Origin of the sequence: Nostoc sp. DedQUE07, assembly GCF_034530975.2 — a bacterium.
In the GTDB taxonomy this organism is placed as follows: domain Bacteria; phylum Cyanobacteriota; class Cyanobacteriia; order Cyanobacteriales; family Nostocaceae; genus Nostoc.
Map to the genome: position 1 here is coordinate 288358 of NZ_JAVRCC020000002.1, position 43425 is coordinate 331782.

The 43425-nt window shown below is 41.2% G+C and carries 31 protein-coding genes (1 of these 31 only partly in view); 10 read left to right on the plus strand and 21 right to left on the minus strand.

Translation table 11 applies throughout. From position 1 onward, the window contains the following. A protein-coding gene (hemW, locus tag RMZ95_RS02475) for a radical SAM family heme chaperone HemW (protein WP_322683436.1) crosses the window boundary here: on the plus strand, positions 1–886 show its 3' portion. The gene continues 296 nt to the left of window position 1, outside the view; the window shows 886 of its 1182 coding nt (coding positions 297–1182); the start codon falls outside the window, past its left edge; its stop codon occupies positions 884–886. A gap of 10 nt (positions 887–896) precedes the next feature. Next, positions 897–1784 (plus strand): UTP--glucose-1-phosphate uridylyltransferase, encoded by an 888-nt coding sequence (locus tag RMZ95_RS02480; protein WP_322683437.1) that lies wholly within the window; start codon positions 897–899, stop codon positions 1782–1784. A 200-nt stretch (positions 1785–1984) separates the two neighbouring features. Here RMZ95_RS02480 and RMZ95_RS02485 read toward each other — a convergent pair whose 3' ends face one another. Continuing rightward, complete coding sequence (locus tag RMZ95_RS02485; protein WP_322683438.1) at positions 1985–3379, minus strand: hypothetical protein; 1395 nt, start codon at positions 3377–3379, stop codon at positions 1985–1987. 275 nt (positions 3380–3654) lie between these two features. On the opposite strand from RMZ95_RS02485, the gene RMZ95_RS02490 reads away from it, so the two are divergent. The 3 genes from RMZ95_RS02490 to RMZ95_RS02500 all read left to right on the plus strand — a co-directional run bounded on the left by RMZ95_RS02490 (position 3655) and on the right by RMZ95_RS02500 (position 6124). Then, positions 3655–4779: a class I SAM-dependent RNA methyltransferase gene (locus RMZ95_RS02490; RefSeq protein WP_322683439.1), complete on the plus strand. Its 1125-nt coding sequence runs from the start codon at positions 3655–3657 to the stop codon at positions 4777–4779. 351 nt (positions 4780–5130) lie between these two features. After that, entirely contained in the window at positions 5131–5397 is a 267-nt protein-coding gene (locus tag RMZ95_RS02495; protein ID WP_322683440.1) for a hypothetical protein, read from the plus strand. Positions 5398–5857: 460 nt separating this feature from the next. Further along, entirely contained in the window at positions 5858–6124 is a 267-nt protein-coding gene (locus tag RMZ95_RS02500) for a hypothetical protein (RefSeq protein WP_322675413.1), read from the plus strand. 187 nt (positions 6125–6311) lie between these two features. On the opposite strand, the gene RMZ95_RS02505 is transcribed toward RMZ95_RS02500, so the two are convergent. From RMZ95_RS02505 to RMZ95_RS02530, 6 genes are all read right to left on the minus strand, one after another. Next, entirely contained in the window at positions 6312–7193 is an 882-nt protein-coding gene (locus RMZ95_RS02505) for a hypothetical protein (protein WP_322675415.1), read from the minus strand. Positions 7194–7802: 609 nt separating this feature from the next. Then, positions 7803–9413 (minus strand): NAD(P)/FAD-dependent oxidoreductase, encoded by a 1611-nt coding sequence (locus tag RMZ95_RS02510; protein ID WP_322683441.1) that lies wholly within the window; start codon positions 9411–9413, stop codon positions 7803–7805. Positions 9414–9615: 202 nt separating this feature from the next. Continuing rightward, entirely contained in the window at positions 9616–11106 is a 1491-nt protein-coding gene (locus RMZ95_RS02515; protein ID WP_322683442.1) for a helix-turn-helix transcriptional regulator, read from the minus strand. 281 nt (positions 11107–11387) lie between these two features. Then, positions 11388–12092, minus strand: coding sequence for a hypothetical protein (locus RMZ95_RS02520; RefSeq protein WP_322683443.1), 705 nt, complete (start codon positions 12090–12092; stop codon positions 11388–11390). A 392-nt stretch (positions 12093–12484) separates the two neighbouring features. Then, the gene (locus RMZ95_RS02525) at positions 12485–12967 is read right to left on the minus strand and encodes a hypothetical protein (RefSeq protein ID WP_322675419.1); all 483 of its coding nucleotides are present in this window, start codon (positions 12965–12967) and stop codon (positions 12485–12487) included. A 129-nt stretch (positions 12968–13096) separates the two neighbouring features. Beyond that, on the minus strand, positions 13097–13552 hold the full coding sequence (locus tag RMZ95_RS02530; protein WP_322683444.1) for a CAAD domain-containing protein: 456 nt from the start codon (positions 13550–13552) through the stop codon (positions 13097–13099). A 618-nt stretch (positions 13553–14170) separates the two neighbouring features. Between RMZ95_RS02530 and RMZ95_RS02535 the strand changes: the two genes are divergently transcribed. The 3 genes from RMZ95_RS02535 to RMZ95_RS02545 all read left to right on the plus strand — a co-directional run bounded on the left by RMZ95_RS02535 (position 14171) and on the right by RMZ95_RS02545 (position 16344). Next, a complete protein-coding gene (locus RMZ95_RS02535; protein ID WP_322683445.1) occupies positions 14171–15034 on the plus strand; it encodes a DUF2382 domain-containing protein in 864 nt (287 codons plus the stop codon). 282 nt (positions 15035–15316) lie between these two features. Further along, the gene (locus RMZ95_RS02540; protein WP_322683446.1) at positions 15317–15754 is read left to right on the plus strand and encodes a hypothetical protein; all 438 of its coding nucleotides are present in this window, start codon (positions 15317–15319) and stop codon (positions 15752–15754) included. Between the two features lie 68 nt (positions 15755–15822). Then, positions 15823–16344, plus strand: coding sequence for a hypothetical protein (locus tag RMZ95_RS02545; RefSeq protein WP_229562104.1), 522 nt, complete (start codon positions 15823–15825; stop codon positions 16342–16344). Between the two features lie 160 nt (positions 16345–16504). Here the strand turns inward: RMZ95_RS02545 and RMZ95_RS02550 are convergent, their stop codons facing one another. Continuing rightward, on the minus strand, positions 16505–17530 hold the full coding sequence (locus tag RMZ95_RS02550) for an LD-carboxypeptidase (RefSeq protein WP_322683447.1): 1026 nt from the start codon (positions 17528–17530) through the stop codon (positions 16505–16507). Between the two features lie 222 nt (positions 17531–17752). Next, complete coding sequence (locus RMZ95_RS02555) at positions 17753–20194, minus strand: dynamin-like GTPase family protein (protein ID WP_322683448.1); 2442 nt, start codon at positions 20192–20194, stop codon at positions 17753–17755. A 349-nt stretch (positions 20195–20543) separates the two neighbouring features. Between RMZ95_RS02555 and RMZ95_RS02560 the strand changes: the two genes are divergently transcribed. Then, complete coding sequence (locus tag RMZ95_RS02560; protein ID WP_409882134.1) at positions 20544–25214, plus strand: beta strand repeat-containing protein; 4671 nt, start codon at positions 20544–20546, stop codon at positions 25212–25214. A 194-nt stretch (positions 25215–25408) separates the two neighbouring features. Here the strand turns inward: RMZ95_RS02560 and RMZ95_RS02565 are convergent, their stop codons facing one another. The 4 genes from RMZ95_RS02565 to RMZ95_RS02580 all read right to left on the minus strand — a co-directional run bounded on the left by RMZ95_RS02565 (position 25409) and on the right by RMZ95_RS02580 (position 31415). Beyond that, complete coding sequence (locus RMZ95_RS02565; protein WP_322682357.1) at positions 25409–26392, minus strand: polysaccharide deacetylase family protein; 984 nt, start codon at positions 26390–26392, stop codon at positions 25409–25411. Positions 26393–26858: 466 nt separating this feature from the next. Continuing rightward, complete coding sequence (locus RMZ95_RS02570; protein ID WP_322682356.1) at positions 26859–27743, minus strand: aspartoacylase; 885 nt, start codon at positions 27741–27743, stop codon at positions 26859–26861. Further along, complete coding sequence (locus RMZ95_RS02575; protein ID WP_322682355.1) at positions 27740–28795, minus strand: glutathione S-transferase family protein; 1056 nt, start codon at positions 28793–28795, stop codon at positions 27740–27742. Before RMZ95_RS02575 ends, RMZ95_RS02570 begins: the two co-directional genes overlap by 4 nt. Before the next feature lie 163 nt (positions 28796–28958). Beyond that, positions 28959–31415: a BsuBI/PstI family type II restriction endonuclease gene (locus tag RMZ95_RS02580; protein WP_322682354.1), complete on the minus strand. Its 2457-nt coding sequence runs from the start codon at positions 31413–31415 to the stop codon at positions 28959–28961. Between the two features lie 244 nt (positions 31416–31659). Here RMZ95_RS02580 and RMZ95_RS02585 point away from each other — a divergent pair, with 244 nt between their 5' ends. Beyond that, positions 31660–32637, plus strand: a complete 978-nt coding sequence (locus tag RMZ95_RS02585; protein ID WP_322682353.1) for a D-glycerate dehydrogenase — start codon at positions 31660–31662, stop codon at positions 32635–32637. A gap of 103 nt (positions 32638–32740) precedes the next feature. Here RMZ95_RS02585 and RMZ95_RS02590 read toward each other — a convergent pair whose 3' ends face one another. From RMZ95_RS02590 to kdpB, 8 genes are all read right to left on the minus strand, one after another. After that, positions 32741–34507, minus strand: coding sequence for an iron uptake porin (locus tag RMZ95_RS02590; RefSeq protein WP_322682352.1), 1767 nt, complete (start codon positions 34505–34507; stop codon positions 32741–32743). Positions 34508–35087: 580 nt separating this feature from the next. After that, positions 35088–37250 carry an aminodeoxychorismate synthase component I gene (gene pabB / locus RMZ95_RS02595; RefSeq protein WP_322682351.1) on the minus strand — a complete coding sequence of 721 codons (2163 nt, stop codon included), beginning with the start codon at positions 37248–37250 and terminating at the stop codon, positions 35088–35090. 175 nt (positions 37251–37425) lie between these two features. Next, a complete protein-coding gene (locus tag RMZ95_RS02600) occupies positions 37426–38886 on the minus strand; it encodes a hypothetical protein (RefSeq protein WP_322674635.1) in 1461 nt (486 codons plus the stop codon). A gap of 135 nt (positions 38887–39021) precedes the next feature. Next, complete coding sequence (locus tag RMZ95_RS02605) at positions 39022–39420, minus strand: hypothetical protein (protein ID WP_322674636.1); 399 nt, start codon at positions 39418–39420, stop codon at positions 39022–39024. 129 nt (positions 39421–39549) lie between these two features. After that, a complete protein-coding gene (locus RMZ95_RS02610) occupies positions 39550–39915 on the minus strand; it encodes a TrkA C-terminal domain-containing protein (RefSeq protein ID WP_322682350.1) in 366 nt (121 codons plus the stop codon). Positions 39916–40218: 303 nt separating this feature from the next. Beyond that, complete coding sequence (kdpC, locus tag RMZ95_RS02615) at positions 40219–40857, minus strand: K(+)-transporting ATPase subunit C (RefSeq protein ID WP_322682349.1); 639 nt, start codon at positions 40855–40857, stop codon at positions 40219–40221. Continuing rightward, on the minus strand, positions 40857–41126 hold the full coding sequence (locus RMZ95_RS02620) for a potassium-transporting ATPase subunit F (RefSeq protein ID WP_322682348.1): 270 nt from the start codon (positions 41124–41126) through the stop codon (positions 40857–40859). The genes kdpC and RMZ95_RS02620 overlap by 1 nt, the downstream gene beginning before the upstream one ends. Before the next feature lie 4 nt (positions 41127–41130). Beyond that, positions 41131–43272: a potassium-transporting ATPase subunit KdpB gene (gene kdpB / locus RMZ95_RS02625; protein ID WP_322682347.1), complete on the minus strand. Its 2142-nt coding sequence runs from the start codon at positions 43270–43272 to the stop codon at positions 41131–41133. Positions 43273–43425 lie beyond the last annotated feature (153 nt).

Below are 43425 nucleotides of genomic sequence, written 5' to 3' on the forward strand. Positions count from 1 at the left end.
TGCGTCTGGGGCAGAGATTTCTATGGAAATTGACCCAGGTACCTTTGATTTAGCCCACATAGCAGGCTATCGCAATGCAGGCGTGAACCGGGTAAGTTTGGGCGTACAAGCCTTTCAATCAGAATTATTGCAAAGGGCGGGGCGATCGCACTCAGTTGAAGATATTTTTGCAGCTGTGGAACTAATCCACCAAGTCGAGATTCCCGTATTTAGCTTAGACTTAATTTCTGGGTTGCCGCATCAGTCTTTAGATCAATGGCAAGATTCCTTAGAAAAAGCCGTGGCGATAGTACCCACTCACATTTCCATTTACGATCTTACCATCGAACCAGGTACAGCCTTTGGTCGTTATTACAAACCTGGCGATACTCCTTTGCCTACGGATGAAGCCACAGTCAAAATGTACCAGATGGGGCAGCAGGTTTTAACTAGTGCAGGTTATGAGCATTATGAAATTTCCAATTACGCTCAACCTGGTTATCAGTGTCGCCATAATCGAGTGTATTGGGAAAACCGTCCTTATTATGGCTTTGGCATGGGTGCGGCGAGTTATGTTCAGGGGAAACGCTTCACTCGTCCGCGCAAAACTAAAGAGTATTACCAGTGGGTACAAGCTGGCGGTGTAATTGATTGTGATGTAACCCCCCCAAAGGAAGTATTGTTAGAAACGTTAATGTTGGGGTTGCGTTTGGCAGAAGGTTTGAGTTTGGCGGCGTTGGTAGAGGCATTTGGCGAAGAGAAGGTGGAGGAAATTTGTCGGTGTTTGCAATTGTATTTTGAAAAAGGTTGGGTGGAAATTGCACAGGGAAGATTGCGTTTGATCGATCCCCAAGGGTTTTTGTTTTCTAATGTGGTGTTGGCAGAATTGTTTGAGAAGTTGGGGTGACGAACTGTTTATGCAAAAAAATAAAGTTAGAAAAGCTGTGATTCCGGTAGCTGGTTTCGGTACTCGTTTGTTTCCAGCTACTAAAGTTGTCAAAAAAGAACTTTTCCCGATTATCGATCGAGATGGTAGGGCAAAACCTGTGATTCTTGCAATTATTGAAGAGGCAATTAGTGCTGGAATTACAGAAATAGGGATTGTGGTGCAGCCAGATGACAAAGAAATATTTGCAGATTTCTTGAAAAACCCACCCAAAAAAGAGCTTTTAGAGAAACTTTCACCACAAAATCAAGAATATAGCCGATATCTCGAAGATTTAGGTAGCAGAATTACCATTCTGTTACAAGAGGAACAATTAGGCTATGGTCATGCAGTATTTTGTGCCAAGGATTGGGTACAAAATGAGCCGTTTTTGCTCATGTTGGGCGACCACATTTATGCATCTGATATTGAAAAGTCTTGTGCTAGTCAAGTTTTAGATGTTTACGAACAAGTTAATCAAAACGTTGTTGGCTTAACTACAATGCCAGCAGAAATTATTCATCAAGCTGGGTGTGTAACAGGGGTTTGGCAAGAGTTAAACTCGATTTTGTCAGTTAGACAACTGTATGAAAAACCGACTATTGAGTATGCACAACAGCATTTACGTGTAGAAGGAATGTCAGAAAATAATTTTTTATGTATATTTGGCTTATATTTACTAACGCCGAAAATTTTTGACTTTCTCGCAGAACATATCAACCAAAATTTCCGAGAACGAGGTGAATTTCAGTTAACATCTTGTCTTGAACAATTGCGTCAGGAAGAGGGAATGACAGGATATGTTGTTAAAGGCAAGTGTTTTGATACAGGTTTGCCAGATACTTATCGGCAGACAATGATTGATTTTAGAAAAATATAGATTAATCTTAGTTCAATTTGTTTATCTGGGAGGCTCTCACTTTTTAAAATAGTTCAAATAGATAGTAGTCTATTGAGGTAAGCAGAGGCATCTTGAAAATATAACGTTTAATTTGCTCCTGGCGATCGCCTCTTTTTTTGTTAAAGCAGTTTTCAGGTAGATGGGTTACAAAATGCAGGACTCTAAATCAAATACAAACCTTAAAAAACTACCTCAAAACTAGCGGTAGTTAGAGTAGGAAAAGAGGTAGCATCCAATTGTGCAAATTTACCCCCGGAATTAATCTCAGCAAAATCATTCGCCGAACCATTAGGGTTATAAAAGAGACTACCATTTGCGCTATTATAAACGATCGCTGCACTACTACTTGCAGCTAAAGTATCATTTGTGACTGTGGCAAAGTCTGCGGAATCTAATTGAGTCGGAAAGACTGAGTTACTTAGAGCTGTAAAGGTAGATTTAGATAGTTGGATCTTGTCTTGCTCAGGATTGAAGTCACTAATAACATCAACTCCGAGTTCCCTAATATTAAACTTCGATCCTGTTGCAAATGCAAACTTATCTGCACCCGCGCCTCCTTCTAGTAAGTCATCCCCACTATCTCCCTGTAGGTAATCGTTCCCTTGATTCCCGCTCAGAATATCTTTTCCACTACTGCCAAAAAGAATATCATCACCTCTGCCCCCCAGAAGGTTGTCGTCACCACTACCCCCATCTATTTTGTCTGCACCAGCTCCACCAAAAAGGATGTCAGAACCTGCCCCCCCATCAATGTAATGATTACCAATAACCCCAGAAAGCGAAATACTGTCATCACCATCCCCAGCAAAAATAACTTTATCGCCAGCCGAAAAATCCGCTCTACTAAAGGTATCGTCTCCCTTGGTTGTAGTGACATCAGTACCGATCGCATTTCTAGCTCGAGCAACTGCCTCTTTTATGACATCAGCAAGATTTTCACTTGTAGAACCAAGAGTTAGTACACCACCTCGACCAAGCTGGGTAACTAGTGTCTCGTAATTGGCTGCAACATTACTCGTAGTTAGAAAAATTGGAATAATGTTATTTGCTTCTAGCGCAGTTTTTACTTGTCCGACCTGTGGATAATCTTCAAAAGCATCAGCTATTCCATCTCCATTATTGGCAATAGTATCACTTGGAAGAACTGCTGCGCGATCGCCGGCAACGTGATAAGTACCATCGGTGGCTATTAGAATAACACGAAATGAACCTACTCTGTAACCAAGACTGCCGCTATTTAAAGCTGCGAACAAGAGTGCAAATAATTGTGATTCTGGCCCATCATTGCCACCAAAAGCTTGAAAGTTAAAGATTTTGTCTTTAATTGTTGTGACATTATTTGTCAAAGTGACTTCTGGTTGATATACATAGTCAGCGTAACCTCCAAAAGGCGCAAGTGGCTTATCCTTGAAAGAGGCAATACCAAATTTCAAGTCATCACCAAATATATTTGCTAATGCCGGGTTGGTTAAGCGATTTACTGTCGCCGGAAGTACGGTTTTCAGCTGGACTAAATTCTCGTCAGATGACGATGTTAAGTCTTGCAGCAGAATAATATCAGATACTAAACTCACAGTTTTTCCCTCTGACTATTTTTATTCATGGGTTGTATTGCAAAGTGCCTGAATGCTATTTCAGCTTGATATTAGCAGGGTTAATTGATTTAAGATAGTACTTAAACTGAAGAAAATATAATCTCTTTGAAAAAATATTTGCTGTGCTCTGACTCCTGCCTCTACCCTACTTAAAGTTATAGTTGCAGACTTAACCAGAGAGAATGTCACCAGATATAAGTTAAGCTAAAGTGCGTCAATGGGTGAGCAGTGAAGATAATGCTTTGGATTAGAGGATGAATCAGTATTTTGCAACGGTTGCTCGCGGATTAGAAACCCTTGCGGCTCAGGAGTTAGAGCAACTGGGTGCCCATTCCGTAGAGCCGGGGTTTTGCGGTGTAGCCTTTGAGGGCGATCGCACTTTACTTTATCGCGTCAATCTCTGGGCTAGGCTGCCGTTCCGAATCTTGGTGAATATCGATGAGTTTCCATGCCTTGATGCCAAGGATCTCTATCGCGGTATCCAAACTATCGATTGGCAAAACTATCTGACGCCAGATATGACGCTGGCGGTGAATGTCACAGGCAAAAACGATCGCCTCAACCACAGCCACTTCACATCTCTTCAGGTGAAAAATGCGATCGTTGACCAACAAAAAGAAAATCTCGGCGAACGTTCAAATGTAGAGCTTCACGAACCAGATGTGCGGGTTAATGTTCATATTGAACGCGACTTTTGTACGGTTAAACTCGACAGTTCGGGAAATAGTCTGCATCGCCGAGGCTACCGTCCGGCGGTGGGAGTAGCCCCTCTCAAAGAATCTCTGGCTGCTGCCCTGATTCAACTTTCAAGTTGGCAACCAAACCAGATGTTCTACGATCCTCTGTGTGGATCTGGCACTTTACCTCTGGAAGCTTGCTTAAAGGCACTAAATATCGCACCAGGACTGTTTCGCGAATCCTTTGGATTTGAAAATTGGCTCGATTTTGACCTGCCCCTTTTAGAAAAACTCCTCCAAGAAGCTAAAGACAGCCAACTTGATAGCCTGAGCGCACCTATTTGGGGAAGCGATCGCGATGAAAATATAATTGAGCAAGCGATTAACAATGCTCAAAATTGCGGCGTTGATAACCATGTATGGTTTTCTCAAATGGAACTTGCCGATGTTGTCGCCCCCGCAGATAGTGGGATTTTATTCTGCAATCCACCTTATGGCGAACGGCTGGGGCGAGATAGCGATCTAGGAGCATTTTACAAACTTTTAGGCGATGTGCTGAAACAACGCTTCAAAGGCTGGACTGCATTTGTACTTAGTGGCAACAAGGAACTGTCTCAATCGATTGGACTAAAATCATCCCAGCGAATTGCGGTGTACAACGGAACGCTGCCTTGTCAGTTAATGAAATATGAGTTGTATTAAGAAAATTGTCGGTTTGTAGTATGTTAAAGGCGATCGCTCTCAACTACTTCTGCTGAGTAAAAAATACATTGCTTGAAAATTTTGTGACACCGGGGATGTGCTGTATTATTGGAGTTTGTAAGAACCGCGACCTAAATCTGCTGTTGTATGGGATTGGCTATCTCGATAGATTCAATCTGAATCGTTGATATTTTTAATACTCTTTAAGAAATTTAAATTAAGTCAAACAAACTTGAAACTATCTGTAAGTCTATATTTTAGCAGTTAGTGTAACAACTTTTGAAACAAGTGGCAGTATAATCAATGACTGACAATCTGCAATTTATTTATCGTTAGAAGGCAAGGCTATTTATGTCAGACCAATTCACCTTTACCGTTACCAATAAAACTGAATTGGCAATTACAGAGTTGTGGGTATCTGTAGATGATAAAGAGTGGGCTTCGTTTAACTTGGGTGAGTTAGGGATTCCAGCAGGTGAAACAGCAACAATTGCTTGGGCTGAATATACGAATGGTTCGCCTTGTGAATGGTACATCTCTGCTGTATTTGAAGATGAATCAGAAACTGAGTCAGCCTTATTTAACTTCTGTAAAGAACCAGATTTAACAATCAAATAAATTCTGCACTGCGATCGCCACCGGAAAGGGCGTGTACGCCATCGCGCTTGATACATGATTGCATATCGATTCCAGACATAAAAATAAAAGCCCTACCTAAAAAGTATCTAAGTGCAGCTTGATATTAGAATTAACATGTCCCTTTTAGAGAAGTTGCTCGAAGAAGTTAGGGACAGCCTGTGAAACGCCCTGACTGCGCCTATTTGGGGAAGCGATCGCTCTCAACTATTTCTGTTAGATCGTAAAGACGCGATAAATTATTGTAGAGACGGCGATTCATCGCGTCTTACCTGTGATATTTTTAATACTCTTTAACAAAATTAAATTTAGTCAAAAAAAGATTGAAACTATTCCTGAATCTATATTGTGGGAGTTTGCATGACAACGCTTTAAAAAAGTGGCAGTATAATCGGTGACTGACAACCTGCAATTTATTTATCGTTAGAAGGCAAGGCTATTTATGTCAGACCAATTCACTTTTACCGTTACCAATGATACCGAACAAGCAATTACAGAGTTGTGGGTATCTGTCGATGATGAAGAGTGGGCTTCATTTACCTTGAGTGACTCAGGGATTCCATCGGGTGAAACAGTAACAATTGCTTGGGCTGAATATACGAATGATTCGCCCTGTGAATGGTACATCTCTGCTGTATTTGAAGATGAATCAGAAACAGAGTCAGCCCTATTTAACTTCTGTGAAGAACCAGCTTTAACAATCGGATAAATTCTACACTGCGATCGCGCTTGAGGCATGATTGCATATCGACTCCAGACATAAAAATAAAAGCCCTACCTCGAAAGTATCTAGGTGGGGCTTGATATTAAAATTGACATGAGCCACAAGCTTAGTTGGTGGTGCGTTCAAATCTAGCTGCTTGAGTAAACAAATAAAGCTGGCTTTGTCATTTGGCCTAATTTGTCGGGCTGAAACAGGTTTCATCCTTGCCGATCAGACAAAGCTGTTTCTGACCTAGATCGGTTTTGAATTTCACCTGATAAGTTTCGTTTTCCGCAGGCAAAGTTTTCGTGTAGTTATTCGCTCTGTCGCACGAAAAGTCACGAGTGAAAGTTGCTGGAGACCAGTTAAGTGTCATCGTACTGCCGCTCAGACTGGCTTTTCCTTTTCGAGATTGGAAAATTTGCTGGTTGCAGCTGCCGTTCATTACGTTCATTATTCCTGTAAATTCGACCGTTCCGTTCGGCAAAAATTGATAAGTGAAACGCGAACCGTTCGATCCGATATATGTACCATTCGTACTTATAGCACTGTTTCCGGTACGCGTCCAAACCCATTTTCCAACTAACGACGAAATCTCTCCAACGCTACCAGATGAATCATCAGTATCATTTGAAGCAGTTTCGCCCGCGTGAGCGCTATCGTAAACAGACAGCAAAAGTTTAGCTTCCGCATCATTCGGTAAATTTCGTAATTGCCCTACAAATTCTCCGTTAAATGCCTGCCGAATCCGGCTTTGTTCCTCTTCGGTCTTAGCAAGAGCTTGTGTATAATTGGAAATTAGATTGTCAATGCTTTTTCTAGTTCCATCTGGGTCTTTGCGAAACTCATTTAATTTTATTGACTGATATTCATTACGCTGCTCGCTAGTGAATTTTCCTGAAAAGACCCATTCGTAAAAAGCGATAACTTTGTCAATATCAGATTTGTTGAGAGATTCGTTTTGAGCCGTTACTAAAACTTTAGTTCCAGCAGCTTGGGCAGAAATCTTTATAGTCGCTCCGTCCATCAAAACGATAGATAAAAATAAGATAGAAAAATATTTGAATTTGTTCATTATTACTATAATTCTGTTGCCATGAAATTAATGTTCCCTGTGAATGGGGAGTTTACATGCAAATTCACACCTGTAAATGTGTGAGGCATTAGTTAGGTTGCGATGAAATTAATTGTAAACGTTCAGGGGGTACAAATAATAATAAAAACAACCAAGGTTAAATAATTCGTATTACGTTCGCAAGCTGCCAGAACTTATCAATAGTTAAATCAAGCTATTATAAATGCACTTAATGCATTGACTAAAAATGACATTAGGTCTAGTCCAATATAGAAGTGATTTCTGTACAAATCAGGAATATCTATACTAGACTTCTTGCATTTGTCGGGAAAAGGTTCTGTATTGTCCCTTTCCCCAATAAAGATGAGTCCCTTTTCCCCAAGAGTGCAAAAAGCACAAATGCCAAGAGGTCTAATCAGTAAGCCAATTAGTTGTAGAAGCAGGTATATGTCTATTTGCTGGATAAATTTCGACTGAAATTAAGTTGTTAATTGTTGTAATAGTACCTGCAATACAACTTCATTTAGAAACTTCCTCTCAACTCAAAATCGGATGCTGAGATTGCGTAGTTTATCACCGTAGGCATCGCATTCACTATTTTAGATTTTACTAATTGCAATTTTTCAAAATACTTAAAGCTACCGCCTCCGCCACTTTAATACCATCGATACCAGCCGAGAGAATTCCCCCTGCATATCCCGCGCCTTCACCAGCTGGATAAAGACCGACGGTATTTAAACTTTGATAATCCTCTTTGCGTTTAATCCGAATCGGTGATGATGTGCGGGTTTCTACCCCAGTCAACACGGCATCGTCCATTGCAAATCCTTTAATTTGTTTGTCAAAAGCGGGAAGTGCTTCACGAATGGCTGCGATCGCATAATCTGGTAAACTCTGACTCAAATCACCCAAATGTACCCCAGGTGTATAAGACGGTGTAACAGTGCCCAATGCTGTAGAGGGACGATGGTTAAGAAAGTCTCCCACCAACTGCCCTGGAGCTTCATAAGTTCCACCGCCCAATTCAAATGCTCGTTCTTCCAAACGCCGTTGGAAGTCAATTCCTGCTAACGCATTTCCTGGATAATCTTCAGGTGTAATACCCACAACGATCGCACTGTTGGCATTGCGTTCATTGCGAGAGTATTGGCTCATCCCATTGGTGACGACTCGCCCCGGTTCTGATGTAGCTGCAACCACCAAGCCCCCCGGACACATACAAAAACTATAGACGGAACGACCATTTTGGCAGTGGTGAACCAGTTTGTAATCAGCAGCACCTAAAAGCTTATGACCAGCTTGAGCGCCGAAACGACATTGGTCAATGAGATACTGGGGATGTTCGACTCGAAAGCCTATAGAAAATGGTTTCGGCTCTATGTAAACTCCACGATTAAATAGCATTTGGAAAGTATTACGGGCGCTATGACCTACCGCCAGAACGACATAATCGCTGGCGATATATTCCCCACTGGCGAGGGTGACTCCGCGCACCTGTCCATTTTCGATGTTGATATCTTCCACTAGGCTTTGAAAGCGAATTTCACCGCCGAGGGATTCGATTTTGGCACGCATACTTTGGACGATTCCCACCAGTTTGAAAGTGCCGATATGCGGTTTGTTGATATAAAGAATTTCTGGTGAGGCTCCCGCATTGACGAGTTCGGTTAGCACCTTACGCCCATAATGCTGAGGATCTTTGACTTGACTGTAGAGTTTGCCATCGGAAAATGTACCCGCCCCACCTTCGCCAAACTGGGCATTAGATTCAGGGTTGAAGTCTGATTTTTTCTTCCAAAAACCAAAAGTATCAGCAGTGCGATCGCGGACTTGTTTGCCACGTTCTAAAACGATCGGACAAAAGCCCATTTGTGCCAGCATCAAACCTGCAAATAAGCCACAAGGCCCAGTACCAATCACGATGGGGCGAATCGCCAAATTGCTTGGTGCTTGTGCCACTGGGCGATAACTCATGTCTGGCGCGATCATCACATGAGGATCTTTTTTCAGGCGCTTGAGTAGATGAGTTTCCTGAGTCGTTTCTACATCCAAAATATAAACAAGGGTAATCTCTCCTTTCTTACGGGCATCGTAGCTACGCTTGAAGATGAAATAGCTAATCAAATCTTCGTCCGTGATTTGCAGCTTTTTCAGGATGGCAGTCTTGATCTCATCTTCAGGATGATCGAGCGGGAGCTTTACTTCTGTTAGGCGTAACATAGCGAGGAGAAATGCATACTGTCTATCAAAATATTAACAACAGAGGCAGGAAGCATGACGAATACTGCCTTTTGCCGAAACCTTAGATAAACACTAACTTTTCACGTCATGGAAAAACTTAACGTTCCTCCCGACACAGTTGCAACGAGTAATAATACGTAGCAATAATTACCTCAGAGAAACAAGAAAAGTTTAGTTGAAATCAATACCTGTTAAGGTGTAGTTCCAATGTATTGAGCAACTTAGGCAAGTCCTTTTGAGAAACCTGACGTGTACCCGTCTCGACTGCATCAACCCAGGAAACGCTTTTCTCCATCGTTGTAGCGAAAAATGCTCTAGACCAACCTTTTGCTTTTCTTGCTCCTCTAATGACATTACCTGATAGAGGCTGGATATTGTTTGCACTCAGCTGATTCGAGTCCACAGTCAAGCGTTCCTGTACTTCTGCTGGTAAATGAAAACGCCATCTAGAATTGAGTATTTGATTCCAGTAACCTATAGGTCTTTTAGCAGTTTTGCTGCTTGTTAACCAAGCTGGGCCTGTTTCGAGTTCTGCTTGCCATCCAGCTTCTTTGACAACTTTCAAGTCAGTTTCCAAATCATCAGCCATTTGCCGTCTAAGCTGTCTGTCTTGCTCTGCCGTTGACACTTTGTCTGCACCGTAAGCAATCTCCATCAGAGTCTTGCCCATTACACAATCCTGGAATTCCGGTTTGATTTGGAAGGTTAGCCAAACTAGCATTCTAGCCGCGCCAGCATTTTGTTTACCAATACTAAATAGTTTCTGTACGGTTTTCTTGGTAATAATTCCAGTGTGGTAGTGGCATTTAGATTTGTTGAGGAAGTATTTTGTCCATACTCCAGCTTGACCTATCACCTTTAAACCCACTAGTTTGTTATTGCCAGTTTTATCTGTTTCAAAATCTCGTATTATGCTGATGTCCCAAATCTTTAAATCAGCAACAGTAAAAGCTCCTACTTTCCCCTGTTTAGGCGATGCAATACAAGCTAGTACTTGAGCAGGTTGGCGTAACAAGGAGTACAAAATACTCAATTTTTCATGCTTGCATAAATCCCTGCGTTTCACAAGCCCTGTGTATTCAAGTAGTTGCTTGTCATCAATTACAAAATTACCTGACCAAGGTTTATCTAGGCTAGCTACTAAGGCACAGTAAATCAGGTGAATAGCACACGCCCTTGGATCAAATTCGTTTATAACAACTAAAGCTGCCTCTTCTGCGAGTGTTTCTGGTTGTGGAGTTTCGGGATTATCTGTCACATAGTAAAAGATTTTTCCTTTTCCAGTTTCAGCTTCTCTTTCATAACTAAAAGTCTTATTTACTTGACCTTTCCATGACAGATTCATTTTTTGAGATAATACTTCGGCAACTCCATACAAAACTAGCGACAATGCAGCAACATTAGTCTTATTATCAGGAAATAAAGAAGCTTTTTTGAATTGCCGAGGTTTTGCTGAATCCTGGTAATTTAATTCTAAGTTTTGCTCAGATTTATTAACTCTGTCTTGAAGAGTAATTTCCTTTGATGATTGAGTAGTTGGGTCTTCTAAAAATTCTTCATCAAGAGCAACGTTAGTTTCTTTTTGATTTGGATTACGGGAAATAGTAATTCCCATAACCTGGTGAAATAGATGCAGAAGTTTACTATATAATGTTTTTGCTAAGTGTTTCATTTTCCTACTACCAATTTGCTGCTCACGTAGGTAATTTACAATGATGAAATAAATAAAGCCTGAGTTTCTTCTAATTGACCTTGCTAGAATATAACTCTCAGCCGCTTTGAGTCGCTTTAAACGATCGCCAACAATGCAAAAGATTTTCTACTAGGTGATACCAATCTAATAAAAAGTGGTCAAGTAAAAAAATTTGATTTTTACTTGACCATAATTATCAGTGATGAGTTCAAGCTTTCACTGATTGTAATTACGAATTGCAGCTTTGCTGCTTCAGGTTACTAACGGTACTGTTGGTCAGCCGGATCTCCATACGGGTCTTCGCTAGCTGGGCGGACGTTACCATACTGCCTGTAATCCGCCGGATCGCCGTAGGGGTCTTGGCTAGCTGGACGGACGTTACCATACTGTCCGTAATCCGCCGGATCGCCGTAGGGGTCTTGGCTAGCTGGGCGGACGTTACCATACTGCCCGTAATTTCCTTGGTTGCCTCCTTGCATCAACTTTTTCATAGCTAGGGCGGCGATACCAGCCATCGCTCCCTTCGCTAATGGATTGCTCATAATGTTACCACCTTGACCACCTGTAAAGCTCCCCACAGCACCACTCATAATTTGACTGAGTATATCTGGTTGTTGCTGGTGAACCCGGCCTGTCGTTTGAGCAAGATAATTTGGGTCTTGAAAGCGATCGTCTATACCATCTTGGTTTAGATCGGGAAAATTCAAGTTTGAAGAGCGCGTCTGCTGTTGAAGAGAGCGACCAAATTGCATCCGCTCTTGTGGTGACATCCGACTAAAGGCTTCTTGTGCAGATTCCTGATAAAGGTCTGGAGGTAACTGTCTAGATACTTGCTGATAACGGTTTAAAACTTCTTCATCTGAGTATCCCTCATGAGGTAAACCTTGCTCATAGCGATTGACAAAATTGCGGTAGTCATTTTCTGGAACCTCACCGCCACCGAATATTTTTTCTAATAAATTCATTTGTGACTCCTAAACTGTGATTTTACTAAACTATCAACGGTAAAGTAATTACTTTCAATATAGTAATTGTTATATTTTTTAAAAATCATCTATCAAAGGTTACTCTTACTTTGATAAAAGTATAACTATTAGTATATAAAACTCCGGTTTGAATTTTGAAAGCATCCTGAGACTCAAAACCCTGTTGTACAAAAAATAGAGGTCAAAATCTTTTCAACAATTAAATAAAATTTCTATATACTCGTATAAAATTTTAAAAGAAACTTTTGTGAAAAAATATAATAATACTTAATATTATACTTATGAGTATTATTAACTTTAAATCCAAAAAAAGTTTCTATTAAAAAATAGGATGACGATTAAACGTCATCTATTTATAATCTGTAAAAAAATTAATTTGTCGGAACAGTACCTGCACCCAAACCCCTTAAGTCTCGCCCTGTGGGACTGTTGTTATATCCTTGAAAGTCCCGGTATTGTTGTGCCTCCTCCTCTGGAACACGAATGCCCTCTTGTGGCGGTGTTACCCAGACAGGGCGATTTTGAGCATCTCGATAGTAAACACGCCCATTCTTAGAAAGGTAGTGTTTCCCCTGCGCTCCCGCTCCTTGGGCATTCTTTCGCTGATTGTAAAGGTAGTAAAGTCCAGCAGCTCCTGCCAAGATTGCCACTTTCTGCCCTGTACTTAATCCCCTTTTAGCTTGGGGTTGATTTACGGGGGCGCGATTATTTAAATTTCTCCCAACAGTATCGTCAATTGGAGGTTGCGTAGCATTTTGGGAACCTCCGCCGCAGCTAGAAAGCAGAGGGATTGTTAGCAATGTTGAAAGAAATACTGTTGTTGTCAGCGAAGCTAATCTATTTGTCTCGATCATACATTTTCTTTTCCGGCTAATTTAGCTGATATGGTATAAGAGCCTACAGTTTTATACAATGGTCAAGCAAAATTTAGCTTTTTACTTGACCAAAAGTTCAGATACACTGTATCCGCCACGATACTTTAGTTAGCTTAAAGTCTCTGATTCTTCTCTGCCTAAAATTTGTTTTTTAAGCAAGCGAATTTCTTCTGCTAGTTCTTGCCGAGTCGAATTTTTGAGCAAATAGCGGGAAGTAAACCAAATTGTGTAACCAAGTCCAATTAATTGGAGAAATGGAGAAACTAGGGGAATATCATTTATGGCGTTGAGTACTGCTAGAAAAATTCTTAGCGCTGTAACTGTTATCACAAGCAACGCAAAGCTGATAATCAGCAATTTGTATTCTTGGTAGAAGCTACCTATGTACTCAGGTATTTTTGCCAAAAATATAGAAATCTGTCTACCAACTTTTTGCCATTGTTCTTCATTTTCCGAGGCAGGCGGCAACATTGCCAGGTTTCCAGACTCTGAACCTTTAAGTGCTTTTATCTGGTTTTGGGAGGCAGTATCGACGTACTGATCTTGCTGTAACTCTGTGTCCATAATTATCTCCTGATTTTCTGCAATGAGAGCAGTTTTAAAGTTTACACTTTATTATTATCAATTTTTGCAACACTTGCTTTGCAACTAGATTTCTTAATCCTTAGCGGCACAGCTAAATATTGATTGGCAAATTTGTTAGGACTTTAATAATATTTAGGCATTTTTAAATTTTCTTCTCATCAATCTTTTGACATAGATTTTGTTTTCTAGAAGAGTGATGGAGCAAGTCTTACAACTTAAGTAAATAAATCTTTAATAATGTGAGGATATTTGATTTAAGTGTAAGGTATTAATAAACATATCAAACTAGCTATGTTTGACAATATGTATTGATTTAGCTAAGTTTAGTTTTGATATCTACTGCTAGAAACTAGTCACATAAATGCTAGAACCTAGTCACATTATTTACAAAAATTAGTTTAAATTATTTTTATAATTAGTAATCCACTAATACTAAAATATTGTTTTATATCATACTTATGGGCTATGAAAATATATTGAATTACTTCGATTGATTAAATATCCAGATAATTTAAGTCAATCTTCGGAGAGAAGATGTATTTAAACTAAATTGTGTAATTTATAAAAAGACACAGCAATAGTTTCGGGAATAAAATAATGCCACTTCAAAAAATAGGTGAATTTGATCGAGACTACCGTAATACTGTTGAAGGTAACGACATCAAAGGAATGGGTGTGTATGTTCAAGGAACTGATGAGAAGATTGGCACAGTAAATGATGCTGTACTAGATGACCAAGGAGCATTCCGCTATTTAATTGTTGACATAGGCTTTTGGATTTTTGGCAAGAAAATCTTACTACCAGTTGGTAAATCGCGTATTGACTCTACAGCAAACCGTGTATATGTCGTTGGTATAACAAGAGAGCAAGCGGAAAATTTACCTGAATATCAAGAGCATACAACGCTTGACTACGACTATGAAGAACAGGTGCGTGGAAGATATCGCACACCGTCTGTAGAAAGTTCAGCTACGCTTGGATCGACAGTTGGCCGCACTACTCCCAGTCCTGACAGCTACACCTACGCAGACGACGCGGATCTGTATGATGTTAGCGCTCACGAAGATCAAACCTTCAAACTTTACCAAGAAAGGTTAGTTGCTAATAAACAGCGCCGGAAAAGTGGGGAAGTATCGATTAGTAAGCATGTTGAAACTGAAACTGCAAAAGTTGCTGTTCCGGTGGAAAAAGAGCGAGTCGTGATTGAGCGAGTAACTTCTCAAGACACAGGCAAAGTTGTGTCTGCTGAAGCGACGGACTTTTCCGAAGGCGAGGTAGCGCATATAGACCTCTATGAAGAAGTTCCAGACATCCGAAAGGAAGCTTTTTTGCGCGAAGAAGTCAAAGTGCAGAAAGTTGTAGACAAAGAAACCGTTGAAGCTCAAGAAACCATTCGACGCGAAGAATTAGATGTTGATACTGATGGAACTCGAATAGAGAATAAAATTGACCGAGGTTAAAACAATTCGCAATGGGCTTCGCCCCGCTACGCTAACGCAATGACGCTCCTACGTCGCTAACGCAATTACCTTTTGTGACGGGGATTTAGATTTAGGCGTTCTATTCGCCCTGCTTGGTAGAAGCTATGCAATTTAAATCCCCACCACTTGTTAACCTACTTAAACTACAAAGGTCATTGTTTTTGAGTTAGTAGGAGTAGATTTTCTATCTACTTCTACTCAAAATTACTTTCACAAGATTGATATTCCAAAAGAGTCATTAGTTTAGATGAGGTGGTTAAATTGAAAATAATTCAACAGTTTCGTCGGTTTTTAACAGCTTTAGCCTTGGTATTAGTACTAACAACGACTGCCGCCTGTAGTGGTACTGTTCAAGCTAAACAACCAACTCAATTACCGTCTGGAACTAGTTATAGTGCTGACTATGCCTTGTTGTCACGCGGTAACAGTGTACAGGGTCAAGATTTTGGGAACTGGGTTGTCAGCACAGCCAAAGGAATTGTCCAAGATGCTTATGTACGTGACAACAATAAGTTAGGTGTCGTGATTGCGCCTCAAGTTCGTCCGACCGAAGTGCGACCATTAGCAAAATCCTTACTCCAAGGTTTTCACAAAAATTTCCCCAATCAAGACTTAAAAGTTTTGATGTATGCACCAGACAAAAAACTGATTTTGACGGCTCAGTATGATGTGCAATCTCAGCAAGTTGAGTATAAATAGGGACTCATTTTTTGGAGAAAATCTGAGTTAATTCAGTTGATTGCAAGTAAAAAAAGGAGACATTTAAAATGAGCAGCAGTGACAAGTATAAACGCGAAATTCTCAACGAGTTGGCTCACGGTAATACAGAGTCTTTAGATGATGTTTCATCTGACCAAACTCAGGAATACCAAAATTTTGACGATTTTGCCCAGCGTTCATCTCACGATCAACGTCGGCAATTGTTTAGTCAATCTTTCAACCATAACAGCATTCCACCAAGCCAACTGGAGCCAGAACTTCAAAAGGCGATCGCTCAGATTAAGCCTAACGAACGGGATGATGTTGCACGGGCATTTTTCAAGCACTTAAAGCAAAGAGGTCTAGACGAGCGCCATCTGGAGCGAGATTTGGGGCTTTCTACCCACAACCCTAACCACATAAGTGCAGATGACCTCAGCAAGGTGGCATCTTTCACATATCATAGCCATCCTGACATTTTCCACGAAGTGATGGCTGAACAACCAGCGATTCTTAAGTTTCTCAGTAATCCAATGGTAGGAGCAGCTTTAGGAGCGATCGCTTCTAAATGGTTTGGTCGTCATAAGTAATATCATGTCCGGTTAAAGACTTATCATTAAGACTGCAAGGGGGCGAAAGAGTTTTCAGGTTTTTGCACAGATAGTCAAGAACACCAAAATCTCCAATTTAGTGGCTTGCAATTTAGATAAAATGTGAGCCACTATTTTTTATTCCAACCTCCTGCCTCATTCACACAAGGCTAACAGCTGCCTCTAACATTCGTATTGTCCCAAGTTCGGCATTTATTTCCACTTCCACACCGATTGGCAAGGTAAATTTATCTTTTATATGACCAATCATTGAACCGTACCAAGCAGGAATACCTAAAGGAAGTATGTGTTGTTGCAATACTTGCATTAATGTAAATGACGGTTCATCTCCAAGACTACATTTAGTGCATTGCCCAAAGATAAAGCCAGCAATTTGATTAAGTATCCCAGCAGTTTTTAATTGCGTCAGCATCCTATCTATACGATAAACATCCTCGCCAACTTCTTCAACAAACAGGATGCTTTTGTTCCAAGTAGGTAGGTAAGGTGAACCTACCATTGCTGATAGGACTGACAAGTTTCCACCCACCAGTTTACCCCTCGCCTTTCCCGGTGCGATTATCTCCAGCCGCACTTCGCTAGGGTTGAGATTTTGCATAGTCACCGCTTCACCATTAAATAGGATGCGCTTGAAGTAATCGACTGTAAATTGATTCCAGGTAGACGTAGCAACTGGCCCATGAAAAGTAACCATTTGACTACGGGCATTAATTGCCAACAACAACGTTGTAATATCGCTATACCCGATGATAATTTTTGGATGGGAGCGGATTAGCGAGTAATTGAGTAAAGGTAAAATGCGATTGCAGCCCCAACCACCACGCATCGGAATAATTGCTTTGATGGTGCGATCGCTAAACATCAAGTTTACATCCTGGGCGCGATCGCTGTCTTTACCCGCTAAATAGCCGTAACGATCTAAAATATGCTTCCCCAGCTTTACTTTTAACCCTAACTGTGAAATTGATTTCTGTGCGGCTTCAATGTCTTTAGCGTCAACGATACCCGCAGGCGAAATCAATCCTACGGTATCGCCAGGTTGTAGGCGGGACGGCTTGCGGATGGTGTTTAGAGATGGCTTACCTTGGGCGGTAAGTGTTGGTATTTGAGTGGCTAACGTAGCCAGCCCACAGGTTGTAAGAAATTCCCGACGCTTGATATTCATAACTATTTTGTTGGGGATTAGGATTCTAAAAAGTTAGATCCCCGACAACTTTTACGAAGCCGGGGATCTGGATACCGCGAATTTTCACAAATTAAATAGGATTGCGATATGTATAGCACAAGCCTTGGTGGTTAGGACATCAACAGACGATAAAACTTAGACACAAAAAGGCTTTTCACCCAGTCGTCCCCAGTCCCCAGTCCCCAGTCCCTTGCTATAAAATTAAACCTTTTGTACCATATCTGAAATCACAAATCCATTATTAGCGAACTTAGCATCAGTAGCAAATGAATCACCAATGACAGGCAAAAGACGATCGTATAATTGCATCGCCTGTAAACAACTATTAATATTAGAAACTGCCGAATTATATCCTGCAATATTTTCTTCAACAATATTCAACAAGCGGCGATTATTTGCAATTTTTTCTTCGGCTTCTTGTTCTAATATTTTCTCTAAATAAGCACGTGCCTGTGGGTATTGTTGCAAAATTTCATCTGCTTGCTGTTCTGCCATTGGCAATAACTGACTTTTCAGGGTTTGATTAATGGTTTGACGGAAAGATTTGCGAATAGTTTGGGAAACTTTTGGTTCAAAATCTAACTTCAGTAACTGCCTAATGGCTGGTTCTGCTTCCACGATACTTTCAGCGTCATAACCTTGAGAAGTTTGTGATAAAGTTTGGCGAAATTGATATATAGAAAAAGTGCCTTCATCGTAAAATCTAGGACTTTCTCGTACAAAGCGATCGCACTCTACACTAGCTGCGCTAAATAATGCTTGAGCAACTCCTTTTTCTAAAATTATGATCTCTTGTTCAATACCACCATCATTATCTAATAAACGATAAAGTTGGCGATAATATTCTGACTTGCGAATCTTTTCAATCAACCGCTGAAAATAATTTGCAACTATTTGCTGAGAAGATTCAACCAAAATATCTTCTAATTGATTTGCTAAGTAATAAAATGCCTCTACTAAAATAGCAATTAAAGGTGCAGTAGCATTGCGAGGATGGCTGATGGTTGCACGTTGATAAGCAGAAGCTACCGAAAAAGTATCTAGCAATTCATCTAAGCGGCGAATCATTCGTGATTGCAATTGCTTAAAATCTGCTTCAAAAGCATCACAAGAATTATTAATTACATGGTTAACTTCTTCTTTGATATGTTCGCTAAATTCTCTCCCAATTTGCTGTAGTTGTTGATTTAGGTGTTGCAACTCTTGCGCCTTCATCGTCTCAATTTCTTGGGGCTGACTATCTAAATCGCGTTGGACACTCTGATAATGTTTTTTGAGCTTAATACAAACATCTTCCAAATCATCAGCAATATTTTTAAATAATTGGGGACGCTTTTCTTCGGTAAGATAACGAGTAATAGCTGTGCGAAATTCTTCAGTTCCACTATCTTGAATTAGCTTTTCAATCAATTCATTTCCCCAATCTCCCAGAATCCGCACATAATTTTGATTTGGAGTTTCAAAGCCGTTCACAGAAACACGGAATTTACTGGAAGATAACTTTCCTGAATTGACACAGTAGTTGTTAAACGCATAGACAAATTGTGGAGTTTCTTCTTTACCATCTAAACCTTTAATACTTTCTGCAAAAACAGAATCTAAACCAAATCTATCTTGTGGACTTGTTTGTTTAATCTGACTGCCATAAAATCCTAATAATCCACTGGTTTTATAAACCTTCCTAAAATTGGCAAATTGCCCACTAATTAAATCGTCTAATCGTTGCCGTAGCTGAGTATTATACCAAGTTTCATCGATCCGGTTGAAGACATAGAAAACGCGATCGCGTACTCCCCCATTCTCCCGCATTAATTCTAAAAGTTCGGTTTCTTCTTTTGTCATCTCACCCGCCGAAGCAGGTTTTAGCACACACACCACCGCCGAAGTTTCAGGATGTTGAATTTTGGCATAAGTTAGTTGTGCATCTTTCTCTACTGGCGCATCGATGCCAGGTGTGTCAATAATGACATTGCCATCTTGTAGTAAAGGATGATTACAGTAATATTCTATCCGCTTCAATACCGCACTATTACTACCACGACGCGCATATCCAGCAGCTTCCTTGAGATTAGAAAAGTTAAATTGCTCCATTGAGTATGTAGCATTAGTTACCGTGCTGATGCGATCGCTATTTGCTATATATCCCTCTAGCAACAACATTAACGCCTTCGCCTGTTTTGCACGTTCTGATTTACTCTCACCACCCTCCTGCTGAATAATCGCTTCAGAACCTTGACGTAGCAGGTTAATTACCTCAGCTTGGTTAATATTAGGTACTGTCTGAAATCCTAGTTGCTGACACAAAGAAACTGCTTGTTCTCGAATCTCTGCTTCACTTAAAAATGTCAAAACAACACGTTCTTTATCTACTTCTGCATACTCGATTTTGCATTCTGTACCTGTAGCGTGTCCCTCTGCACTGTAGAGTAATTCTCTTTCTAATAGTGCATTGATTAGCATTGATTTCCCAGCACTAAACGCACCTGCAAACACAATTTCAAACTTTGGAGAAATCGCTTTACTTAAAGAAGTTCGTACAGGTGTAATATCTTGGGAACGTAGCGTTGGTTCTTGTTGTAATAGTTGTAATATAGATTCAACCTGCTCTTTCAAATTTCTGCATTGAAGCGGCATATCTGACATATTCAGCATCCTGACAATATTTATGTATATATTAGTAATATTTAATGTTCTATTGGTTCAGTAAAATTCCTGAGAATCTCACTGTGCTTTAGCTGCTGGATATTACTAGGACTGACGCACTGTACAAATTAATTAATCAGCGATTATTCTACAAACCCAAAGGCTACCTGATTGTGGAAATAGCGGTCAATTTGCAGCTTTTAATAGTAGGCTCAGTCTTACCACATCAGATTTTGTTGTGCAAATGTCGGGGCATATAGATGGATGCCCCTACTTAGAACGCGAACTTCAAGCGTAGAACCTTAAAGTTCACTCGTTGACTGACAAAAAATAAACACAGGAAAAAATCATGGCTAATTCATCATTCAACCTGCTGAACCTCTCTGATTTGAATGGTACTAATGGCTTTTTCATTAACGGCATTCCAACAGGCATCTCAGTCAGCAATGCGGGGGACATCAACAACGATGGCATTGACGACCTGATTATTGGGGCAAATAATGCCGACCCCAACGGCAAATATGATGCTGGGCAAAGCTATGTAGTGTTTGGGAGAACGAATCTGGGCAGTGGCGGCACCCTCAACCTCTCTGATTTGAATGGCACTAACGGCTTTTTGATTAACGGCATTGCAGCAGGTGACTTTTTAGGCTTCTCAGTCAGCAATGCCGGGGACATCAACAACGATGGCATTGACGACCTGATTATTGGGGCACGAAATGCCTCCCCCAACGGTATTAGTGCTGCTGGGCAAAGCTATGTGGTGTTTGGAGGGAGGAATCTCGGCAGTAGCGGCATCTTCAACCTCTCCTCTTTGGATGGCACTAATGGCTTTATAATTAACGGCATTGCAACAGGTGACTTCTTAGGCAACTCAGTCAGCAATGCGGGGGACATCAACAACGATGGCGTTGACGACCTGATTATTGGGACATATGGTACGTCCCCCAACGGCAATTCTGAAGCTAGGGAAAGCTATGTGGTGTTTGGAGGGACGAATCTGGGCAGTGATGGCAGCCTCAACCTCTCTGATTTGAATGGCAGTAATGGCTTTTTGATTAACGGCATTGCAGAACGTGACTTCCCAGGCTCCTCAGTTAGCAATGCGGGGGACATCAACAACGATGGCATTGACGACCTGATTATTGGGGCACCTGGTGCCACCGCCAACGGCAAAAATAATGCTGGGCAAACCTATGTAGTGTTTGGGGGGACGAATCTGGGCAGTGATGGTAGCCTCTACCTCTCTGATTTGAATGGCAGTGATGGCTTTTTGATTAACGGCATTGCAGAACGTGACAACTCAGGCTCCTCAGTTAGCAATGCGGGGGACATCAATGGTGATGGCATTGACGACCTGATTATTGGGGCAGGTGGTGCCAACCCCAATGGTATCAGTCTTGCTGGGCAAAGCTACGTGGTGTTTGGGGGAACGAATCTGGGCAGTGGCGGCATTTTCAACCTCGCCTTCTTGAATGGCACTAATGGCTTCATAATCAACGGCATAGCAGAAGATGACTACTCAGGCTCCTCAGTCAGCAATGCGGGGGACATCAACAACGATGGCATTGACGACCTGATTATTGGCGCATATTCTGCCTCCCCCAACGGCAAATATGATGCTGGGCAAAGCTATGTGGTGTTTGGAGGGACGAATCTGGGCAGTGGCGGCACCCTCAACCTCTCTGACTTGAATGGCACTAATGGCTTTTTCATTAATGGCATTGCAGCAGGTGACACATCAGGCATCTCAGTCAGCAATGCGGGGGACATCAACAACGATGGCATTGACGACCTGATTATTAGGGCATATGATGCCAATCGCAACGGCAACTCTAGTGCTGGACAAAGCTATGTGGTGTTTGGAGGGACGAATATTGCCAGTAGCAACACCTCTTTTAACCTGACTGGAACTCCCGATGCAGATAACTTATTTAGCACACCTAGCAACAATATTATCGATGGGTTAACTGGAGACGATACCCTAACAGGCAACAGCGGTCAAGATAAATTTATTATTAACCTTGGTGATGGCAATGACACCATCACCGATTTTGCTGGCGTTGGGAAAGGTACAAATCCTTCAGCAGAAGTCATTGCAAATGTTGACACCTTGCAATTTACAGGTTCGGGTTTAACTGCCCAAAATCTGCAATTAACTCAAAATGCTAACAACTTAGAAGTTACCTTTGAAAATGTGGCATCTACCAAAGTCACTCTGCAAAACTTCAAATTAGAAAACCTCGATAACCTGCCAACTTTTGGAGCAACACCTGCGATTGGCAATATCCTATTTGATGGGCAAACCAACATCGCCGACAGCTTTGATGTGTTCGATGCTGACTCTACCCAAACTTCGCTATTCAACAAGAACACGGTGACTTTCCTCAATGAACTCAACAATAACATCACGGGTTTTGACAACTCTGCTGACGTGATTAATGGTCAGGGGGGTGACGACATCATCGACGGCAAAAGTGGCAATGACCTTTTGAGAGGTGGTGCAGGCAATGATACCCTTGTTGGTGGTGTAGGCAATGATACCCTTGTCGGTAGTGCGGATGCCAACTCTTCCTTCAACCTCTCTGACTTGAATGGCACGAATGGCTTTATAATTAATGGCGGCATTGTAGTAGGTTTCAACTTAAGCTTCTTAGTCAGCAATGCGGGGGACATCAACAACGATGGCATTGACGACCTGATTATTGGGGCACGATATGCCGACCCCTACAACAAAGATAATGTTGGGCAAAGCTATGTGGTTTTTGGAGGGACGAATCTGGGCAGTGGCGGCACCTTCAACCTCTCTGATTTGGATGGCACTAATGGCTTTTTGATTAACGACATTGCAGCAGGTGACGCATCAGGTTTCTCAGTCAGCAATGCGGGGGACATCAACAACGATGGCATTGACGACCTGATTATTGGCGCATCTAATGCCTCCCCCAACGGCAAAGATTCTGCTGGGCAAACCTATGTAGTTTTTGGGGGAACAAATCTGGGCAGTGGCGGCACCTTCAACCCCTCTGATTTGAATGGCACTAATGGCTTTATAATTAACGGCATTGCAGCAGGTGACGCATCAGGTTTCTCAGTCAGCAATGCGGGGGACATCAACAACGATGGCGTTGACGACCTGATTATTGGCGCATATTCTGCCGACCGCAACGGCAAAGATTTTGTTGGGCAAAGCTATGTAGTGTTTGGGGGAACAAATCTGGGCAGTGACGGTACCTTCAACCTCTCTGACTTGGATGGCACTAATGGCTTTTTGATTAACGGCATTGCAGCAGGTGACGCATCAGGTTTCTCAGTCAGCAATGCGGGGGACATCAACAACGATGGCATTGACGACCTGATTATTGGCGCATCTAATGCCTCCCCCAACGGCAACTATCTTGCTGGGCAAAGCTATGTGGTGTTTGGAGGAACGAATCTGGGCAGTGGCGGCACCTTAAACCTTTCCTCCTTGAATGGCAGTAATGGCTTTATAATTAACGGCATTGCTGAATATGACAATTTAGGCAACTCAGTCAGCAATGCGGGGGACATTAACAACGATGGCATTGATGACCTGATTATTGGAGCTGAAGCTGATGCTGGGCAAAGCTATGTAGTTTTTGGGGGAACGAATCTGGGCAGTGGCGGCACCTTCAACCTCTCTGATTTGAATGGCACTAATGGCTTTATTATAATTAACGCCTTAGTAAACTTATCAGCTAGTAATGCGGGGGACATTAACAACGATGGCATTGACGACCTGATTTTTGGGACACCAATAGCCTCCCCTAACGACAAAAGTTCTGCTGGGCAAACCTATGTAGTGTTTGGGGGAACGAATCTGGGCAGTGGCGGCACCCTAAACCTTTCTGACCTCAACCTCTCTGATTTGAATGGCACTAATGGCTTTACAATTAACGGCATTGCAGAAGCTGACTTCTCAGGCGACTCAGTTAGTAATGCGGGGGACATCAACAATGATGGCATTGACGACCTGATTATTGGGGCAACGGGTCCCAACACCAACGGCAAAGGTACTGTTGGGGAAAGCTATGTAGTTTTTGGGGGGACGAATCTGGGCAGTGGCGGCACCCTTAATCCGACAGGCAACAGCCGTCAAGATACATTTGTATTTCGCCCTGGTGATGGTAATGACACCATCACCGATTTTGCTGGCGTTGGTAAAGGCACAAATCCAACAGCAGCAGCGATTGCCAATGTTGACACCTTGCAATTTACAGGTTCGGGTTTAACTGCCCAAAATCTGCAATTAACTCAAAATGCTAACAACTTAGAAGTTACCTTTGAAAATGTGGCATCTACCAAAGTCACTCTGCAAAACTTCAAATTAGAAACCCTCGATAATCTGCCTGCTTCTGGAGCAACACCTGCGATTGGCAATATCCTATTTGATGGGCAAACCAACATCACCGACAGCTTTGATGTCTTCAATGCCAACTCTACTCAAGCTAGCCTGTTTAACAAAAACACAGTCACATTCCTCAATGACCTAAATAACAGCATCACAGGTTTTGAAAACTCTAACGATGTGATTAATGCTCAGGGGGGTAATGACATTATCTATGGCTTGAGTGGCAACGAGCTATTGCGAGGCGGTGATGGCAATGATACTCTCGTCGGTGGTGCTGGCAATGATACTCTTGTCGGTGGTGCTGGCGCGGACTGTTTCGTTTACAACACTGATGCAGTTTTTGGCGCGACTACTGTTGGTGTAGATACCATTAGTGACTTTAACAGTTCCCAAGGCGATCGGATTGTCCTAGATAAAATTACCTTTAGTGCTATTACTTCAACTGCTGGAAAAGGTTTTAGTAACAAGAGTGATTTTCAAATCATTTCTAATGGGGAAACTAGCACAGCGAAAATTATCTACGACGCTGTGAATGGACAGTTATTTTACAATCAAAATGGCAGTGCGGCTGGTTTTGGTAGTGGCAGTCTATTTGCAACTCTGACTGGTGCGCTAACTCTGAGTGCATTAGATTTTGTTGTGCAATAGATGCTATTTTCAGGTAAATATACCATGTGGTAGGGGCACAGCAATACTCATTGCAACTTAGGGGCAAAGCCAGCCTAAAACTAGCTTTTAGCTGGCTGAAGTTGACACCAATGAGCAATGCTGCATCCCTACGACAACTGAATTCTGACTTCTGAGTTCTGAATTCTTTTAATATAATCGCATAGATGATATTTTTACCTCTTTTGAGGCACTAATATAGTTAGTTTCGGCGCATTGGCTGCAAATTTAGCGTGTTGTCCAACAGTCAAAACATTAAATTGACTGGATATCATTTCTAAACTTTTGTTCACTATTGCCAGCTTTTTGTAAGTAGGAACACTCATACCAGGAAAGAATGAGAGTTCTGGTACATCTTCTTGACTTACAAAGTCTGTAGGATGAAGTAGCAAAGAAGGCTGGACGCGTGTAACTTTACACAGCCACAGAGCAATTCGCAGGTAGAGTAACGCCACTTCCGAAGAAAATGTACTCAGAAACATTATGTAACTGAAGTGAATTGGCACTTTAAAAATTGGCATGGTAGTAACAGGAATCTCAGTCAGTTTATCCTTATCTAGTTTCCACTGGTAAGGTTTTAGAGGCTGCAAACCCTCTTTAAAACCGCCAAACAGCGCTTCCCGTTTTTTACGTTCTTCCTTGCTCAATTTACAAGTTATTAAATAATATGCTCGTGCTATAGGCCCCAAAAATGTGGGAAAAGTCGAAGCATCATATTCGTATCCTCGTCGTGCTAAGACTTTCAATACTGCTGGAGAAAAACTGTATCCTGGCCCCCGGAAGCCAATAGGATGCTGATGAGTGACGCGCTTGATATGTTCTTCGGCGAGTGCCACCTCTTCTTCAATCTCATTCTCTGAATACAGATGTAGCCAAGGATCGTGATAGAATGAATGATTACCAACTTCATGACCGGCACTAGCGATCGCTTGTATTGCTTTAGTATTCTTTTCTAGGGCTGCATCCTGACCGACAATGAATACTGTGATTGTCAAATCCCATTGCTTGAGAATATCTAAAAAACGAGGTACTGCGATATCCAAGTAAGAAGGATAAGTCTGCCAACCCGGAGCGCCCTGATTTTTTAAATAAGACCAAATATTATCTAAATCTAAAGAAAGACTGGCTATTGGTTTGTTTCTTTTTTGCTTAATTTTCATTATGAGTTCAAGTATTTAGACTTTAAAGCGTAAATTATATTGTTAAATTTAAATTTTCTCAGTAAAGTTCCATAGTTCAACTCAGGGCTGAGTTTAGAATAAACCTCAAGCCTGAATGTTTGCATTTTCTCCTTTTTAAAACAAAGAGTTACTTTCAAAGCAGTATTTCATAGACATTGCCTAGATTAGTGGGTTAGATTTATATTTGCTTCTCTAAAAAATATTACCGATGAATTAGATAATAGTTTCTCAACGCTCCTTTGATATCGATTTTATCAAACCTTTTGACAACTTTTTACCCCGATCCTTAATTACCGATCGTTAATATATTATAACTAAGATATATATACTTACATAAATAATTTTTAGTAATTGCGCTAGATATATGAAGTTATTAATAATTTTGATCTTCAATTTTTATCATCGCTTCGATCAAAAGCAATTATCTAAAAACTTTATCCACATCTTAGATGTTGATTTGCTGCCTCTGGGTTAAACACATGGCAATTCCCTTTTCGTAGTAAGCTGCCTCATTAATAAAAATTGGCCAAACAGTAGATGCTCCCTCATAAACAATTGTTTTATCGTCAAAAGTTATAAAAATTGGATCTCCTGGGTTCAAGGCTTGATAATCCTTATCTTGAAGCTCTGGATGAATCATTCCAAAGATTGTACCATCCGGTTTTTTTGGGTAGTCTACAACTGATAAATGGTCATAGAGAATCAACGTTTCATTATTTGATGGAATTTTACCCTGGTTAAACTGTTCTAGGTAGTCCAGAAGGGCGCGAACAAGTTCCTCTGTTTGTTTGAACAGTGTTGCTTTTAAAACTCCTTGGGCAATTGGGCCAACCTCGAATGCAAAGCCTAATTCGCACAGAGAATTTACAAATGGGTTTTCTGCAATTGATTTAAAAGAGCAGCGATAAACTCTAACTAAAGGATTAATCTGGCTCAGATAAGCAGCTAATTTTAAGTTTAAAGGATAACTGTTATCAAGAATAATTGTCAGACCCATATTAGCTGTACTGCTGTGCAAGTCTAAGATGAAATCGGCTTGTTTATCCTTATTTGATACTAGAGTATCCTGAATTAATTTAGCTTGCAATTCTTCGTAACTATTCAGAGTCGGATCTTCTAAATCTTGCTTGAGAAAACAGCGATTTAAATCTTTCTCAACATATCGTCTTCCGGCGGCAAAAGCATTGGGATTTGCTAACAGGGTGACTGTCTCAAAACTCGGTCTAGTAATTAAATCGGGAAACTGAGCAAATTTTTGGATTAGGTAGGTTCCTGTAAACTCATTGCCATGAGTTCCACCGACAATTGCAACTCGATTAATCTGGTTCATGAAGCATTTACCTTGCCAATGCGATCGCGATCGTGTGGTTGATTAAGATAGGACATATCTGGCCCATTGGGGATAATTCCACCGGGGTTGAGTGGGAATAGGTTTCCGTAGTAGTCCCGCTTCACAGTTTCTACATCGCAAGTGTCAGCTACACCCGGAAGCTGATACAAATCGCGCAGATAAGCTCCAAGATTCTGATAGTCTCGAATTCGCTGCTTATTGCATTTAAACAGCCCATAGTAGGCACTATCAAACCGAAATAATGTCGTAAATAACCGCACATCTGCAAGTGTCAGATGTTCACCGCAGAGATAGCGATTAGTCTGCAATGCAATCTCAATCTCATCGAGAGTTGCGAACAGTTCATTACAGGCTTGATTGTATGCTTCTTGACTTTGGGCAAAGCCACAGCGATATACACCGTTATTTACTGTGTGATAAATCTTTTCATTCCACCAGTCAATTTTCTCTTTAAGTTCTTCTGGGTAAAGATTTAGCGTCGGATTGTTGGCAAATTCGTTAAACTCAGAGTTCAGCATGACGATAATCTCTGAACTTTCATTATTGACGATCGCTTTTGTTTGGTTATCCCATAATACTGGTACTGTAGAGCGTCCACTGTAGCCCGGTTCTGCCTTTTGATAAAATTCAGCCAGTGTGCGACAACCTTCAACTTCATCGTTGAATATCCAACCGCCTTCAATGGGCGAAGGAGAGACGATACATACTGATATTACCGCTTCGAGTTTTTTGAGCGATCGCACAACCAAAGTTCGATGCGCCCAAGGACAGCCCAGCCCAACATAGAGTTTGTAGCGCCCCGTTGCTGGTGGGTGTGGATTCCCTGATTCTGTACCAATGAACTTGCGAAACTGGCTATTAGGACGAATATATGCTCCCGACTGATTGCGAGGAGCTAGGTTTGACATCATTATCTGCCACATAGTCGTCCAAACAAACTTTCCTAGCCAGATAATCAGCTTGGGAGGAAGCGACTTGCCTTTCTTTTTGGGGAGCTTTTTCTCGTCATCCATTGGAGTTGAGTTAGTCATGGCGACAATTTTGCTTTGGGAGCGATCAATGTACCTTCAGATTTCTTACTTTAACTCTACTACGCTTTGCATGAACTATTGGATCTATATGACAATATTGTGGACACTGATATCGCATTTATGAGAATTTATAAGCTAGCGATCGCTTATTTTTAAGAATAGTTTATTTAGTTTCAGAATTTCTATCCATTTTGTAAGCCTGTAATAAATATTCTCCATTGAAGTGAATCAGATGAGTAGAATCTTCCGCAACCCAAACATCGGTTTCCCAAGCAATTTCAGCCAAATACTCTACCATCGCTTTCCGGCTTAAAAAAGTTGTCACCATTACAAGAGGGATTTTTATATCGGCAAAGATAACTTCAAGTTCTTTCTTTCGTTTAGGATTAATTGGTCCATGAGAAGTTACAGCTTCAATTAAAACTAGCCAATCATTTTTTAGATGATGGATAATCACATCAGGCATTTTTCCATGAGAATCGATAGTAACGCCTAAATCTCTCAATGCCACTTCATTAAAATGTGCGAATTTTTCATCTGTATCACCAACATAAATCAGTTTTGCTCCAGGTGTAAAACGTTCTGCAAAGTCTTTAATAATTTTTTCGATCAGAATATTCTGTCCACCTGGCGATAGAGTTTTTACCTCTCCTTCAATCACTATCGGAATACGTGATAGTTCCCGCTCCTGAGCATATCGTCTTTTCAAAGTTTCAACTGAAGTAAGGTAAGTATGAATACTCTTTTCCCATTCAGTAGTTCCATAAGTACGTAATAGTTCAAGCGCACTTTCTTCAATCTGATATACTGTTTTCGGACTGTTAACGGGGCGTTCAGGTGCATCTGGATTTACAATTATCAAAGCCGCATCTAAGAATTGATGGACTGTTTGGCGGCGAACAGTTTCCCGTGTATTAGGTTTATATGTTTTGCCATAATGCAGTGCCATAAATTCCATCATTGGCGTAATTCCCATTAGGGGAGATGCAGCAGTTTCCCAAGTATCTGTTGGCTTTAAGTTGAGTAGAGCCAGAAGGGTTAAGGCTGAACGCTCATTAAGTTGTGCTCGTGGGAGTCCAAGTTCAATTAGAATTTGTAGTGTTTCATTAATACGGGTTTTAATTATTAAGGGGTTGTTTTCAGACTGATTGCTCATACTCAGTAACTCTTCTTGCAAAAGTTCATCAATTTCTTTCTGTGATGGAAAATGCTCAGTAATATATAGCCCTACAGTCATTAGTTGTGCTATTGTCGGATATTTTAAATTTCGTAAATCGGTTGCATTAACCTGAGTATGTCCATTAAACAACCGAAAAAATGCGTCAACGAGGCTAGAGTTGAGATAAGCAGCAAGACCACGTGCTAGGGTAAGATTAAGTCCTCTTCCGTCTTTGTGAAAATAATTCAGGTGGTTTTCAAAACCTACCCAAGAACAATTAATTTGGTTGGCATCATATACAACGGCAACAACTCGTTTCTTTTCCTCTTTGGAGGATAATCGTTTAGTCAAAACATAATGCTCATTTGGTACTAAAAGAGAGAGCGTTTCTTCTCCATATACCAAAGCTTGGTGTTTTTTAGTTACTTTGGGATACTCAACATATCCTTCTGAAAAATTCAATGGATAAATCAAAGGAACAGTGTCTTCATTTGGCATTAAACACAGATGTTCTTTAACACGAAAATCTACAATCCGTCCAGTTGATACAGTTAATTCTAGGTCTTTTAATGTGCAGGTAAAGTTAGCCATTTTTTTAATGACCTGCTGACTTAGTGTATCGGGGATAATGTGGATAAATTGTTGCGAGTCGCTGGGAAGAACTATCTCTGTATAAGGTAAGGTATTTGACAGAATAAAATCATCATCAGCATTTGAACTTGTACTGATGATTACATTGTCAAATTTTGGTTTTTGTTTGACAGCATGGATGATAATCGTTTCCTGCAAAACTTCATCATCACTAAAAGTTTCCTGTCTGGAATCAAAAAGATGTATCTGCTCTAAAGCCATCATTTCCAAAAATATTTTGCGGAAATTTCTAAAATATGGCCCATTACAGAAACTACGCGGCGAAATAGCTACAAGCTCTCCTCTCAATTCAAGAAGCTGAACCGTAGCAGCGATAAAACCTGTATATAAATTGCTGGTTTCTAATCCTATAGAATGTAACAAATCACGAACTTTGGAATGAGTGTTAATTTTTAAATATGGGGGATTGAGAATAGCGTGGGTAAATCTACAATTATCAGGATTATCGAACAAACTAGGCTGAAGAAGTTTAACTGCATCCTCAATAAAATCCGTATGTCGGATCTCATAGTTTAAAGAGATGCCAGCTAGTTGACATTCTCGATCGCATAATTTCAATGTCTGATGCAAATACCCAATCAAAAAAGGATCGATTTCATAGGCAACAATATCTAAATTGGCTGGGCGTTTTTGGCTGTGACAAAGTTTAGCCACAAAGGCTGCAAGTAATGAGCCAACTCCTGCTCCAGCATCAAGTAGAGATATTTGAGGAAGATCGAGTTTGCCAAACATCCCAACCATTAGTTCTGCGACTGGAGCAGGTGTCAAAAATTGACCTAGTTTTCCTTTTTGCTTTTGATCCTGTTTCAAGCTTGCAGCAATCCTCAGAATATCTACTTCACCGAGTAAGTTTCTGGCAGAACATTTTGACAAGCTTTTGAATTCCAACGGCTTGTGATAATTTTCTCTAGACTCTCTACTGCTTGATTGGAACATCACGGCTCATTTTCACAGAACAAAAACCAACTTTATCAGGTTTTGAATTTACGCCATGATATTTTAAGGAGAAACCGATGCAAGAAGCGTCTCTTTTTCCAAAAATTTTTTTAAAACTATGCTTCAAGCTAAAGTATTTGTCACTCGTCGCCTACCTATCGAATTAGAGCAACTGCGATCGCTCGCGATGGTGGAAGTTTGGCCAGAACGCCAACCCCCTCCCTACGAAATTTTACTAGAAAAAGTCAAAGAAATAGATGGATTGCTATGTCTGCTGACTGACCAAATCGATCGCCAACTCATCGAGTCTGGGAAACTCAAAGTTATCAGTCAAATGGCGGTGGGTTACGATAACATTGACATTGCCGCCGCTACGGCACGACAAATTCCCGTCGGTAATACTCCTGGGGTGTTAACCGATGCTACCGCAGATTTTGCCTGGGCATTACTAATGGCAGCTGCACGGCGAGTAGTGGAGGCAGATCGATTTACTCGTGCAGGTTTGTGGCAGACTTGGGAACCAGATTTGTTGTTGGGACCAAATGTTACGGGCGCTACCTTGGGGATTGTTGGTTTTGGGCGAATTGGTCAAGCAGTTGCTCGTCGTGCTAAAGGGTTTGAAATGCGGATATTGTATACGAGTAGGCAACGATGCAGCCCAGAGTTAGAACAATCTTTAGGTGTGGAGTTTGCTACGTTAGAACACTTACTGCAAGAATCAGACTTTGTGACACTGCATACACCATCGGCTGATGATACTTATCATTTAATTAGCGATCGCCAATTTGAATTGATGAAGCGATCGGCTATTTTGATTAACACAGCGCGGGGAACGATTGTAGATCCAGATTCTTTGTATCGCGCTCTTGCAAGCGGTCAAATTGCGGCGGCGGCTGTCGATGTCACTGAACCCGAACCGATTCCCAGCGATAGCCTGTTGTTAACCTTAGAAAATTTAATTATTGCACCGCATATTGGCAGCGCCAGCCGTCAAACGCGCTCAAAAATGGCTTCAATGGCGATCGCTAATTTAATCGCAGGATTAAGGGGCGATCGCTTGGCTAATTGTGTCAACCCGGAAATTTATAATTCATAATTCATATCAGGCGTGAATTATGAACGCCCTCAATCTAATACCACAAGGCGGAAGTTCAAAGGGACGCATAGTTATGCGTCCCTAAAGCAAATTGCGTAAACCTTTAGAAGGTGAAAGTTGTTCTCAGCGTACCGATAATTGCATCATCGTTGTTGCTGTTTTGACCAGGAGAGGTCAACCAGATTACGCCAGGGGTGATTGAGATATTATCTGACACGCGATACTTGTAAAAGCCTTCAAAGTGATAAGGTATATCATTACCAGTACCAGCAAAAACTCCGCCTCGGTTACGGGCATAAGGTTCTGCACCAGCAAAAATCCCTAAAACGTTACCCTTTTTACCGAGGTCAGGTAAGGCCACTCCAAGACCGTAACTCCAAGCTTGATAATCATCACCAGCACCAAAGCCTGTGATATCGTGGTAAGAAACGAAGCCACTGACTGACAGTTTGTCGCTGGGTCTAAAAGCTGCTTCTATACCGTAAGAGTTACTGGAAGATCCGTTTAAGGTACTTAGAGTATTAGCTTGATTAGTACCTACAACGCGGATAGTACTACCCAAACCACCACCTAGATCGAATAAATTACCACTTCCAGCACCATGATAACCGTGAACGTAGGTAGCAGCTATAGATAAGCGATCGCCAACACTAAAGTTCAACTGTCCCAAGGCTGCATAGTTACCCTCTAATAAACCTTGATTTGCCACGGAATTAGCAGCATTTGATGCCAAGTAGCCGATAGTCAGCGAACTTGGTTTGAAAAAACTGCCACCCTTACCAAAGGGTAAAGTCAGTGCCGCACCTGCACCGCCACCAATGCGATAAATCGGACTTTCAGAAGCAAAGGTAGACAAAGCACCATTACCGCCATCATAGTCTTCAAAGTAAGGGTTATTAGTGGCAACATAATCGCTATGAATACCTCCGGTGCCCGCAAAGTAGACTTGGGCTGGACCTATGGGTACGTAATACGCCAGCCAGTCGATAATCACACTGTTGTTACCAGTGGCGCCGATTTGAAAAGTTTGTATACCTTCAGAAGTATTGATTCCAACACCATCATTTCCTACTTGTGTAAAGGATAGTGCATTACCGGCTGCAAGACGGGTGTGTAAAACGTCTTTACCCGTGAAGCTGGTTTGCAAGTCTAAACGTACCCGATCTTGGAAGACAGTATTATTCGCATCGCCAGTGTTATTGCCAAAAATATCACTAACAGCAAAAATAGCTTCACCCACCAATTTTGTGGTAGTAGAAAACTGATTAGCTTCTAGTTCCGCAGTCCGTGCTTCTAGAGAATCTACTCGACCGCGTAGAGTTGCCAGTTCTGCCGAGAATTCCTCCTGCAAACGCTGGAGAGTCGCCAAATCCTGTTTTGTCACCAAGTCAGCAGTTGCTGTGGCAATCAGTTCATTAACTCGATCTAAACAAGCATTCAAACCTGCGGCAAACTCATAACGAGTCAGTGCCCGATTGCCTCGGTAAGTAGAATTTGGGTATCCAGCAATACAACCGTAGCGCTCAACCAAGGATTGCAAAGCTTGGAATGCCCAATCAGTCGGCTGTACATCAGAAAATTGAGAAACTGATGTGACTTGAGACAATGAATTCTGGTTCTTGCCTTCGTTGTTGTAGCGATTAACCTCTTCTAAAACCTTATTTTCATCAGCCTTTTGGGCAAGCAATTGCTGATTAACTTTTGGTTGCTCTGTTTGAATGAATATTGATGAAGCACTAGCAGCTATTGGCTTTGTATCTTCAGAAGAACTTGCTACTTCGGCAGCAGCTATAGCCTTAGCGGAAACCAACACCGTCACTCCCAAAACTACTGGACTTAGTACCAGAGTTTTCCACAATAGATGAGACATTTTTATTTTCCTTTCCCAAAAAATAGCGAAAATCAGTTGGTTCAAGAAAAAGAGAATAAGTGATTATTCTACTTGTTCGGAATCTTATCAGATTGTTGTTAATTAAGCTATATATCTAAGAAATTTTTTACAGATAAGGAATCGTCACGTTTTGCAAATGGCTTATTTGCCAAAGGTTGAGTTGATCGGGTAAGTTCGCTCGATTTTGTGCTATTTATGGGCTTTAGCTTCTTGTTTTTAATCCCGATCTGCGGTAGTTACTTTTTGTCTTTAAATTCATTCCTCAATCAAGAAAGTGTATTTATATATGAGGTTTTGATGACAAATTAGTAATTATTGATTATTAATTATTTTGAACCTCCAACCTGCCGAAGTCAGATAAATCAATACTGTTCAGTTAAGCCTCAAATCTTTAGTAAAGACACAAAATTTTACTTCTTACAGCTGCACTAACGCGTCTTTACAGTTTGAAAATCAGTATCAAAAATCTTTACCAACGGCAAATAATCTTTAATAGTAGCCAGTTTTGTGTTGGGATAGCGACCCCAAAGACATCTCAATGCTTGATTAAGCCCCTAATTTAGGCAGATAATTTTTCATAACTATCGGCAGTTGTTGCTTCTAATCCCAAAATGGGATACATTTCTGGTTCAGATGTTCCGTGCATCGTCAGAAGCAGAGCGTCGATTAAGGCTTTGGCTTTAAGCAGCGTTTCCTGAAACTCCATCTCTGGCTCAGAAAGGGCTATAATTCCGCCACCAATACCAATGGAGGTTTGACTGGGAGTCAAAACAGCAGTCCGAATCACAATATTTAAATCGGCTGAACCATTCAACCCCAAAAAGCCGATCGCACCTGAATAGATTCCCCGCGCCTCTTGTTCTAAGCGATCAATAATTTGCATGGTGCGGATTTTCGGCGCACCAGTCATCGATCCTCCGGGAAATGCAGCTTGCACGCAATCCACCGCTTGTAAATCCGAACGTAATCGCCCGCGTATCGTTGTTACCAACTGATGTACTGTTGAGTATGTTTCCACATCCATTAATTTTGGGACGTGGATGCTACCAACTTCACAAACTCGTCCTAAATCATTGCGTAACAGATCGACAATCATCAGATTTTCAGCTCGGTCTTTTTCGCTGTTGCGTAGCTTCTCACGGAGGACGAAATCGGCTTCGGGGGTTTCTCCTCGTGGTAGGGTTCCCTTGATGGGTTTAGTTTCTACCCAACCTTGGCGATCGATCCGTAAAAACCTTTCTGGAGATGAGCAGGCGATCGCAATTTCACCAAAGCGTAAAAATGCAGAATAAGGAGCCGGATTGATTTTACGTAATGTCCGATAGAACGTCAATGGATCGGGGGTTGCATCGGTGTGCAGCTGATTAGTCAGGCAAACTTGATAGGTTTCCCCTTCGTGAATTTCGTCTAAGCATTGCTGAATATCTTGAATGTAATTTTGGTAAGTGCGACTCAAACGGAACTTAACTGGCTGATAAGTTTCTTGAGGTACAAGAGAAAAAAGAGGATCTAGAGTTTCGAGTTGTTGTTGGATAGTATCAAACCAAGTTTCTACCTGCTCTGTTTGTCCTTTTTTGATTAATTGCAGCAAATAAACACACTGTTCTTGATGATCGATCGCAATCATGCGATCGGCAAGTAAGAAAATTGCATCAGGTAATGGTGAAGAATGCACCAATGACGAGCCACACTCCGCCTTAAGTTCATAGCCAAAATAGCCAACAAATCCACAGTTAAAATCAAAAGGTAACTCATCAGATTGACAAAATCGGCAGTTTATTTCTCGCTTCAAATACTCAAAAATACTTTCGGTGCGATGAGTCACGGTATCTGATTGTGCGATAATAAGTTCTTGCGTTTGGGTATGGTATCGCACCAATAAACTGTTTATCCCGCTTCCATCACCCATAAACGAGAAGCGAGATAGACCAAGTTCTACACGACTGCTATCTAGCCAAAAAGCGTTCGGTGCGTCTCCAAACAGCTGTACAAATATTTGTTCTGTATTTGGGCAAATATCTAACTTGCGCGTATACAATTCAAACTTTTGGGACTGTTCTTGACAGGGTTGCTCTATAACAGGAGTAACAGATCCATATCCAATCCAATACTGCTTTTGTGGACTGCTTGACGATTTTTCGGGAAATTTAAGTGTAATATCTCGAAAGTTTTCTAATAATCTTTGCCCATATTCTGTACAGATAGACTCTGGGTGAAACTGCACACCCCAAAAAGGTAAATGCCGATGACGCAATCCCATCACCAATCCTTCTTCAGTCCAAGCAATTTTTTCTAAACATTCAGGTAGTTCATCAGCAACTAATAATGAATGATAACGCACCACAGAAAACTGATTAGGAATACCTTGAAATAATTCTGAATTATTATGATAAATTTTACTGAGTCTGCCGTGTCGAACTTCCGGTGCATGAATTACTCTTCCACCATGTAGATAGCCAAGTCCTTGATGTCCCAGACAAACTCCCAGCAAGGGTACATCCACATTCTCAATTATTTGCCGACAGACTCCAAAATCTTCCGATCTCTCTGGACGACCGGGGCCAGGTGAAATCACAATGTTGTCAAATGCAATTTCTTTTAATTCATCCCAGTTAAGGCGATCGTTATAAATTACTAGAGGTAGTTCCCCATTTACCTCGGCAATCATCTGGTAAAGATTAAATGTATAAGAGTCATAGTTATCAATAATTAGCGTTTGCATACATAGTTACTTAACTAGCACATATAGCAATCCTAAATCATTCGTGAAAAATTAGATCCCCGACTTCTTGAAGAAGCCGGGGATCTGGCTTAAGTTCTATAGGCACATCTTCAAAAAGAAAGGGTTTCAGAAAACTTTACTGGATGAATGATGGCTTGTTTGCCAAAGGTCACATTTATACAAGAATTTCGCTCGATTTTGTGCCATTTCTAGACTTTACCTTCTTGTTTTTAACTCTGATTTGTGGTAAGTCTTTTTTATCTTTGTAAAAGTAACAGATTTCTACTAGAGTTGGCCATATTTCTAGAGAGCCGTGAAATTGGCTAATAACATCATCGATAATTCTGGAAACATTTTGCTGAAAAAAGTCTGGTTCAAATCCATAGAAGACTCTCGATAAATTCTCAGCAAATAATTGAAGTGACTGCTTGCGTTCTTCATTCTGGGTAGAGATTGAGGCTTTGACTACCTGCTTGTGGATAGCAGAGATTTTTTCCAGGATTTCCTCAGAATCTTGTAAAGTGACTTCGCCTGAGTAATCAAACTTGATTCCCAAATCGTCAAGATGATAAACACTATTTTTAATCTTCTTTTTCAGCAAGCTACATATTTCTTCATTAAATAGTTCGCTAGCTAGAGGATTACGCATATAGTTATTTCTAATATGGTTTTGGACAGCATCAACGTGTGCAGCTGCAATTCCTTCTTGCTGTATCCAAATCCTGTAGATATAATCCTCAAATCTGAGCCGAGTTGGAAAAAAGGGTGGTAAACCTAGCTGATTATCATATCCAGCAACTCCACAATCCATTCTCCAGTTTTTATTAGTAATAACGGGTCGAAAATTGGTAAGAATATAAAAGTCATTCAGGTCATTTGGACTTATTTGGTTTTCATCATTGAGATACATGTGAATAAAATCAAGGGTATCAATATCATTAGTTCCTGTGCGAAAAGTTTGGGCAATCTTAACGATCGCATTATTCAAGACTCTCCCTTGTTGTAATAAGAGGCTGTTCTCTCGAAAGTAACCTTTAGTTGTATTGGTTTCTAAATCCATTGCTGTATCAAGTACCAATTCTCCAGCCTCGAAGTTTTCTGGTACATGGCTGGCTTTTTGACCTAAAACATCACCAAAAGCCGTGAGTAAGTCAAAAGATTTATGAACGAAGCCGCCTTGTTGGTTGGACTTTATTAATTTTCCTCGGCATATTTCATCACCAGATAAAGATTCTGGGCTAGTTTCAATTAATGCATCTGGACGCATATCGTCATCTGCACTAACCATTAAATGTCCAAGGGTATACATGAGAGTGAAGTTGCGATTTCCGCCATAACTAGGTCGGAATAAGTTTTTGACTAGTGATTCTAGCTTGCGATCGCGCAGTCTTTCGTTTAAAAATGTAATAAATTGCTCTTTCTGTTGTGGCCCAACATAAAACACATCATTGACTGTCTTAGTCTGCTCTAAAAGTGGATAATATTTCTCGTGATTGGCAATGCTAGAATCGTCAAAAACGATAATTTTTAAAGCATGACCATTTGCCCAGAAATTCTCATCATACTTTTCGATGGTCTGTGCTACATCTCTCAGTCTATGAGTCGGAATAACAAATACTGTTTCTTTTTGTTTCATAAAATTTGTTTGGGTTTTTCAAATGAACTTTCTAACCTTTAAACAAAGTTTGAAAGTTTTCAGGCTAACTGCTTCCAGAATATCTGCCACTGCAAATTTGCATACTGGAGATTAGCAGCATAGGCATAAATTCACCTATTTAGGGCTGTAGTCAGAACAATTGAGTGCTTGTTTCGTTAGAGCAGTGGTAGGATGTACTGCACACTTTAGAAAATAGTTATTGTTAAAAAATTGGCATTTTTTACAGTTATGTTGCTCTAAATCTTTAATGCTTACTATTTCATCTTTATCTGGCGCCGCATTTTCTGGGGGATCTTCTAGTGCTTTGCAGACAGATGAAACTAGAAAAACAACAATTGCCCAAACAATCATAAAGGAAATGTGAGCCAAAAACACTGCTACAAAGGGAATGTCTCCGTCATGTGGTTTTGTGTCACTATGTGTTGCCTTAGACAGGTTAGCTTCAATCAGGGTGGACTGATGAACATTTTTGTGGGCGGATACATAAAGTCGGAAAAGCTCCGAAGTATGCATATTAATAACCTTTAGTTAGTCGAACTCAGATCCAGTAAAGTTAAAGAGGCAGGAGGCAAAAATATATCTTCTTACTCTTGCTGCAAGCTCGAACTGCCTCCTGCCTTTATTCGAGAAATGTTCATCTGTCTAATAATATGTGGAATTGAAAGTACTTGATAGGTCTGGGTAATTTGAATTAACAGATTGACTTTCTCTTAGTCGAGCTTCCAATAAGCAACTATTGAGGGAATAGTAAACAGAATGAATTTTTTTAAGAGTCACTTTGAGAGCGGGAACCATCATCGGATCGGTTGCTATTGCTAAAATGTAATCTCCGGCGAAAATACTAGGATTATCTGTTACTGAAATAACTTGAGTTTCTCTTAAAACTCCTAGAAAAATGCATTTACTCGGTAATTTAATATCACTTAAATGAATGCCACAGTAAACGCTATTATCTTCGATAAAAACACCAAACAGACTTGGCTCTAAAGTTTTTTTAGTTTTCAGCACAAAATGTTTTTTAACTCTAATAGTATTGTCCAATACTTTACGAGTAAAAGCTGCTGTTGCAGAGATATATTTTGAAGATATATAAAATGTGTTAAATAAATAGAGTATGTGTTTATTAATTAGTTAATTAGGTATATGTTTAGAGATATAGGTTTTATATATACCTACTAAAAATTAGATTCTCGACTTATTAAATTAAGCCGAGAATCTAACATTTAGATTTGAAGTAATCATTAAGGATTACTATAGATAACTATTTTGAATAGAAGGCATAGCAAGAATCAGCAGCACTCTCTCAAGCCTTTATGCCTTAATCTTATCTAGGGCTAAATTAAGCTTCAACACATTAACTCCAGGTTCGCCAAAGATGCCGAGAAAGCGGCCGTCGGTGTTTTGGAAAATTAAAGTTTCGAGTTGGTTCGGTTGAACTCCTCGCGCCTTGGCTACTCGTGCAACTTGTGCGATCGCAGCTTCCGGGGTAATATGCGGGTCAAGGCTGGAACCGGAGGTGTAGACTAAATCGCCAGTCGGCTGCACACCTGCTTTTTTCAAACGATTGAAGTCACCTTCAACTTTTTTGCTGGGGTCTGGGTCATCTTTACCTTTAATGCGTTCCATTAATGCGGGATTACTGGGAGCCAAGTTACTAGCGCCAGAAACCCCAGTTCTCAAAACTCCCGCATCGTCCTTTTTGGGATCGGCTGTGCTGTAGCTGGTGGTACTGGGACGGCTGTTAAAATAGCGATCGCTACTAAAAGGTTGACCAATCAAAGCAGAACCCACAACTTGACCTGTGCTATTTTTTAGGAGACTACCGTTTGCTTGAAAGGGAAACACAATTTGCCCAATGGCAATCATCGCAAAAGGATAAATAATCGCTCCAATAACCCAGAGTACTAAGGTAGAACGAACAGCTCTACCAGCTTCACGTGCAAAACTCATTAGAATTTCTCCGGTACAAACATTACGAAAAATAAATAGATGGAAAGCCCTAGTGTCACCAGTCCTAACAACCCCAATCCCCAAGATTGACTGCGGGAAAGTTGTTCGCCAGTCGCTGCATAGACTAGAGGTGCCACCACTAGGTTGAAACACATCGCCAGGAATAAATACAGTGGCAGCTTTTGCCTACGCCATTGACACCAGATGTCAGTTATTTCTTCTAATACTTGGGATGCAGCAATAGTGCGTCGGATATGAACGGGTTTCATAGAATTAAGACAAAGGTAAGATAATATCTATCAGTTTGATGGCAATGAACGGAGCAACGATACCGCCAAGACCAAAGATCAAGATGTTACGACGTAACAGTTGATCTGCTGTTAAAGGTAAAAATTTCACCCCTCTGAGTGCTAGCGGAATTAGTGCCGGAATAATTAAGGCATTGTAAATCAGCGCCGAGACGATCGCAGATTGGGCACTCTTTAATCCCATAATATTCAGTGCGCCGATTCCAGCCGCCGCAAAGATTGTGGGAATGATCGCAAAATACTTGGCAATATCGTTAGCGATGGAGAATGTTGTCAACGCCCCACGAGTAATTAGTAACTGTTTACCTATGGTTACTAAGTCAATTAACTTCGTGGGGTCTGAGTCTAAGTCCACCATGTTAGCAGCTTCTTTGGCAGCTTGCGTCCCCGAATTCATCGCCACACCCACATTTGCTTGAGCCAAAGCAGGTGCATCGTTCGTACCATCCCCAGTCATTGCCACCAGTTTACCCTCAGATTGTTCCGAGCGAATCACCTCAATTTTGTCTTCTGGAGTTGCTTCGGCAATGAAATCATCCACCCCAGCTTCCTCGGCAATTACCGAAGCGGTAATTCGATTGTCACCTGTGAGCATGATCGTGCGAACACCCATGCGGCGGAGTTGGTCAAATCGCTCCCGCAAACCAGGTTTGACAATATCTTTCAGGTAGATAACACCATAAATTTTGTCATCTTGGCAAACAGCTAAGGGTGTACCGCCTAACCGGGAAACTCGCTCATAAGCTGCATCTATATCATCAGGAACGTTACCGCCACGGGAACGGACAAATCCTTTAATGGCATCCACTGCACCTTTGCGAATTTGTTTGCCATCGGGTAGATTCGTGCCACTCATCCGGGTTTTGGCGGAAAATTCTACACCTTCGGCTTTATCAATATTAAAGTCTACCCCAGCCTGGGACTTTTCTGCTAAAACTACAATCGATTTGCCCTCTGGCGTTTCGTCAAACAAGCTAGCAGCTAAGGAGACTCGCGCCACATCTATTAATGAGTGATTATCCAGAGGAATAAATTCGTCAGCCATCCGATTCCCCAAGGTGATCGTGCCTGTCTTATCCAGCACCAAGGTGTTGATGTCACCGCAAGCTTCTACCGCTCGACCAGAGGTCGCAATGACATTAAATTGAGCAACTCTATCCATCCCGGCGATACCAATCGCACTGAGTAAACCACCGATAGTTGTGGGAATTAATGCTACTAAGAGCGAGATGAGAATAGCAACGCTAGCACCTGCCCGCAAACTGTTTCCCGCCTCAACTCCAAAGGCTGTGCTGATAAAGCTGGCGATGTAGGCGACAAATGGGGGCATAGTTGCCACCACAATTAAGAACACCTGCGTTAACACAGCCAACAATACCGTCAAAGCAATCTCGTTCGGAGTTTTGCTGCGTTCTGCTCCTTCTACCAAGGCAATCATGCGATCGATAAAGCCTTGTCCGGGATCGGCACTAATGCGAATTGTCAACTCATCGGAGAGTAGGCGTGTACCGCCTGTCACCGAACTGGCAATATCTGTACCTGGTTGCTTCAGCACCGGGGCAGATTCCCCAGTAATTGCCGACTCATCTACCGAACCGATGCCTTTAATTACATCCCCATCGGCGGGAATCATATTATTTGCAACCACTTTTACCAAATCGCCCCGTCGCAGTTCCGTAGAATTGACTTTTTCTATCGAACCATCGGGGAGGATTTTATTAGCGATCGTATCCGATCGCGTCGATCTTAATGAATCAGCTTGTGCTTTACCGCGTCCTTCAGCTACAGCTTCGGCAAAGTTGGCAAAAACGAGGGTAAAAAAGAGAATAAAGGTAATCAACCCGTTTAAAACGCGTTGTTGGTTAACATCTGCCTGGATTGTGCCAAACAAATTTGGGTTTAGGGTAACAAGCAAGGTGATAATTGTCCCTACCCAAACAACAAACATCACTGGATTTCTGACAGTAATTCGCGGATCGAGCTTGACAAATGACTCACTAATTGCTCTTTGATAAAGTCCCCGCATATCTGTTTTGGGGGTATGTTTGCGCGAGTCACGAGTTCCAGATGGAATACGGGGCGAGGGAGAATCAGTAGTAATTGGCATACATTAAATTTTGGGAATGGGGCATTGGGGATTGGGAATTGGGGATTGGGAATTGGGGATTGGGGCATGGGGCATTGGCGATGAGTCTTTGATACTCGTGGACGAGTCTTTGATACTCGCCGACGAGTCTTTGATACTCGTGGACGAGTCTTT

Bases quoted from the DNA above. Each gene is read 5' to 3' on its own strand.
- RMZ95_RS02480 (WP_322683437.1), top strand. From the start codon at position 897: ATGCAAAAAAATAAAGTTAGAAAAGCTGTGATTCCGGTAGCTGGTTTC.
- RMZ95_RS02490 (WP_322683439.1), top strand. From the start codon at position 3,655: ATGAATCAGTATTTTGCAACGGTTGCTCGCGGATTAGAAACCCTTGCG.
- RMZ95_RS02495 (WP_322683440.1), top strand. From the start codon at position 5,131: ATGTCAGACCAATTCACCTTTACCGTTACCAATAAAACTGAATTGGCA.
- RMZ95_RS02500 (WP_322675413.1), top strand. From the start codon at position 5,858: ATGTCAGACCAATTCACTTTTACCGTTACCAATGATACCGAACAAGCA.
- RMZ95_RS02505 (WP_322675415.1), bottom strand. From the start codon at position 7,193: ATGAACAAATTCAAATATTTTTCTATCTTATTTTTATCTATCGTTTTG.
- RMZ95_RS02510 (WP_322683441.1), bottom strand. From the start codon at position 9,413: ATGTTACGCCTAACAGAAGTAAAGCTCCCGCTCGATCATCCTGAAGAT.
- RMZ95_RS02515 (WP_322683442.1), bottom strand. From the start codon at position 11,106: ATGAAACACTTAGCAAAAACATTATATAGTAAACTTCTGCATCTATTT.
- RMZ95_RS02520 (WP_322683443.1), bottom strand. From the start codon at position 12,092: ATGAATTTATTAGAAAAAATATTCGGTGGCGGTGAGGTTCCAGAAAAT.
- RMZ95_RS02525 (WP_322675419.1), bottom strand. From the start codon at position 12,967: ATGATCGAGACAAATAGATTAGCTTCGCTGACAACAACAGTATTTCTT.
- RMZ95_RS02530 (WP_322683444.1), bottom strand. From the start codon at position 13,552: ATGGACACAGAGTTACAGCAAGATCAGTACGTCGATACTGCCTCCCAA.
- RMZ95_RS02535 (WP_322683445.1), top strand. From the start codon at position 14,171: ATGCCACTTCAAAAAATAGGTGAATTTGATCGAGACTACCGTAATACT.
- RMZ95_RS02545 (WP_229562104.1), top strand. From the start codon at position 15,823: ATGAGCAGCAGTGACAAGTATAAACGCGAAATTCTCAACGAGTTGGCT.
- RMZ95_RS02550 (WP_322683447.1), bottom strand. From the start codon at position 17,530: ATGAATATCAAGCGTCGGGAATTTCTTACAACCTGTGGGCTGGCTACG.
- RMZ95_RS02555 (WP_322683448.1), bottom strand. From the start codon at position 20,194: ATGTCAGATATGCCGCTTCAATGCAGAAATTTGAAAGAGCAGGTTGAA.
- RMZ95_RS02560 (WP_409882134.1), top strand. From the start codon at position 20,544: ATGGCTAATTCATCATTCAACCTGCTGAACCTCTCTGATTTGAATGGT.
- RMZ95_RS02565 (WP_322682357.1), bottom strand. From the start codon at position 26,392: ATGAAAATTAAGCAAAAAAGAAACAAACCAATAGCCAGTCTTTCTTTA.
- RMZ95_RS02570 (WP_322682356.1), bottom strand. From the start codon at position 27,743: ATGAACCAGATTAATCGAGTTGCAATTGTCGGTGGAACTCATGGCAAT.
- RMZ95_RS02575 (WP_322682355.1), bottom strand. From the start codon at position 28,795: ATGACTAACTCAACTCCAATGGATGACGAGAAAAAGCTCCCCAAAAAG.
- RMZ95_RS02585 (WP_322682353.1), top strand. From the start codon at position 31,660: ATGCTTCAAGCTAAAGTATTTGTCACTCGTCGCCTACCTATCGAATTA.
- RMZ95_RS02590 (WP_322682352.1), bottom strand. From the start codon at position 34,507: ATGTCTCATCTATTGTGGAAAACTCTGGTACTAAGTCCAGTAGTTTTG.
- pabB (WP_322682351.1), bottom strand. From the start codon at position 37,250: ATGCAAACGCTAATTATTGATAACTATGACTCTTATACATTTAATCTT.
- RMZ95_RS02600 (WP_322674635.1), bottom strand. From the start codon at position 38,886: ATGAAACAAAAAGAAACAGTATTTGTTATTCCGACTCATAGACTGAGA.
- RMZ95_RS02605 (WP_322674636.1), bottom strand. From the start codon at position 39,420: ATGCATACTTCGGAGCTTTTCCGACTTTATGTATCCGCCCACAAAAAT.
- kdpC (WP_322682349.1), bottom strand. From the start codon at position 40,857: ATGAGTTTTGCACGTGAAGCTGGTAGAGCTGTTCGTTCTACCTTAGTA.
- RMZ95_RS02620 (WP_322682348.1), bottom strand. From the start codon at position 41,126: ATGAAACCCGTTCATATCCGACGCACTATTGCTGCATCCCAAGTATTA.
- kdpB (WP_322682347.1), bottom strand. From the start codon at position 43,272: ATGCCAATTACTACTGATTCTCCCTCGCCCCGTATTCCATCTGGAACT.